Below are 56,722 nucleotides of genomic sequence, written 5' to 3'. Positions count from 1 at the left end.
ACGACGCCCGCCAGACCGGTTACACCGAGACCACCCTCGGCCGGCGGCGCTACCTGCCCGACCTCACCAGCGACAACGGGCAGCGGCGGCAGATGGCCGAGCGGATGGCGCTCAACGCCCCGATCCAGGGCTCGGCGGCCGACGTCATGAAGGTCGCGATGCTCGGCGTCGAGCGGGCGATCGAGGCCGAGGGCCTGCGGTCGCGGATGCTGCTGCAGGTGCACGACGAACTCGTGCTCGAGGTCGCGGCGGGGGAGCGGGAGGCGCTGGAGACCCTCGTCCGCCGCGAGATGGCGGGCGCGGCGCAGCTGTCCGTGCCGCTCGAGGTGTCGGTCGGCCTCGGTGCCAGCTGGGATGCCGCCGCCCACTAGGGAGCTGCCGGCCGGCGCGCGGCGGGTCCTGGTCGCCGGCAGCCCCGGTGCCGGGAAGACCACCTTGGCCCAGGCACTGGCAGCACGGCTGGACCTGCCGTACACGGAGATGGACGCGCTGTTCCACGGCCCCGGCTGGGTCCCGCGCCCGGAGTTCGAGTCCGACGTCGACGCGCTGCTCGCCACGGGCCGGTGGGTGACCGAGTACCAGTACCGGGCGGTCCAGCCGCGGCTGCTGGCCACCGCCGACGCCGTCGTGTGGCTGGACCACCCGTGGCCCCTGGTCGCCGGGCGGTTGCTGCGCCGCACGCTCGGCCGGGCGCTGACACGGCGCGAGCTCTACAACGGCAACCGGGAACGGGCCCGGAACTGGCTGCGCGGCTCGCACCCGCTGTGGGTGGTGGCGGGACCCCGGTTCCGCGCTCTCCGGGACGACAACGCCGCCCGCTTCTCCGCTGAGGCCGACCGGCGCGGGCTCGTCGTCGTCCGGCTGTGTGGTGCCCGCGCAGCGGCCCGCTGGCTCACCGCCCAGGGCAACCCACCCTCGACCTGAGGTGCAGCCTGAGGTCTCCGGTCGGTCGGCCCTGGGTGCAGGAGGGGGCACCGGGGTCCTTCAGCTGGGCCGGTGGGCGACCAGGACCAGCGTGCCGGGCACCAGCGCGCCCCGGGCCGGGGACCACTGGCCCCATACCTGAGTGCGCCCCGGCGCCCACTCCGGCTCCACCAGGTCGTCGAGGACCAGGCCCACCCCGACGACGGCGCGCACCCAGTCGCCGACCGTGCGGTGGTGCTCGACGTACACGGCCCGGCCCGCGTCGTCGGTCTCCACGTAGGGCCGCCGGTCGAAGTAGGAGGACACGACGCGCAGGTCGTCGGGGTCGGGGGAGTCCGGCAGCGGCCAGCGGAACGGGTGGTTGACCGAGGCCACGACCCGACCGCCCGGCCGCAGCACGCGCGCCACCTCGGCCAGCGCGCCCTCGACGTCGGCCACGAACGGCAGCCCCCCGAACGCCGAGCAGACGACGTCGAACGCGCCGTCGGCCAGGGGCAGCGCGCCGGCGTCGGCCTGCAGCAACGGCACGGTGAGGCCCGTCGCCCGGTTGCCCTCCGCCGCACGGGCGAGCATCCCGGCCGACAGGTCCAGCGCGACGACCTCGGCCCCGGCGCGCCGCAGCCAGCGCGCGCACGGCGCCGATCCGCAGCCGACCTCCAGCACCCTCCGCCCGGCGACGTCGCCCAGCAGGTGCGCGTCGTCCTCCCGCAGGCCCTCGGGACACCACAGGAAGTCCACCTCGCCGAGGTCGTCGCCGTGCTCGGCGAGGTAGGCCGGCGCGGCGGCGTCCCACCAGCCGCGGTTGGCCCGGGCGGACTCCGCGGCGCCCGCGGGCCGCCGCTCGACGCCGCCGGCCGCCGGGTAGCCGTCGGGACCGAGGGGGAGCACGGGCGCGGGCATGACACGCCGATCGTGACACGCCGCGGGGGACCGTCGAAGGGCGCCCACCCAGGTGGACCCGTGCGCGCCCGCGTCCGTACCATGGGACTGCGCCAGAGGTCTGTCAGTGCTGTTGCCCGCAAGGGATCGGCGCGCGCCGGCTCTCCCCGCTCCCGCGGTCACCCCGGCCGTGGTACCCCCGTCCCTACGCATCCCCCGTCCGGAGCAACCAACCACATGACCTCCACCCAGGTCCGTCCTTCCAGCACCCCCCAGGTCGCCGTCAACGACATCGGCTCGGCCGAGGACTTCCTCGCGGCGATCGACCAGACGATCAAGTACTTCAACGACGGAGACATCGTCGAAGGCGTCATCGTCAAGGTCGACCGGGACGAGGTGCTGCTGGACATCGGCTACAAGACCGAGGGCGTCATCCCCTCGCGCGAGCTGTCCATCAAGCACGACGTCGACCCCAACGAGGTCGTCAAGGTCGGCGACGAGGTGGAAGCCCTCGTCCTCCAGAAGGAGGACAAGGAGGGCCGCCTGATCCTGTCCAAGAAGCGCGCCCAGTACGAGCGCGCCTGGGGCACGATCGAGGCGAAGAAGGAAGCCGACGAGGTCGTCACCGGCACCGTCATCGAGGTCGTCAAGGGTGGTCTCATCCTCGACATCGGCCTGCGCGGGTTCCTCCCCGCCTCGCTGGTCGAGATGCGCCGCGTGCGCGACCTGCAGCCCTACGTGGGCCGTGAGCTCGAGGCGAAGATCATCGAGCTCGACAAGAACCGCAACAACGTCGTCCTGTCCCGCCGGCAGTGGCTGGAGCAGACGCAGTCCGAGGTCCGCAGCGAGTTCCTCAACAAGCTCGCCCGCGGCCAGGTGCGCACCGGCGTCGTCTCCTCGATCGTCAACTTCGGCGCGTTCGTCGACCTCGGCGGCGTGGACGGCCTCGTGCACGTCTCCGAGCTGTCCTGGAAGCACATCGACCACCCGTCCGAGGTCGTCGAGGTGGGCCAGGAGGTCACCGTCGAGGTCCTCGACGTCGACCTCGACCGCGAGCGGGTCTCCCTGTCGCTGAAGGCGACGCAGGAGGACCCGTGGCGCCAGTTCGCCCGCACGCACCAGATCGGGCAGGTCGTGCCCGGCAAGGTCACCAAGCTGGTGCCCTTCGGTGCGTTCGTCCGGGTCGACGAGGGCATCGAGGGCCTGGTCCACATCTCCGAGCTGGCCGAGCGCCACGTGGAGATCCCGGAGCAGGTCGTGCAGGTCGGCGACGAGATCCTGGTCAAGGTCATCGACATCGACCTGGACCGCCGCCGCATCTCGCTGTCGCTCAAGCAGGCCAACGAGGGCGTCATCGGCGACGAGGAGCAGTTCGACCCCGCCGCCTACGGCATGGCCGCCTCGTACGACGAGCAGGGCAACTACATCTATCCCGAGGGCTTCGACCCGGAGACCGGCGAGTGGCTCGAGGGCTACGACGAGGCCCGCGAGACCTGGGAGCGGCAGTACGCCGAGGCCCAGGCCCGCTTCGAGGCGCACCGCAAGCAGATCGCCGCGGCCCGCGAGGCCGACGCCGAGGCCGCTGCCGGGGGGAACTACTCCTCCGGCGGTGACGTGGCCCCGGCGGGCGACACCGTCGTCGGCGGTGGCGGCGGCACGCTGGCCAGCGACGAGGCGCTCGCCGCGCTGCGGGCCAAGCTCGCCGGCGGGGAGTGAGCCGCTGACCGGCTGACGGTCTGATCGACGACGGAGGCCCAGGACCCGCGAGGTCCTGGGCCTCCGTCGCCTTCCCGGACTGCTGCGCTCGGGAGGGTCGGGCGGACCAGGAGGGCCGGGGTGGGGGTCGCCCGCCCGGCATCCCCGTCCGGGCGGACGACCGTTCCGAGGCCCCACCCAGCGGGTGGAGCCGGTCGTGGACCTCCTGCAGCCCGCCGCGGACGGGTCAGCGGTGGGGGCAGGAGTCCGTCAGAGGCTCAGGATGATCGCGAACGCCGAGCGCGGGCGCCCACCGGCGGCGGCCAGCGCCTGCCAGGTGTGGCGGCCGGCCGGGGCGGCGTCGAGCAGCCAGCGCACGAACGCGGCGCGACGCGAGGTCCGCGTCGCCGTCCCGGTGGCGGCGAGCCGCTCGCGCACGGCCGGCAGGTCGGTGACCCGGATGCCGCCGGCGCGCTCCACCCGGTGGCGACCGGGGGTGCGGGAGCCGGAGACGATCGCGGCAGCGGTGCGGGTCTGCGACATCGTGGTGGTGCCTGCCTCTCTCGGCTGCGTCCCCCTCCGTGGGTGACCGCCGGGGCGGACGTTATGAGGAGTGACGCGTGTGACTGGTGCGACGCGCCGGGATCCGCGGGCGGGTGTTACCCGTCCGTGACCGCCATCGGGTCGGTCGTTACGGTCCGAACGTGCTGCGCATCGGGTTGACCGGCGGGATCGGGTCGGGGAAGAGCACCGTGGCGGCGCTGCTGGCCGCGCGCGGGGCGGTGGTCGTCGACGCCGACCGCATCGCGCGCGAGGTCGTCGAACCCGGCACGCCGGGCCTGGCCGCCGTCGTCGGGGCCTTCGGGCCGGGGGTGCTGACACCCGACGGCGCGCTCGACCGGGCCGCGCTGGCCTCGATCGTCTTCGCCGACCAGGAGGCGCGGGCCCGGCTCGACGGCATCGTGCACCCGCTGGTGCGGGCGCGCGCGGAGGAGGTCGTCGCCGGGGCGCCGCCGGACGCCGTCGTCGTCCAGGACGTGCCGCTGCTGGTGGAGACCGGGCAGGCCGGTCGCTACGACCTCGTGCTGGTGGTCGAGGCCGACCTGGAGACCCGGCTGGCGCGTCTGGTGCTGCGCGGGCTCACCGAGGACGACGCCCGTGCGCGGATCGCCGCGCAGGCCACCGACGAGCAGCGGCGGGCGGTCGCCGACGTCGTCCTGGACAACAGCGGCACCCCGGACGCCCTGGCCGCCCAGGTCGAGCGCCTCTGGGCCGAGCGGGTGGTGCCGGCGGTGGGGGAGCGGGGCTGAGGGCCGGCCGTCCCGGGGACGACGAGAGCCCCGGGCCGTGGCCCGGGGCTCCGCGTGCTGGTGGGCGATACTGGGTTCGAACCAGTGACCTCTACCGTGTCAAGGTAGCGCTCTACCACTGAGCCAATCGCCCGAGTCCGGTGCTGTGACCGGCCCGCTCCACCGCGCTGCTGCGAGGAGGCGAGGTGGAGACGGGATTTGAACCCGTGTAGACGGCTTTGCAGGCCGTTGCCTCGCCTCTCGGCCACTCCACCGCACACACGAGCGCCGGTCTCGCGACCAGCGCTCGAGGTCCCGAGCGGACGACGGGATTCGAACCCGCGACCCTCACCTTGGCAAGGTGATGCTCTACCAACTGAGCCACGTCCGCGTTGCTGTCCTGCACGGAGAACCATACCCGACCCCCGGAGGGGGTTTCACGGGGGGTCCCGACGTTCAGCTCGTCCCGGGGTCGGTGCCGCCGCCGGACAACAGGACGGCGAGCTCCTCGTCGACGTCGAGCGCCGCGGTCTCCTGCCCGGGGGGTACCAGGGCCTCCGTCTGCTGCAGGAAGGCGGCCACCGTCGCGCGCGACAGTTCGAAGAGGGCCTCGCCCGAGGGTGCGCGCAGGTGCAGGTACAGGACGTCCCCGCTGGTGCGCGCCGGCCACAGCCGCACGTCACCCTCGCCGGCGGGGCGCTCCAGCCCGGCCGCCAGCAGCTCGCGGGCCAGCAGCCACGTGATGCCGTCGTCGACGGGCTCGCCGGGCTCCCCGAACCCGATCCGGACCGCGAACGGGTCGCTCGCCTCGTACGACAGGACCGCGGGCACCTCGGTCCAGGAGCCGGGGCCCACCAGGTACAGCGTCGTCGGGACGGAGTACCCGGGGGAGGAGCGGTGTGCCATGTCGCCACGATCCATGACAGGTAGAACGACCGGCGAGGCGGGATGTTGCGCCGAGCGCTCCCCGGGCGTGTCGTCCGGAAGAGTGAGGGACCGGTGACACGAGCGGTGGACCCGTGCGGCGTGCTGAACCGAGGTGGCTGTCTGGCGCGAACGTGACGTGTGACGATGGGAGCCGTGACGCGTCCGGCACGCCGACCGGAGGGCGATCCCGGTGATGCCGACCTCGTGCTGCGCGTGCGTGCGGGGGACAGGGGCGCTGTCGACGACCTCTACGACCGGTTCCGCAGGCCCGCGTTCGCCTTGGCCCGTCGCATCCTCGCCGACGACACGCTCGCCGAGGACGTCGTCCAGGACGTGTTCCTCACGGTGTGGCGCGACCCGCACGCCTACGACCGCGCCCGCGGCAGCTTCTCGTCCTGGCTGATGGCGATGGTGCACCACAAGGCCGTCGACGCCGTCCGCCGCGAGGAGGCGCACCGCCGCCGGCAGACCCGCGCCGAGGACGACCTGGTGCTCAGCGCCCCCACGGACGCCCGCGACGTCGAGGACGAGGTGTGGAGCCGGGTGGTGTCCGACCGGGTGCGGCTGGCCCTCGGGACGCTGCCCCACGCGCAGCGCGAGGCGCTCACGCTGGCCTACTACGGCGGCTACACGCAGCGGGAGGTCGCGGCGCTGACGCGTGCACCGCTGGGCACGGTCAAGACCCGCATGCTCGCCGGCATGCGCCGGCTCAAGGTGGAGCTGGGCGCGGTCGCCGGCGCCTCGGCCGGCGGGGCGCTCAGCGACTCCACGGCGGTCGACGGGGGTGCCCGGTGACCTCGCGGCACGACGACCACGAGACCTTCGACGAGCTCGCCGTCGGCTGGGCGCTGCACGCGCTCGAGCCCGAGGACGAGACCCTCTTCGCCCCCCACCTGGCCGCCTGCCCGCGGTGCACGCGCACGGTCGCCGAGACCGCCGAGGTCATGGCCGCGCTGGCCGGTGACCTGCCGCCGGCCGAGCCCTCCGAGGGGCTGCGCGACCGGCTGCGCGAGGCCGTCGAGCGCACCGAGCAGCTGCCGCCCCCGGCGCCCGTCACCGGGCCCGACCCCGGTGGGCCCGACGACGTGGCCCTCCCGCCGCTCGCCGGCCCTCCGGGCGGCCGCCGGCGCGGCGACGTCCCCGGCGCCGGGTCGACCGCGGCCGGCCGTGGCGCCACCGGCTTCCCGGGCTACGTCCCGCCGGCCGTCGAGGCCGGCACCGGCGGGCCGACGGTGTGGCGGCGGGTGCTGCCCAACGCGCTCGTGGCGGCCGCGGTCGCGGCGATCCTGGCGCTGGGGACGTGGAACGTCGTCCTCGGGTCGGCGCGGGACGAGGCGCAGGCGGTGGCGGCCGAGCAGGCCGAGGTCCTCGACTCGCTGCTGCAGCCGGGCCGGGCGACCATCGCGCCCCTGTCGGACGACGGCCGGTCGGTGGCCACGGTGGTCGCCCGCGACGGCCGGTTGGACGTCGTCACCCACGGGCTGGGGGTCAACGACCTGTCCGACAGCACGTACGTGGTGTGGGGGGTGGCGGAGGACGGTCCGGTGGCGCTCGGCGAGTTCGACGTCGTCGTCTCCCCACGGACGGACGTCCGGACCATAGGCTCCGCGGCGACCGGTCTCGACGACTACGACGCCTACGCGGTCAGCATCGAGCCCGGTCGTGAGGCTCCGGCGGAACCGTCGGACGTGGTGGCGAACGGGCAGGTGACGAGCTGAGCGAACAGGACACGGTGCCACCCCTCCCGCAGGAGGTGGCGGCACCACCGACCGCGCGCGAGCGGCGGGAACGCACTCCGGGCGAGGGGCACCGCAGCCTGCGCGAGCGGGTCGCCGAGGCGCGCTGGCGCAGACGGCTGGCCGCCCGCCGCCCCCTCGACCACGCCTACCGGATCGTCGTCGGCATCGTCGGCGGGCTGATCGTCGCCGTCGGGCTGGCGACCATCCCGCTGCCGGGCCCGGGCTGGCTCACCGTCATCGCCGGCCTCGTCGTGCTCGCCACGGAGTTCCGGTGGGCAGAGCAGTTGCTGGACTACACCAAGCGCAACGTCAAGGCCTGGACCGACTGGCTGGGCCGGCAGCCGGTGTGGGTGCGGCTCGGCATCGGAGCGCTCACCGCCGCGTTCGTCTACGGCGTCGTGGTCGTCGTGCTGCACCTGATGGGCGTGCCCGACTGGGTGCCGGGGTGGGTGCCGCTCTGGCGCTGACCGTCTGGCATCATGGACGGCGCAGCGGGCGATTGGCTCAGTGGTAGAGCGCTTCGTTCACACCGAAGAGGTCACTGGTTCGAACCCAGTATCGCCCACCGGCACGAGGGGCCAGGTGAACCCGGGGACGGGGAAGCCTGGCCCCTCGTCGTCTCGCCGGGACGACCGGCCGGTGTGGCTCAGCGGGTCCGGTAGCGCGTGTAGAGCAGTCCGCTGCCGAAGGCGCGCTCCTCGACCAGCTCGAGGTCGAGGCGCACGCCGTCGGGGAAGAACCGCTTGCCGCCGCCGACCACGCTCGTCGTGGTGAAGAGGTGGTACTCGTCCACCAGGCCGGCCGCGATCGCCTGGGCGGCGAGGGTCGGGCCGTCGACGCTGAGATCGTGGTCGGACTCGGCCTTGAGCCGGCGGACGGCGTCCGGGTCGAAGGTCCGCTCGAGCCGGGTCCTCGCGCTCGACACCGACTCCAGCGTCGTGGAGTAGACGACCTTGTCGGCGGCCTGCCAGTCACGCGCGTACTGCACGATGTGCGGCGGCGCGTCGGGCAGGGCGTGCGCGGTCTCCCAGAAGACCATCGTCTCGTACATGCGTCGGCCGTAGAGGTACGTGCCGAGGTGGCGGAAGGTGTCGCCGATGAAGGTGTGCACCTCCGGGTCCTCGGCGCCGGAGCCGAGGTCGCCCTCGGCCGCCTCGGCGTAGCCGTCGAGCGAGGTGATCATCGAGTAGACGAGCTTGGCCATGCGTCTCCTCCGGTACGAGCGCGTCGGTCCCCCGGTGGTCCCGGGAGCTGTGACCGGCGCGGCACCGGGAACTGATCGGCCGGCCCTCGGGGCGCACCGGTCCTGACCGGCACCGCCCCACCCGGGGAGGCCGGGCTCCGACGGGGAGCCCGGCCCTCCCGCCTTCCCCGGCTCAGGCGGGGCCGTAGGTCAGGTGCGCCACCCCGTTGCTCAGCGCCTCGACGCCGAGCAGGGACAGCTTCTGCGCCGTGCCCTCGGGGAACAGGCGGATGCCCTCGCCGACGGAGAGCGGGTAGACGTAGAGGTGCAGCTCGTCGACCAGGCCGTCGGCGACCAGCGCCCGCACGAGCGTGGCGCTGCCGCTGACGTAGAGGTCACGGTCGGCCTTGAGCTCGCGGATCCGCTCGGTGTCGTAGCCGCCGACGGTGGTCGAGTTGCGCCACACCGACTCGGCGTCGGTGAGCGTGGAGGAGACGACGTACTTCGTCGTGTCGTTGAAGAACGGCGCGCCCTCGTCGTCCTCGGCGGTCCGGGTGGACCAGGCCGGGGCGAACATCTCGAAGGTGGTGCGGCCGAGCAGGATGCCGCCGGCCGGGGCGGTGATGCCGCCGATCGAGGCGGCGAGGTCGTCGGGGAAGCCGTAGTCGACGGTCCACATCGGCGCGTCGACGACCCCGTCGACGGTGGTGAACTCGTGCACCCGGATGACGCCCATGTCGTGCTCCTCACTGCGTGTCCGGCCGTCGTCGCAGCCGGGTGGGTCGGTGTCGTGCGGGGAGACCCTCACCCACGGCGGAACTCATCGGTACCGGACGCGCCGTCCTGCCACGATCCACCGGTGACCGACGACGACCCCGGGCCCCTGCCGGCGCCGCTGCCGGCCCCGCCCTGGCCGGCCCCCGACCTGCACACCCTGCGAGCGGTCGTCGAGCTCGACCTCGCCCTCGACACGGACGTGCGGGTCGACGAGGCGCACGCCGTCGTGTCCGACCTCGCCGACCGGGCCTTCGGGACCGGCTGGCAGGCCGCCTACGGCGCGGCGCTGGAGGCCGAGGGGGTCACCGACCCGCGTCGGGTGCTCGACCACGACCACGTCGCGGAGGGGGTCCTCGCCCGGCTGCACGAGTGGATGCGCGAGGACGAGGCGGCGCCGGACCCGCCGGGGGCCGAGTTCGTCTGGTCGGCCTACCCGCCCGGCGTCAGCCCCGGCCGCGAGCGGTTCCGCCGCGCCGTCCGCCGCCGCCGCAGGAGCGCGGTCGTGGCCGCGGTGCACCCCCGCCGCCCGCGGGTCGCCGGACGCCGTCGTCGCGGCTGAGTGTCCGATCCCTCACGGCGCGCGCCGCCGCCCGGGCGCACCATGGGGGAGATGGCACTGGACAGGGCCGCCCGCCTGGACGCGGCCGTGGAGCGGGACGGCCCCACCTGCATCTGGTGCGGGCGGGTGCTGACCGGGCAGGTCACGCCGACGACCGAGCACGTGGTGCCCCGGGTCAAGGGCGGCCCGTCGTGGCTGGAGAACGAGGTGGCCGCCTGCGGGCGGTGCAACGGCGAGCGCGGGCACACCGCCCCGGTCGAGTGGCTGGAGGAGTGCCTGCGCCGCGGCTGGCCGGCCGACGAGGCCCGGCTGGCGCGCGTGCTCGCCGAGCTCGAGGGCGCGATCGCCGTCCGCGGCGGGCAGCGCAGGGCCCGGCCCTACCTCGACGCCCAGCTGCGCCGGCTGCGCCGCCGCGGCCGGGCCGCCGCCTGAGCGGTCTAGCGTGACCCGGGTGGGTCCGGTCACGGTCGTGGGCATCTCCGTCTACCCCGTGCGGGGGTGCGCCGGGACGCCGCTGGAGCGGGCCGACGTCGGCGCCGGCGGGCTGGTCGGAGACCGCGCGTACGCCGTCGTCGACCTCTCCGGCCGGGTGCTGCGTGGCAAGGACACCCCCGCGCTGGCCGGCGTCACGCCCACCGGGCACCCCGACCTCGACGCCGCCGCCGTCACCGCCGCGGTGGGGACGCCGGTGCGGCTGGAGCCCCTCACCGGCCGCCCCGACGGCGCGGCCGCGGTGCACCTGGTGTCGCGGCAGGCGCTGGAGCGGGCGGCGTCGGGCGTCGTCCCGGCCGGGTGCGGCACCGAGGACCCCCGCGCCAACCTCGTCCTCGACCTCCCGGCCGACGACTCCGGTGACCTGGAGCGGGCCTGGGTGGGCCGGCGGCTCCGGCTGGGGCCGGTGGTGCTGGAGGTCACCCGCCTGCCGAGGCACTGCCTGGGCGTGTACGCCGAGGTGGCGCAGCCGGGCACGGTCGGGGTCGGCGATGCGGTGCAGATCCTCGACGGAGGGGCCGAGCCGACCGGGTGAGGCCCGCGGCGGTCGATACGCTGGCCTGCGCGACGCCCGTCTCCGCGGGCGCCGCCGGAACCGTCCAGCGACCCCCAGGAGCCCCCGTGTCCGCCGCGCCACCCCCTGCCGACACCGCCCCGATCCGGGTGCCGGCCGGGACGACGGCCGGGCAGGCGCTCAAGGAGGCCGGGGTGGCGCTGAAGGGCCCTGACGGCGCCGTCGTCGTCCGCGACACCGCCACCGGCGAGCTGCGCGACCTGGCCTGGGTCCCCGACGCCGACGCCGACGTGGAGCCGGTGGTCGCCGCCAGCCCCGAGGGCCGCGCCGTGATCCGGCACTCGACCGCGCACGTGCTCGCCCAGGCCGTGCAGGACCTCTTCCCGGGCACCCGCCTGGGCATCGGTCCGCCGGTCGACAACGGCTTCTACTACGACTTCGACCCCGAGAAGCCCTTCACCCCCGAGGACCTGCAGGCGCTGGAGAAGCGCATGCAGCAGATCGTCCGGGCCGGGCAGCGCTTCTCCCGGCGGGAGATCAGCGACGACGACGCCCGCGCCGAGCTCGCGCACGAGCCGTACAAGCTCGAGCTCATCGGCCTCAAGGGCGGCGCCGACGGCGGTGCCGGGGCCGCGGAGGGCGCCGACGTCGAGGTCGGCGGCGCGCAGCTGACCATGTACGACAACCTCGACGCGCGCACCGGCGAGCGCGTGTGGACCGACCTGTGCCGCGGCCCGCACCTGCCGCGCACCTCGGGCATCCCCGCGTTCAGCCTGACCCGCTCCGCGGCGGCCTACTGGCGCGGCAGCGAGAAGAACCCGCAGCTGCAGCGGGTCTACGGCACCGCGTGGGAGAGCCGCGAGGCGCACAAGGGGTACCTCGAGCAGCTGGCCGAGGCCGAGCGCCGCGACCACCGCCGCCTGGGCGCCGAGCTGGACCTGTTCAGCTTCCCGGACGAGATCGGCTCCGGCCTGGCGGTGTTCCACCCGAAGGGCGGCGTCGTCCGGCGGGAGCTGGAGGCCTACAGCCGGCGGCGGCACGAGGAGGGCGGGTACTCCTTCGTCAACACCCCGCACATCACCAAGGCCCGGCTGTTCGAGGTCTCCGGCCACCTCGACTGGTACGCCGAGGGCATGTACCCGCCCATGCAGCTCGACGAGGAGCGCGACGCCGACGGCGTGGTGCGCCGGCAGGGGCAGGACTACTACCTCAAGCCGATGAACTGCCCGATGCACAACCTGGTCTTCGGGGCCCGCGGCCGCTCCTACCGCGAGCTGCCGCTGCGGCTGTTCGAGTTCGGCACCGTCTACCGCTACGAGAAGTCCGGCGTCATCCACGGCCTGACCCGCGCCCGCGGCTTCACCCAGGACGACGCGCACATCTACTGCACCCCCGAGCAGATGCCCGGCGAGCTGCGCGGCCTGCTCGACTTCGTGCTCGGCCTGCTCGCCGACTACGGCCTGTCGGACTTCTACCTGGAGCTGTCCACCCGCAACCCGGAGAAGTCGGTCGGCACCGACGAGGGCTGGGAGGCAGCCACCGAGGCGCTGCGGCAGGCGGCGCTCGACTCCGGCCTGGAGCTGGTGCCCGACCCGGGCGGCGCGGCGTTCTACGGCCCGAAGATCTCCGTGCAGGCCCGCGACGCGATCGGCCGCTCGTGGCAGATGTCGACCATCCAGGTCGACTTCAACCTGCCCGAGCGCTTCGGCCTGGAGTACACCGCCGCCGACGGCAGCCGCCAGCGGCCGGTCATGCTCCACCGCGCGCTGTTCGGCTCGATGGAGCGCTTCTTCGCCGTCCTCACCGAGCACTACGCCGGCGCGTTCCCCGCGTGGCTCGCCCCGGTGCAGGTCGTCGGCGTCCCGGTCACCGACGACCAGGTCGGCTACCTCGACGACGTCGCGCTGCGGCTGCGGGCCCGCGGCATCCGGGTCGAGGTCGACGACTCCGACGACCGGATGCAGAAGAAGATCCGCAACGCCAGCAAGCAGAAGGTGCCCTTCGTGCTCATCGCCGGCGCCACCGACGCCGAGGCCGGCGCGGTCTCCTTCCGCTACCGCGACGGCAGCCAGCGCAACGGCGTGCCGGTGCAGGAGGCCGTCGACGCCGTCGCCGCGTGGGTGGCCGGGCGGCACAACGCCGACCCGACGGCCGACACGCCGCTGGAGAGGCCGTGACCGTCGGCCCGGACGGCTTCTCCGTCCCCGTCTCCAGCGACGACGGCGGCCCGGCCACCGTCTTCGAGCACCTGTGGACGCCCTACCGGATGGCCTACATCCGCGGGTCGGGCAAGCCCACCGGCGAGCACGACTGCCCGTTCTGCCTCATCCCGGCCATGCCGGACGAGGAGGGGCTGGTCGTCGCGCGCGGGGAGACGGTGTTCGCCGTCCTCAACCTCTACCCGTACAACGCCGGGCACCTGATGGTGGTCCCGTACCGCCACGTGCCCGACTACACCGACCTCACCGACGCCGAGGTCGCCGAGCTGGGCGCGTTCACCCAGACGGCGATGCGGGTGGTGCGGCAGGTGACCGGCGCGCACGGGTTCAACATCGGCATGAACCAGGGGTCGGTCGCCGGCGCCGGCATCGCCGACCACCTGCACCAGCACGCGGTGCCGCGGTGGGGTGGCGACACCAACTTCATGCCGGTGATCGGCCTGACCCGGGTGCTGCCGCAGGTGCTCGCCGAGACCCGCGCGCTGCTCGCGCAGCACTGGCCGGGCGCCGCGGCGCCGGTCCCGGGGGGCTGACGTGCTCGGCTCGGGCGCCCGCGCCGCCGTCGGCCGGTTCTGGGCACCGGTGGTCACCCGGCTGGCCCGCGCCGGGGTGACCGCCGACATGGTCACCGTCACCGGCACGCTCGGCGCCATGGCCGGCGCGGTGCTGCTCATCGCCCGCGGCGAGCTGTTCTGGGGCGCCGCCACCGTCACGGTCTTCGTGCTGCTCGACATGCTCGACGGCGCGCTGGCCCGGGCCCGCGGCGGCGGGTCGGCGTTCGGCGCGGTGCTCGACTCCACCTGCGACCGGGCCGTCGACGCGGCCGTGTTCAGCGCGCTGGTGTGGTGGTACACCGGCGCCGGCGAGAACCGGCTGCTCGCGCTGCTGGCCCTGGTCGGGCTCACCCTCGGCGTGCTGACCAGCTACATCAAGGCCCGCGCCGAGGGCGTCGGCATCCCGTGCGACGTCGGGCTGGTCGAGCGCACCGAGCGGCTGATCCTGGTGCTCACCGGCACCGGCCTCACCGGGCTCGGCATCCCGTACGCCGTCGACGTCGGGCTGTGGCTGCTGGTCGCCGGCGGTGCGATCACGGTCGGGCAGCGCGTGGTCGCCGTCCACCGCGGCGCGCAGGGCAGGCCCCTGTCGACGTCGGCCCCGGCGCCGTGACCGACCTGCGCGCCCGGGTCCCGTCGCCGGCCGGCGCCCGCGCCCGCCTGGTCGACCTGGGCTACGCGGCCGGCTGGCAGGCCGTGCAGCGGCTGCCCGAGCCGGTCGCCCGCGGCGCCTTCGACGCCGGGGGCCGGCTGGCCGCGGGCCGCGAGGGCCGCGGCGTGCGCCAGTTGCGGGCCAACCTGCGGGTCGCCACCGGTGGCCGGCTGCCCGAGGACGAGCTCGGCGACCTCACCACCCGGGCGCTGCGCTCCTACGCCCGCTACTGGCAGGAGGCCTTCCGCCTGCCGCGGCTGCCGGCCGCACGCATCGTGGGCGGCACCGTGCACTCCGGCCTCGAGCACCTGGAGCGGGCTCGGGACGCCGGCCGCGGCGTCGTGATCGCCCTGCCGCACAGCGGCAACTGGGACGCCGCCGGGGTGTGGCTGGTCGACTGGCTGGGCGGGCCGTTCACGACCGTCGCCGAGCGGCTGCAGCCGGAGTCGCTCTACCGGCGGTTCCTGGAGTACCGGGAGTCCCTCGGCATCCGGGTGCTCCCGCTGACCGGGGGAGCGCGGCCCACCTCGGCCGTGCTGCGCGAGGAGCTGTCGGCCGGTGGCTTCACCTGCCTGCTCGTCGACCGTGACCTCGGGCCCGGCGGGGTCGCCGTCGACTTCTTCTCCCGGCCGACCACCATGCCCGCCGGGCCCGCGCTGCTGGCCGCGCAGACCGGGGCCGCGCTGCACCCGGCGGTGTGCCGCTTCACCGACCGCGGGTGGGAGTTCGCCGTGCGGCCGGAGGTGCGGGTCGACGGGCCGGGACGGCTGCGCGACCGGGTCGCCGCGGGCATGCAGGGCGTCGCCGACGCCTTCACCGCCGACCTCGCCGTCCGCCCCGAGGACTGGCACGTGCTCGGCCGCATCTGGGCCGACGTGCCGCCGGACCCGCCGGCGGGGGAGCGCCACTGATGCGCGGGCACCTGCGGATCGGCCTGGTCTGCCCGTACCGCTGGGACGTCCCCGGCGGTGTCCAGTACCACGTGCGCGACCTCGCCGAGACGCTCCGCGGGCTCGGCCACCACGTCGAGGTGCTCACCCCGGCCGAGCACGAGGAGTCGCTCACCGACCCCTGGCTCACCTACGCCGGCCGGACCGTCCCGGTCCCCTACAACGGCTCGATGGCCAGCATGCAGTTCGGGCCGGTGTCGGCGTCGCGCGTGCGCCGGTGGCTGCGGGACGGGCACTTCGACGTCGTCCACGTGCACGACCCGGCCTCGCCGTCGATCGGCCTGCTGGTCTGCATGATCGCGGAGGGCCCGATCGTGGCGACCTTCCACGCGGCCACCACGCGGTCGAAGTGGCTCGCCGCCGTGGGGCCGGTGGCCCGCCCGTGGCTGGAGCGCATCAGCGGCCGGATCGCCGTGTCGGACTTCGCGCGCCGGGTGCAGGTCGAGCACCTGGGCGGGGACGCGGTGATCATCCCCAACGGGGTGCACGTGGCCGCCTTCGCCCAGGGCCCGACCCTCCCGGGCGCCGCGCGGGGTGTCGACGGCCCGACCGTCGGCTTCCTCGGCCGCTACGACGAGCCGCGCAAGGGGCTGCCGGTGCTGCTGGAGGCGATGCGGACCGTCGTCCGCCGCCACCCGGGGGCGCGGCTGCTGGTCGCCGGCCGCGGCGACCCCGACGCGCTGCGCGAGGCGGTGGGCGACGACCTGCGGTCGTCGGTGGCGCTGCTCGGTGAGCTGTCGGAGTCCGACAAGGGCGCCTTCCTGCGCTCGGTCGACGTCTACTGCGCACCCAACCTGCTCGGCGAGAGCTTCGGCGTCGTGCTCATCGAGGCCATGGCCGCCGGAGCACCGATCGTCGCCAGCGACCTCGACGCCTTCGCGCGGGTGCTCGAGGACGGCGACGCGGGGGTGCTGGTCCGCCGTGGGGACAGCCGGGCGCTGGCCCGTGCGCTGTCGGACCTGCTCGCCGACCCCGCGCGCCGGGCGGCGCTGTCGGCGGCCGGGCGGGAGGCGGCGGCCGCCTACGACTGGCAGGTCGTGGCCCGCCGGGTGCTCGCCGTCTACGAGACCGTCGTGGCGCCGGGCGCGGGCCACGTGACCGTCGTCGACGGGGACGTGGCGGGCGCCACCGGTGCCGAGGACCACGGCAGGGTGTTACCGGCCCTGCTGAGGCGCGTCCGCCGCTAGCGTGGGTGCCGTGACGCCCGATGTCTGGTTGGTCCTCGTCGCCGGGGCGGTCCTGCTCCTGCTGGCGTGGGCGGCCTGGACGGCCACCCGGCTGCGCCGCCTGGAGGACCGGGCGGCGCGCGCCTGGGCGGTGCTCGACGGCCGGCTGCACCAGCGCGCCACGCTCGTCGCCGACCTGGCCGCCGACCACGCCACCGCGCTCGGCGAGGACCGCGCCGTCCGCCTCAAGACCGCCGCGCACGACGCCCGCGACCCCCTGACCGGGGACCGCGAGCTGGCCGAGAACGTCCTCGGCCGCGAGCTGCGGGCCCTGCCCGGCGAGGTCCCCGGCGTCCCGCCGGGAGTGCTCGCCGCGCTGGGCGAGGCCGACGAGCGGATCGCGCTGGCCCGGCGGTTCTACAACGACGCCGTGCGCGACACCTGCCTGCTCCGCCAGGGCCGGCTGCCGCGGCTGCTGCGGCTGCACGCCGACCGCCCGCTGCCGCGGTTCTTCGACGTCGAGGACGGCCTGGACGTCGTCCTCGCCGGCGCCGGGACCGCCCGCGGCTGAGCGCCGGGTGAGGAGGCCGGCGTGACCGCGCAGCGCGAGGACGTCGCGGGCACCGCCGCACCCGCGCCGGTCGCGGCGGCCGGCGGGGGACGACGGATCGGCGGCCTCGACGTCGCCCGCGGCCTCGCCGTGCTCGGGATGTTCGGCGCCCACCTGGGCGACACCGGCGAGCTGGGCTGGGACCCCAGCACCTGGCGGGCGCTCGTCGACGGCCGCTCGTCGATCCTGTTCGCCACCCTGGCCGGTGTCTCCATCGCCCTGCTGTCGGGCGGCCGCACCCGCCTCGACGGGCGTGAGCTCGCCCGGGCCCGCACCCGCGTGCTCGTCCGTGCCGCCTGGGTGTTCGCCATCGGCGGGGTGCTGGAGCTGCTGGACACCTTCGTGGCGATCATCCTGGGCGTCTACGCGGTGCTGTTCGTCCTCGCGGTGCCGTTCCTGCGCTGGTCCCCGGCGCGGCTGCTGCTCGCCGCGGGTGTCGTCGTCCTGGCCGGGCCGCCGCTGACCGTCGCCGTCGGGCGGTACGCCACCGAGCGGGGCGAGGAGGACAACGCCTTCGCCTTCCTGCTGTTCACCGGGTACTACCCGGCGGCGGTCTGGGTGGCGTTCGTGCTGGTCGGGCTCGCGGTCGGCCGGCTGGACCTCGGGGCCGCACGGGTGCGCGCGGGGCTGGTCGTCGGCGGGGCCGCGGCTGCGGTGCTGGGTCACCTCGGCGGCCTGCTCAGCACCCGGGGACTGGCGCCGGGGCAGCGGCTCGAGGGGATCGAGACCGCCTTCGACGCGACCGGCGGGTGGGACCCGGCCTGGTTCGCCGGCGCGCAGCCGCACAGCAGCACGCCGTTCGAGGTGGTCGGCTCCGGCGGCGTCGCGGTCGCCGTCACCGGGGTGTGCCTGGTGCTCGCCGACCTGCTGCCGCGCCTGACGTACCCACTGGCCGCGGTGGGCGCCCTGGCGCTGTCGGTCTACACCGCCCAGATCGTCGCCATCCACGTGGTCGACGCCGGGTACGGCGCGGACTGGGGTCTGTGGGCGCGCTTCACGGTCACGGCCGTGCTGCTGGCCACGGTGTGGCGGCTGCGGCTGGGCCGGGGCCCGCTGGAGCGGCTGCTGACCTGGAGCTCGCGGCGGGCGGCCGGGCCCTGATCCGGCGGCCGGGACGGGCCCCGGCCCGCCGCCGGTAGGATCGACCGGTGCGCCCGGGCGCCAGTGCCGGGCGCCCGGACGAGGGAGGACAGCCGTGAGCGGCCATTCCAAGTGGGCGACGACCAAGCACAAGAAGGCCGCCATCGACGCCAAGCGCGGCAAGCTGTTCGCCAAGCTGATCAAGAACGTCGAGGTCGCGGCGCGGACCGGCGGCGGTGACCCGGCCGGCAACCCCACGCTCTACGACGCCATCCAGAAGGCGAAGAAGTCCTCGGTCCCCAACGACAACATCGACCGCGCGGTCAAACGCGGCTCCGGTGCCGAGGCCGGCGGCGTCGAGTACCTGACGATCACCTACGAGGGCTACGCGGCCGGCGGGGTCGCCGTGCTCATCGAGTGCCTGACCGACAACAAGAACCGGTCGGCCTCCGAGGTGCGCACCGCCATGACCCGCAACGGCGGCTCCATGGCCGACCCGGGCTCGGTGTCCTACCTGTTCACCCGCAAGGGCGTCATCGTGGTGCCGCAGGCCGACGGCGTCGACGAGGACACCGTCCTCATGGCCGTCCTCGACGCCGGCGCCGAGGAGGTCCGCGACCTCGGGGACACCTTCGAGGTGGTGTGCGAGCCCACCGACCTGGTGGCGGTGCGCACCGCGCTGCAGGACGCCGGCATCGACTACGACTCGGCCGAGGCCGGGTTCGTGCCCAGCGTCACCGTCGAGCTCGACGAGGAGGGCGCGGGCAAGGTGTTCCGCCTCATCGACGCCCTCGAGGACTGCGACGACGTGCAGAACGTCTACGCGAACTACGACGTCCCGGACGAGGTCCTGGCCAACGTCGGTTAGGGCCCGCGTGTCGCGCCGGAGCGTCGCTCCGGGCGGTTAGCCTCGGTCGAACACCAGTTCGGTCAGCGGGAGGCACGTCCTTGGGGGGCAGAGCCATGCGGGTGCTCGGCATCGACCCGGGCCTGACCCGGTGCGGGTGGGGCGTGGTCGACGGCCGCCCGGGCGCCCGGCCGGCGGCCGTCGGGGTGGGCGTGATCCGCAGCTCCGCCGATCTCGACCTGGAGCTGCGGCTGCTGGAGCTGCACACCCAGGTGACGGCGCTGCTGCGCGAGCACCGGCCCGACGTCGTGGCGATCGAGCGGGTGTTCACCCAGAACAACAAGGGCACCGCCACCGGCACCGCGCAGGCCGCGGGCGTGGCGGCGCTGGCCGCCGCGCAGGCCGACCGGCCGGTCGCCTGGCACACCCCGAGCGAGGTCAAGGCGGCCATCTCCGGCAACGGCCGCGCGGACAAGGAGCAGGTCACCCTGATGGTCACCCGGGTGCTCGGCCTCGCGGCCGCCCCCAAGCCGGCCGACGCCGCCGACGCGCTGGCGCTGGCCGTCTGCCACGTCTGGCGCGGCCCGGCGCAGCAGCGGCTGCGGACGGCGGCGATCGCCGGCGGCATCGGCGCGCCGGTCGTGCAGCGGACGCTGCCGCGCTGGCAGGGGGTGTCGCGGTGATCGCCTCGGTCAGCGGCCGCGTGGCCGCCGTCTCGCCCGACGGCGCGGTGGTGGAGGTCGGCGGCATCGGCCTGGCCGTGCAGTGCACGCCCGGCACCATCGCCCGCCTCTCCGTGGGGGGGGACGCGCGGCTGGCCACCAGCCTCGTCGTCCGCGAGGACTCCCTCACCCTCTACGGCTTCGCCGACGACGACGAGCGGCAGCTGTTCGAGCTGCTGCAGACCGCCAACGGCGTCGGGCCGCGGCTGGCGCAGGCGGTGCTGGCCATCCACCCGCCGCGCGAGGTACGGCGCGCGGTCTCGCTCGCCGATGTCAAGGCGCTCATGCAGGTCCCCGGGATCGGCAAGAAGGGCGCCGAGCGGCTGATCCTCGAGCTGCGCGACCGCCTCGGCTCGACCACCACCGACACCCAGCTCGACGGCCCGGCCGCCGCGGCCCCGGGTGCCGGGCCGCTCACCCCGGTGGCGCCGTGGCGCGACCAGCTGTCCGCGGCGCTGGTCAGCCTCGGCTGGTCCAGCCGCGAGGCCGACACCGCCATCGCCGCCCTCGCGCCGGTCGCCGACGAGCAGCTCACCGCCACCGGGCGGGTCGACGTCGCCTCGCTGCTGCGCCAGGCGCTGCAGCTGCTCGGCCGGTCATGAGCGCGCCGTTCGACCGGTCGCTGACCGGGGACGTGGAGTCCGGCATCGCGCGCGACTTCGCCGTCTCGCCGCAGGCCGGTGACGAGGAGCGGGTCGTCGAGTCGGCGCTGCGGCCGCACTCGCTGCACGACTTCATCGGCCAGCCCAAGGTCGCCCGCCAGCTCGCCCTGGTGCTCGAGGGCGCGAAGCGCCGGGGCCGCCCGCCGGACCACGTGCTGCTGTCCGGCCCGCCCGGGCTGGGCAAGACCAGCCTCGCGCTGATCATCGGCTCCGAGCTGGGCACCGCGGTGAAGATCACCAGCGGCCCGGCGATCGAGCGCTCCGGCGACCTCGCCGCGATGCTGTCCAACCTCGGTTCCGGCGACGTGCTCTTCATCGACGAGATCCACCGCATCGCCCGGCCGGCCGAGGAACTCCTCTACATGGCGATGGAGGACTTCCGGGTCGACGTCGTCGTCGGCAAGGGCCCCGGCGCCACCGCCATCCCGCTGGAGATCAACCCGTTCACCCTCGTCGGCGCGACGACGCGAGCGGGGTTGCTCACCGGACCGCTGCGCGACCGGTTCGGCTTCGTCGGTCAGATGGAGTTCTACGAGCCCACCGAGTTGCAGCGGGTGCTGGCCCGCAGCGCCGACCTGCTCGGCGTCGAGCTCACCGACGACGGCTCGGCCGAGATCGCCGGCCGCTCGCGCGGCACGCCGCGCATCGCCAACCGGCTGCTGCGCCGCGTGCGCGACTACGCCGAGGTGGAGGCCGACGGGCGGGTCACCCGCGCCGTCGCCCGGGCCGCGCTGGCGCTCTACGACGTCGACGAGCTCGGCCTCGACCGGCTCGACCGCGCGGTGCTCGAGGCGCTGGTCGCCCGCTTCAACGGCGGTCCGGTGGGGGTCAGCACCCTCGCCGTGGCGGTGGGGGAGGAGCCGCACACCGTCGAGGAGGTCTGCGAGCCGTTCCTCGTGCGGGCCGGGCTGCTGGCGCGCACCCCCCGCGGGCGGGTGGCCACCGAGGCCGCCTGGCGGCACCTCGGCCGGCCGGTGCCGCGCGGTGGCGTCCCCCTCGGAGGTGTCACCGCCGCCCCGCGTGACCCGGGGTCGTCGTCGGAACCGCTGTTCGACGCCTAGACTCATCGGCGCTGGCGCGCAAGTCGGTCCCTCGCCGGGCCGGTCGGGTCCCCGGCTCCGCGACCCGTGTCGCTGGAGGCCGGTCCCGCGCGCCACGGCCGAGTACCCGAGCGGTCCCGACCCGGACCGCACCGACCGCGTGCACGTGGCGCGGTAGAGAGGTCCCCCCGTCGTGGAACTGTTCCCCCTGCTCCTGCTCGCGCTGGTGTTCGTGGTCCTGATCGTGCTGCCGGCCCGGGCCCGCAAGCGCCAGCAGAACCAGACCCAGTCGGCGCTGGCGATCGGCGTCCCGGTCACCATGGCCGGCGGCGTGTACGCGACCGTGGCCGGCCTCGACGACCCGGACACGATCCAGGTCGAGATCGCCCCGGGCGTCGTCGTCACCTACGCGCGGCAGGCGGTCATCCAGGTGCGCCAGCCGGCCGGGCAGGTGCCCGGTCCGGTCGTTCCCGGCGAGACGGTGGTCGACCCGGCGGCGGGCGAGACGCCGGCCCGGGACGACCGCCCCGGGGACGGCACCTCCGGCAAGACCCTCTGACAGGACGCCCCGTGGCCAACCGTGCCCTGCCCGCCAGCCGCTACTTCGGCGCGCTGGCCCTGATCATGGCCCTCATGTACGGCTTGATCTTCCTCACCGGCACCGACCGCACCCCCCAGCTCGGCCTCGACCTGCGCGGCGGCACGACGGTGACCCTGATCGCCCGTACCCCCGACGGGCAGCCGCCGGCGCCGGAGGACCTCGAGCTGGCCCGCCAGATCATCGAGCAGCGGGTCAACGGCATCGGTGTGGCCGAGGCCGAGGTGGTCACCGAGGGCGAGTCGAACATCGTCATCTCGGTCCCCGGCGACGACGGCGACCAGGCCCGCGAGCTGGGCCAGACCGCGCAGCTGCGCTTCCGCCCCGTCGTCACCGGCCCCGAGCCGGCGGTCGTCGTCGAGGAGTCGCCGGAGTCCGCGGCTCCCGGCGACGCCGCCACCCCGACCGACGCCGCCACCCCGACCGACGCCGCCAGCCCCTCCGCGACGACGAGCGACGGCGCCGTCAGCGACCCCGCGCTCGACCCCGACCGGCCCGCGGTGACGCAGGAGGAGGCAGCGGCGCAGTACGCGACGCTGACCTGCGACCCCGAGGACAACGACGGCGACGTGGCCCGGTCCGAGGACTTCGTGGCCGCCTGCAGCGAGGACGGCACGACCAAGTACCTGCTCGGCCCGACCATCATCGAGGGCACCGAGATCGCCGACGCCAGCGCCGGCACCGATCAGACCACCGGCGCGTGGGTCGTGCTGCTGGACTTCCGGTCCGAGGGCCGGGCCACCTGGGCGGACTACACCGCGAGCAACGTCGGCAACAACGTCGCGTTCACCCTCGACGGCCGCGTCGTCTCCGCGCCCACCATCCAGGGCGCCATCAACGGCCAGACGACCATCACCGGCGACTTCGACCAGGAGAGCGCCGAGGAGCTGGCCAACCAGCTGCGCTACGGCGCGCTGCCGCTGACCTTCGAGCAGGCCACCGCGCAGTCGATCTCCACCGAGCTCGGCGCCGAGCAGCTCCGGGCGGGCCTCATCGCCGGCGCGATCGGCATCGCGCTGGTCTTCGTCTACGCGCTGGTCTACTACCGGCTGCTCGGCCTGGTGATGATCGCCAGCCTGATCCTGTCGGCGGTGGTCGTCTACGCGAGCCTGGTGCTGCTCGGCCGCGAGATCGGGTTCACGCTGAGCCTCGCCGGCATCGCCGGGTTCATCGTGGCCATCGGCATCACCGCCGACTCCTTCGTCGTCTACTTCGAGCGCCTCAAGGACGAGATCCGCGAGGGCCGCACCCTGCGGTCGGCGGTGCCGCGGGCCTGGGTGCGCGCCCGGCGCACCATCCTGTCGGCCGACGCGGTGAGCTTCCTCGCCGCGGCGATCCTCTACTGGCTCGCCATCGGCGACGTGAAGGGCTTCGCGTTCACCCTCGGCCTGTCCACGGTGCTCGACCTCGTCGTCGTCTTCCTCTTCACCCACCCGCTGATGGCGGTGCTGGCCCGCTTCCGCGCCTTCGGTCAGAGCCGGTTCTCCGGTCTCGGCCAGGTCGACCGCACGCGCCGGTCCGCCGCCCCCGTGGTCGCCGCCGACCGCCAGCTGGTCGGCGCCGGCAGCGGTGCCGGCCGGGGTCCGCGCGCGTCCCAGGACAGGAGTCAGGCATGAGCCGCCAGGACGAGACCGGAGACGTCGGCGAGGCGGTGCAGGAGCGCGAGGTGCCGGTGGGCACCGAGGCCGACGAGGCCCGCGCGGCCGGGGCCGACGCCGTCGAGGACGCCGCGGCCGCCGCCGACGACGACGCGCTCGCCGACGCCGGCCTGCCCGCCGAGGGCCGCGGTGGCAGCGGGCCGTCGTCCCAGCGCGGGTCGCTGGCGCACCGGCTCTACAACGGCGAGGCCGGCCTCGACGTCGTCGGCCGCAGCCGGCTGATCTACAAGGTCACCGCCGTGGTGCTGCTCGTCTGCATCGCCTCGATGGTCTTCCGCGGCTTCAACTTCGGCATCGACTTCGCCGGCGGCAACAGCTTCCGGGTGCCGGGCGAGACCGCGCAGCTGGAGCAGGTCCGCGCCGCCGCCACCGACGCCGGCGCGGACGTCGCCTCCGCGCAGGTGGTCGGCGGCGACACGATCCTGCTGCGCACCGGCGCGCTCGACAACGACGGCGAGCGCGCGGTCGTCGACGCGGTCGCCGGCGCCGCGGGCGTCACCCCGGAGCAGGTGAGTCCGCAGGCGGTCAGCGCCGAGTGGGGCCAGGACATCACCGACCAGGCGCTGCTGGCGCTGGCGGTGTTCCTCGTCGCCGTCATCGCGTTCCTGGCGATCCGGTTCCAGCCGAAGATGGCGGTCGGGGCGATCGTGGCGCTGCTGCACGACCTCGTGGTCACCGCCGGGGTCTACTCCCTCATCGGGTTCGAGGTGACGCCGTCGACGGTCATCGGCCTGCTCACCATCCTCGGGTTCTCCCTGTACGACACCGTCGTCGTCTTCGACAAGGTCGACGAGAACACCCGGGGCCTGTCGGGCACCGCGCGCATGACCTGGGGCGAGGCGGCCAACCTGGCGGTCAACCAGACCCTCATGCGCTCGATCAACACCTCGGTCATCGCGCTGCTGCCGGTGGCCGGCCTGCTCTTCGTCGGCGCCGGGCTGCTCGGCGTCGGCACGCTCAAGGACCTCGCGCTGGTGCTCTTCGTCGGCCTGGCCGCCGGTGCCTACTCGTCGATCTTCCTGGCCACGCCGATCGTCGCCGACCTCAAGGAGCGCGAGCCCGAGCAGGTCGCCCTGCGCCGGCGGGTGCTCGCCCGCCGCTCGGCGGCCGCCCGCCAGGGTGCCCGCGTGGCCGCCGGCCCGGTCGCCAGTGCCCGCCGTACCCGCAGTCCGGCCCGCGGCGGGGGAGTGGCGCTGGCCGAGCGGGACGTCGACGCGCTCGGCCCCGCGCCGGCCGACGTCGTCGTCGAGTCGCCCGCGTCGGTCGGCCCCGGCCCGCGCGGCGCGACGGTGGCCCCGCGTCCCGGCCAGCGTCCGCAGCGGCCCGGCCAGCGCGGCGGGACCAAGAAGCGACGGTGACCGCCGCCGTCCCGCTCGACGAGCTGATCTCGGGGCTCACCGTCGACGTGCCCGACTTCCCGACGCCCGGGGTGCTCTTCCGCGACCTGACGCCGGTCTTCGCCGACGGCCCGGCCTTCCGCCGGGTGGTCGAGGGCCTGGCCGCGCCGGTGCGGGAGGACCCCCGGGCGGCGGTCACACACACCGACGACGGGGCGGCCGGCGACCCCGGCTTCGACGTCGTCGTGGGGGTGGAGGCGCGCGGCTTCCTGCTCGCCGCCGCGGTGGCACTGCACGCCGGCGTGGGCGTGGTGCCGGTGCGCAAGGCGGGCAAGCTGCCGCGGGAGCGCGTCGCCGCCGACTACGCCCTCGAGTACGGCACCGCCAGCATCGAGATGCACACCGACTCCCTGCACGCCGGCCAGCGAGTGCTGCTCGTCGACGACGTGCTGGCCACCGGGGGCACGCTCGCGGCGGCGGTGGCGCTGGTCGAGGAGCTCGGCGCCGTCGTCACCGCGGTGTGCGTGGTGGTCGAGCTCAGCGCGCTGGGCGGCCGGGAGCGGCTGGTCCCGCACGAGGTGCGCGCGCTGTGGACGACGTGAGGGTGACCTCCTGCCCCGCCGAGGCCGTTCCGTGACCGGTCGCCGCTAGCATGGACAGGGTCCTCCCTCCTCGTCCCGCAGGAGTCCCCGTGGCCCCCGACGCGCCCGCCGCCCGCGTGGTCGGCGCGCGTCCCGGGGAGGCCGCCGCCCCCGCCCCCGCCCGGCACGAGCCGGACCCGCAGGGTGCGGCCGGATCCCCGGACGGGCCGCCGCAGGACGGGAGTCTGCAGGACGGGAGCCCGCAGGGCCCGCGCCCGCCGCTGCCCAGCCGCCCGCTGGTTCGCCGGCCCGACGACGTCGGCTCCGAGCCGCCCGAGGAGGGGGGCGCGGCACCCCGCCCGCGCCGGGTGCGCGACCGGTTGGCCCGCCGCATCGTCACCGGCCAGCGCAGCGAGGTCCGCCCCGTCCTCGAGCCGCTGGCCGCGCTGCACCGGCAGAGCCACCCGAAGGCCGACCTGGCGCTGCTGCAGCGGGCCTACGACGTCGCCGAGGCCGCGCACGCCACCCAGAAGCGCAAGAGCGGCGACCCCTACATCACCCACCCGCTGGCCGTGGCCACCGTCCTGGCCGGGCTCGGGATGGACACCACCACGCTGGTGGCCGCGCTGCTGCACGACACCGTCGAGGACACCGGCAAGACGCTGGAGGCGATCAGCGCCGACTTCGGCCCCGAGGTCGCCCACCTCGTCGACGGCGTCACGAAGATCGACAAGGTGAAGTTCGGCGACGCCGCCCAGGCCGAGACGATCCGCAAGATGATCGTGGCGATGGCCCGTGACCCGCGGGTGCTGGTCATCAAGCTCGCCGACCGCCTCCACAACATGCGCACGCTGCGCTTCCTCCCGCCGGAGAAGCAGGAGAAGAAGGCGCGCGAGACGCTGGAGATCCTCGCCCCACTGGCCCACCGCCTGGGCATGAACACCATCAAGTGGGAGCTGGAGGACCTCGCGTTCGCCACGCTGTACCCCAAGCGCTACGACGAGATCGTCCGGCTGGTCGCCGAGCGCGCGCCCTCGCGCGACACCTACCTGGCGGAGGTGACCACCTCGGTCACCGACCAGCTCAAGGCGGCCAAGATCGAGGCGGTCGTCACCGGCCGGCCCAAGCACTACTACTCGATCTACCAGAAGATGATCGTCCGCGGCCGGGACTTCACCGACATCTGGGACCTCGTCGGCATCCGGATCCTGGTCGACACCGTCCGCGACTGCTACGCCGCGCTGGGCATCATGCACGCGCACTGGCAGCCGGTGCCCGGGCGGTTCAAGGACTTCGTCGCGATGCCGAAGTTCAACATGTACCAGTCGCTGCACACGACGGTCATCGGCCCGCACGGCAAGCCCGTCGAGCTGCAGATCCGCACGCACGACATGCACCGCACCGCCGAGTACGGCATCGCCGCGCACTGGAAGTACAAGGAGAAGGCGCGCACCGGCGGGCGGCCCGGCCCGGGCGAGTTCGGCGCCAGCAAGGTCGGCACCCCCGACGACATGCTGTGGCTGCGCCAGCTCCTGGACTGGCAGCGCGAGGCCCAGGAGCCCGGCGAGTTCCTCGAGACCCTGCGCTACGACCTCGGTCCGCAGGAGGTCTTCGTCTTCACGCCCAAGGGCGACGTCGTCAGCCTGCCCGGCGGGGCGACGCCGGTCGACTTCGCCTACGCGGTGCACACCGAGGTCGGGCACCGCTGCATCGGCGCGCGGGTCAACGGGACGCTGGTCAGCCTGGACAGCACGCTGTCCAACGGCGACGTCGTGGAGATCTTCACCTCCCGCTCGCCCACGGCCGGCCCGTCGAAGGACTGGCTCGGGTTCGTCGGCTCATCCCGCGCCCGCACCAAGATCCGGCAGTGGTTCACCAAGGAGCGGCGCGACGACGCCGTCGAGGCCGGCAAGGAGGCCCTCACCCGGGCCATGCGCAAGGCGGGGCTGCCGCTGCAGCGGCTGCTCGGCGGCGACGCCCTGGGCACCCTCGCCAAGGACCTCCGCTACGCCGACGTCACGGCGCTCTACGCCGCGGTGGGGGAGCACCAGCTCTCCGCGGCCTCGGTGGTCGACAAGCTGATCACCGCGCTCGGCGGCACCGAGGGCGCGGTCGAGGACATCGCCGAGACCACGATCCCCACCCGGCGGCCGGTGCACCGGCGGACCGCCCGCGGCGACCCGGGCATCGTCGTGCACGGCATGAGCGACGTGTGGGCCAAGCTCGCCAAGTGCTGCACCCCGGTGCCCGGCGACGACGTGCTCGGGTTCGTCACCCGCGGCGGCGGGGTCAGCGTCCACCGCACCGACTGCACCAACGCCGTCGACCTGCGCCGCAAGAGCGAGCGGCTGGTGGAGGTCGAGTGGGCCAGCCAGCCCGGCTCGGTGTTCCTCGTGGCCATCCAGGTCGAGGCGCTCGACCGGCACCGCCTGCTCTCCGACGTCACCAAGGCGCTGGCCGACGAGCGGGTCAACATCCTCTCGGCGTCGGTGCAGACCAGCCGCGACCGGGTGGCGGTCAGCCGGTTCACCTTCGAGCTGGCCGACCCGGCGCACCTCGGCGCGGTGCTGCAGACCGTGCGCAACGTCGACGGCGTCTTCGACGTCGAGCGCGTCACCGCCTAGCCGGAGGACCACCCCTCAGGGGGCCGGTGCCGGCACGTCACCTCCGGCGGGCGACCACCGCGTAGAGGGGGTCGCCGCGGCCGGGCTCGGTGCGCAGCGACACCTCCGGCTCGGTGAAGCCGCCGGCCCGCCGGACCAGCTCGGCCACCAGCGCGCCGTGCTGCTCGTCGGAGGTGAGCAGCCAGCCGCGCACCGCCTTGGTCGGGAAGCAGCGGTTGGAGTACGTGACCGCCAGCGTCCCGCCGGGCCGCAGCACCCGGGCCACCTCGGCCAGCACCTCGATCGGCCGGGTCAGGTAGTCGATCGACACGCAGCAGACGGCGGCGTCGGCGTCGCCGTCGGGCAGGGGCAGCCGCGGGTCGGCGTTGAGGTCGCGCACCACCCGCTCGGTGGCCGCGTCGTTCGCGGCCAGCTCGGCGGCGTTCATCCCCAGCACGACCAGCTCGGCCGGCGGCGTGCGGAAGTGCGACACCCACGAGGACATGAGGTCGAGCACGCGGACCGGCGTCGCGGCCGATCCGTCGATGCCGAGCTCGGCGTAGAGCTCCCCGACCGCGGCGATCGCGGCGTCGTCGATGTGGGTGACCAGGCGGGGCGGCCCGTAGAACTCGGGGTCGGGCCGCTCGTCGGCGCGGGTGAAGAACCCGGCCGGGAAGCCGGCGTAGGGGTCAGCGGGGGCGGTCACCGCTCCGAGTGTGCCCTCGGCCGCCCGCAGGGTCCCGTCACTCCGCGGACGCCATCGACTCGACGGTGACCGGGACGTTCGGCGCGCCGCCGCCGGGCGAGGGGTCGAGCGACCCGTCGTTGCCGTTGGCCGCGACCGTGTCCAGGACGGCCAGCCCTGCGTCGTCGATCGTGCCGACGACGGTGTAGTCGGGAGGCAGCCGGCTGTCGCCCCAGACGAGGAAGAACTGGCTGCCGTCGAGGCCCCGTCCGCCGTTGGCCATCGCGACCGTGCCGCGCGGATAGGTCTCGTCCCCGTCGACGTCGGTCGGGAAGGCGTAGGTGGGGCCGCCCGCGCCGGTGCCCGTGGGGTCACCGCACTGCAGCACCTGCAGGCCCTCGGAGTCGACCTCGCGGTGGCAGGCCGATCCGTCGAAGAAGCCCCGCCCGGCCAGGTGCAGCATGCTCGCGGCCGCGCACGGGGCCCCGGCCCGGTCGAGGGTGAGGACGATGTCGCCCAGCGACGTCGCCATGCGCAGCGCCGCGGTGCCCTCGGCGGGGACCTCGGTGTCCGGCGGGTCGACGTCGACGGCGTAGGGGTTGCCCGACCGGGCGGCGACCCACTCGCAGGTCGCCGTCGCCCCGGTCGGCTCCGCGCCGGCCCCGCCGCCGTCGCCCTCCGCGGCCGGCGAGGCCGGGCCCGCCGTCGTGCCGCTGCAGGCGGCCAGCGTGACCACCGCGGTCAGCGCGCCGGCGAGTAGCCCGGCGCGCGGCGCCGGGCTCATCCGGCGACGGTCATCGTCTGGATGGTCACCGGGATGGCGGGAGCGCCGTCACCCTCGGGGCCGACCCCCTGGATGCCGCCGGCGGCCACCGTCTCGAGCACCGCGAGGCCCGCCTCGTCGACCGTGCCGACGACGCTGTACTCCGGCGGCAGGGTGGTGTCGACGAAGCACAGGAAGAACTGGCTGCCGGTGGTGCCGGGCTGCGCCGTCTTGGCCATGGCGATCGTGCCGCGCGGGTAGGTCGTCTCGGGCGTGACCTCCTCGGCGTACTTGTAGCTCGGACCGCCGGAGCCGGTGCCGGTCGGGTCACCGCACTGCAGCACGCCGAAGCCGGGCTGGTTGACCAGCCGGTGGCACGGGCTGCCGTCGAAGAACTGCTGCGAGGCGAGATAGGTGAAGCTCGCCGCCGCGCAGGGGGCCTTGGCCCGGTCGAGGGTCAGCGGGATGTCGCCCTGGTCGGTGCTCATCAGCAGGGACACGGTGCCGCTGGCCGGCGTCGCCGCGGGGTCCGGCGGCGTGCCGACGTCGGTGAGGTTCGGGTTGCCCGAGGCGTCGGGCGCGTAGGTGCACGTGACGGTGCCGTCGGCGTTGGTCACGGCCGGCGCCGCGGTGGCCGCGGGCTCCTCGGGCGCCGGGCTGGTGCTGGCGGCCGCGGTGTCACCGGGGTCGTCGTCGCCGCCGATGCCGGCGAACAGCGTCACCGCACCGGCGACCACCAGGACGGCGATGACGGTGACGACGACGAGGACGTTGCGGCGGCGCCTGCGGGCCAGCTCGGCGCGGCGCTCGAGCTGGCGCTGGAGACGGCGCTGCGCGGCAACCCGCCGCTGCTTGTTGGTCGGCACGGGTCGGACACTCCTCGGACGGACGGCTGCTCGGCGGGCCCGGCTCCCGCGGCGGCTGTGCTCGTGACGCGGCCGCGCGCGCGGTTTCCCCGCTGCTCGGCCGCGAGTGTAGGTGGCGTCCCTGACCGTGCCCGGTCGCCGGACCGCGAGGTGCCTGCGATCACCCGCGTAACCTGCACGGGTGCTCATCCGCTCGTTCCCGGCCGGCGCCTTCGGGACCAACTGCTACGCCGTCGCCCCGGGGCCGCGCTCGGAGTGCGTCGTCGTCGACCCCGGCATGGACGCGGTGGAGCCCCTCGCGCGGATGCTGGCCGAGGACGGGCTCAAGCCGGTCGCCGTCGTGCTGACCCACGGCCACCTCGACCACACGTTCTCCGTGCTGCCGGTGTGCGACGGCTACGACATCCCGGCCTACCTGCACCCGGGCGACAACGGCATGCTCGCCGACCCCGCCCGCTGGCACGGCCCGGCGCTGGCCCCGCTGATCACCGGCGTGCGGCTACCCGACCCCTCCGACGTCCGGCCCCTCGACGACGGCGCCGTGCTGTCCCTGGCCGGCGTCGAGCTCACCGTCCGCCACGCCCCGGGGCACACGCAGGGCTCGGTCGTGTTCTCCCTCGACCTGGGGGAGGCCCCCGGGCTGCTCGCCGGCGACGTGCTGTTCGCCGGGTCGGTCGGCCGGGTGGACCTGCCCGGCGGGTCGTGGGGGTCGATGCTCGCCTCGCTGCGCGACGTCGTCCTGCCGCTGGACGACGCGACGGTGGTGCTGCCCGGCCACGGTCCGGCGACGACGATCGGCCGCGAGCGCGCCACCAACCCGTACCTGGCCGAGGCCGCCTCCGCGCCGTCGGGACGGGGCCTGTGAGCGGCCTGAGCGCACCCAAGGGCACCTTCGACGTCCTGCCGCCGGAGTCGGCCCGCTTCCTCGCCGTCCGCGACACGCTCACCGCGCCGCTGCGCCGGGCCGGCTACGGCTACGTCGAGACACCGGTGTTCGAGGAGACCGCCGTCTTCAGCCGCGGGGTGGGGGAGTCCACCGACGTCGTGACGAAGGAGATGTACACGTTCGCCGACCGCGGCGGCCGCTCCCTGACGCTGCGCCCCGAGCTCACCGCCGGGCTGATGCGGGCCTTCATCGAGCACCGGCTGCACACCGGGCCGCTGCCGGTGAAGCTGTGGACGGTCGGCTCGGCGTTCCGCTACGAGCGCCCGCAGGCCGGCCGCTACCGGCACTTCACGCAGGTCGACATGGAGGCGCTCGGCGTGGACGACCCCGCGCTGGACGCCGAGGTGGTCGCGCTGGGGGTGCAGGGCTTCCGCGACCTCGGGCTCACCGACTTCGAGCTGCTGCTCACCTCGCTGGGCGACGCCACCTGCCGGCCGCAGTACCGCGAGCTGCTCGTCGCGTACCTCGAGAAGCTGGACCTCGACGAGGAGACCCGGCGCCGCGCGGAGATCAACCCCCTGCGGGTGCTCGACGACAAGCGGCCCGAGGTGCAGGCCCAGCTCGGCGACGCCCCCTTGATGGTCGACCACCTGTCGGACTCCACGCGGGCGCACTACGACGCCGTCCGCCAGCACCTGACCGACCTCGGCGTGGCCTGGACCGAGGCGCCGCGCCTCGTCCGCGGCCTGGACTACTACACGAAGACGACGTTCGAGTTCGTGCACAACGGCCTGGGCGCGCAGTCGGCGATCGGCGGCGGTGGCCGCTACGACGGGCTGTCGGCGGCGCTCGGCGGCCCCGACGTGTCGGGCATCGGCTACGCCGTCGGCGTGGACCGGACCCTGCTGGCGGTCGCGGCCGAGGGTCTCGACGTCGCCGCGTCGCCCGGGGTGCAGGCCTTCGTCGTCCCGCTGGGGACCGAGGCCAAGCGGCTGGCGGTCCGGCTGGTGGGGCAGCTGCGCGAGGCCGGGGTGGCGGCCGACACCGTCTACGGCGACCGTGGACTCAAGGGCGCGATGAAGGCGGCCGACCGGTCGGGTGCCACGCACGCGGTCGTCGTCGGGGACCGGGACCTGGCCGACGGCGTCGGCCAGCTCAAGGACCTGCGCACGGGGGACCAGCGCGCCGTCCCCGTGGGTGACCTGTTCGAGGCGCTGAGGACGGCGGTGGGGAACTGATGGAGACACGGCCTCTCGGACGGACCGGCGCGGACGTGGGCGTGGTCGGCCTGGGCACCTGGCAGCTGGGCGGCGACTGGGGCGACGTCGACGAGGACACCGCCGGCGAGGTCCTCGACGCCGCCCTCGACGCCGGCGTCACGCTGCTCGACACCGCCGACGTCTACGGCGACGGCCGCAGCGAGGAGCGCATCCGCAAGGCGCTGGCCGCGCGGCCGGACCGGCCGTTCGTGGCCACCAAGGCCGGCCGCCGCGCCGACCCGTTCGAGGCCGCGCAGTACACGCCGGAGAACCTGCGCGCCTGGATCGACCGGTCGCGGCGCAACCTCGGCGTCGACACCCTCGACCTGGTGCAGCTGCACTGCCCGCCGCCGGCCGTCTACTCCGACCAGCGGGTCTACGACGCGCTCGACGCGATGGTCGACGACGGCTCGCTGGCGGCCTACGGCGTCTCGGTGGAGACCGTCGCCGAGGGGCTGACCGCGCTGGAGCACCCCGGCGTGCAGTCGATCCAGGTGATCCTCAACGTCTTCCGCCGCAAGCCGCTGGAGCAGCTGCTGCCCGCGGCCGCCGCGCGCGGCGTCGGCATCCTGGCGCGGGTGCCGCTGGCCAGCGGCCTGCTCTCGGGCCGCTACAGCGAGTCGACGACGTTCGGCGCCGACGACCACCGGAACTTCAACCGCAACGGCGAGGCCTTCGACGTCGGCGAGACCTTCTCCGGCGTGCCCTACGACGTCGGGGTGGCCGCCGCCCGCGAGTTCACCGCGATCTGCGGCGACCGCAGCCCCGCCCAGGTGGCGCTGCGCTGGGTGGTCCAGCAGCCCGGGGTCACCTGCGTCATCCCCGGCGCCCGCTCGGTGGAGCAGGCCCGGTCCAACGCCGCGGCCGCCGACCTGCCGCCGCTGTCCGACGCCGAGCTCGCCGACCTCGAGCGGCTCTACGACGAGCGCATCCGCGCGCACGTCCACGACCGCTGGTAGACCACTCCCCGAAAGGCACCCCCTGTGCTCCGCACCCACGACGCCGGCACGCTGCGCGCGTCCGACGCCGGTTCCCCCGTCACCCTCGCCGGCTGGGTCGCCCGCCGCCGCGACCACGGCGGCGTCGTCTTCGTCGACCTGCGCGACGCGTCGGGCTACGTCCAGGTCGTCGTCCGCGAGGAGGAGGCGCACGCCCTCCGCAACGAGTTCTGCGTGCAGGTGACCGGGGAGGTCCGACAGCGCCCGGCCGGCAACGAGAACCCCGAGCTGCCGACCGGTGAGATCGAGGTCGCCGCGGAGACGCTCACCGTGCTGTCGTCGGCCGCGCCGCTGCCGTTCCCGATCGAGACCGACGCCGCCGCCTCCGACGACGTCCGCTACCGGTACCGCTACCTGGACCTGCGCCGGCAGGGCCCGGCCCGCGCGCTGCGGCTGCGCAGCGAGATCAACCGGATCGCCCGCGGCGTCATGGCCGGGCACGGGTTCGCCGAGGTGGAGACGCCGAACCTGACCCGGTCCACCCCGGAGGGCGCCCGCGACTTCGTCGTCCCGGTGCGCCTGCAGCCCGGCAAGTGGTACGCGCTGCCGCAGTCGCCGCAGTTGTTCAAGCAGCTGCTGATGATCGGCGGGCTCGAGCGCTACTACCAGATCGCCCGCTGCTTCCGGGACGAGGACTTCCGCGCCGACCGGCAGCCGGAGTTCACCCAGCTGGACTTCGAGATGAGCTTCGTCGAGCGCGACGACGTGCTCGCCGTCGCCGAGGACGTCGTCCGCGCGCTGTGGCGTGAGCTCGCCTCCTACGAGGTGCCCGAGATCCCGCGGATGACCTACCGCGAGGCGATGGACCGGTTCGGGTCGGACAAGCCCGACCTGCGCTTCGGCATCGAGCTCACCGAGCTGACGTCGTTCTTCGCCGACACCCCGTTCCGCGTCTTCCAGGCCCCCTACGTCGGCGCGGTGGTCATGCCCGGTGGCGGCTCGCAGCCGCGGCGCGCCTTCGACGCCTGGCAGGACTGGGCCCGCTCGCGCGGCTCCCGCGGCCTGGCCTACGTGACGATCGCCGAGGACGGCACGCTCGGCGGCCCGGTGGCCAAGAACATCTCCGAGGCCGAGCGGGCGGGGCTGGTCGAGGCCGTGGGCGCCTCCCCGGGTGACTGCGTGTTCTTCGCCGCCGGCACCCGCCGCACCTCCCAGGAGCTGCTCGGCGCCGCGCGCAACGAGATCGCCAAGCGGCTGGACCTGATCGAGCCGGGCAGCTGGTCGTTCCTCTTCGTCGTCGACTTCCCGATGTTCGAGGAGACCGAGGACGGCTCCTGGACGTTCATGCACCACCCGTTCACCTCGCCCACGCCGGAGTGGCGGGAGGGCTTCGCCGACGACAAGGGCGCGGCGCTGTCCGACGCCTACGACATGGTGATCAACGGCAACGAGGTGATGAGCGGCTCGGTCCGCATCCACGACGCCGCCCTGCAGGAGCGGGTGTTCGAGACCCTGGGCATGTCGCGCGAGGAGGCCCGGGAGCGGTTCGGGTTCTTCCTCGAGGCGTTCGCCTACGGCCCGCCGCCGCACGCCGGCGCGGCGCTGGGTTGGGACCGGCTCACCGCGCTGCTGGCCGGCGTCGACTCGATCCGCGAGGTCATCGCGTTCCCCAAGACCGGTGCCGGGTTCGACCCGCTGACCGGCGCGCCGACGCCGATCACCGACGCCCAGCGCAAGGAGGCCGGCATCGACGCCCGGCCGGAGGAGCCGGCGCTGCCCGGCCAGCCCGGCGCCCCGGGGCCGTCCGACCCGACCAGGGGCTGACGGCCGGACGCCCGCTCCTGCGGTGCCCCTGGCGCTCCCGCGGTGCCGCGGCACCGCAGGAGTGCCAGCGGCACCGCAGGAGGCTCCCCAGCCGCCGGTGTCCGGGCGGGCCCGGTCGACCGGCGATCACGCCGGGTCGGTGATCTCCGGCGGCCAGACGCGTGGCAGGCGGAGATCCTCCCGTACGACGTGCTGCTCCGCGGACGGCCGTGGTGGTGACCAACGGTGGCTGGGGCGGCGTGCTCGCGTCGCTGGGCGCCGGCGTGCCGCTCGTGGTGGCCGGCGGCACGCTCGACAAGCCGGAGATCGCCCGCCGGGTGGCCCGCTCCGGCGCCGGCGTCGACCTGCGGACCGGCCGGCCCTCGCCGCGGCAGGTGGCCGCCGCCGTCGACCGGGTGCTCGCCGACCCCGGCCACCGGGAGCGCGCGGCTGCGGTCGCCGCGTCGCTGGCCCGGCACGGCGGCGCCGCGGCCGCCGCAGACCTGCTCGAGCGGCTCGTCCGGGACGGCGGTCCGGTGCACCGGCCGGACGCCGACCCGTGGGGTGCCGGGGGAGCGGTGGCGCAGGGCCGGTCCTAGTGTGCGGCGCATGCCGCTGCGCGCCCGCACCCTGCTCGGTCCCGGCCCCTCCAACCCCTACCCGGAGGCGACCGTCGCCCTCGGGCAGCCGCTGCTCGGCCACCTGGACCCGGTGTTCCTCGGCGTCCTCGACGAGACCTCCGAGCGGCTGCGCACGGTGTTCGGCACCGCGAACCGGCGCACGCTGCCGCTGTCGGCCACCGGCTCGGCGGGCATGGAGGCCTCCTTCGTCAACACCGTCGGCCCGGGCGACGTCGTCGTCGTGGCGGTCAACGGCCTGTTCGGCGAGCGGATGGTCGACGTCGCCTCCCGGTGCGGTGCCGAGGTGGTGCGGGTCGACCACGAGTGGGGGCAGCCGGTCGACGCCGAACGCGTGCTCGCCGCACACCCCGCGCCGAAGCTGATCGCCGCCGTGCACGCCGAGACCTCCACCGGCGTCCGCTCCGACCTCGAGCCGCTGGCCGCCGGCAAGGGCGACGCGCTGCTGCTGGCCGACTGCGTCACCTCGCTGGGCGGCATCCCGGTGCGGCTCGACGAGTGGGGCGTGGACCTGGCCTACTCCGGCACGCAGAAGTGCCTGGGCGTGGCGCCGGGCCTGGCGCCGTTCACCATCTCCGACCGGGCGTGGGAGCGGCGGATCGAGAGGCCGCAGAGCTGGTACCTCGACCTCGGCATGCTCGGCGGGTACGCCGGCGAGGCCGCGGGGTCGGGTGGCCGCACCTACCACCACACGGCGCCGACCGGGATGGTCGTGTCGCTGCACGCCGGGCTCGGCCGGGTCCTCGACGAGGGCCTGGAGGCGGTGCACGCCCGGCACGCCGAGGCCGGCCGGCTGCTGCACGAGGGTCTGCAGGAACTGGGCCTGGAACTGTTCGCCGCCGAGGGGCACCGGCTGCCGGAGCTGACCACCGTCCGCGTGCCCGACGGCGTCGACCCGGCGGCCGTGCGCAAGGAGCTGCTCGAGCGCTACGACCTCGAGATCGGCGGCGGGGTCGGCGCGTACGCCGCCACCGTGTGGCGGATCGGGCTCATGGGCCCCAACGCCGCCCCCGACAAGGTGGCGCTCGTGCTCGCGGCGCTGCGCGAGGTGCTCGGCCGCTGAGACGCTCACGTCCGCGGATCGAGTGAGCAGCCGTGGTCGCGGCGCCCGGCGTGTCCTTCCGTGTCGTCGACCACGACTGCGCACTCGACCCGCCGGTCATCACCGGGCACCCCGGCTCTCGAGGGCCCCGGCCACCCGGGACAGCACCCGGACACGGCGGCCGAGGTCGTCCTCGCCGAAGCGCAGGACCAGCCATCCGTGCGCGGCCATGAGCGAGTAGCGGTCGAGGTCCCGCCGGAACTGGCGCCACTCAGCGTGGTGGCGTCCCTCGTACTCCAGCGCGATCTTCCACTCCTCGTAGCCGAGGTCCGCGTGCGCCACGGTGCGTCCCCGGCGGTCGACCACGGGGAGCTGCGGGACGGGGATGGGCAGCCCGCCGGTGACCACCCAGTAGCGGATCGGGCTCTCCGGCCGGGACGCGGCCATCGGCGTCAGCAGCGGAGCGCACTCCCGCGCCCTGACGACTCCACGGACGCCGTCCGCCCGCTCCAGCCGCTCGGCCAGCGTCGCGGCGTCCAGGTGTCCCGCCCGGTACAGGGCGTCCCCGATGACGACCAGGTCCTGGGCCGGCATCCGGGCGGCCAGGTCCAGCCAGGTCTGCGGACCGCTGGTGACCGGGAGCCCCAGGCACCGGACCTCGTCGCGTGCGGTCAGGCCGCGGACGTGGACGCGGATGCGCTGCCGGCGCGCCCGGTACACGCCCGGCCGCACCGCGAACTCGAGCGGCCACGCGGCCCTGAGCGGTGCCCCCAGCAGGACGGCCGCGGTCGCGTGGGAGGCGACCGTGCCCTCCGGGAGGACGGCGAGCGCGGCACGGGTGGCGCTCGCCGTCGTCAGCGGTACCGACCGGGAGATGAAGGCACCACGGGTGACCCGGACGCCGTCCCTCGCGAGCTGTGTGCGGGTCATCTCGGCGACGTCGGCGGCCGCGCGGGTGTAGGTCGGCGGGAGCAGGTACCTGGTCATGCACCGACGCTCGCCGCGACCGGGTGCGGTGGGCGGAGGCGGCGGGCACCGGTGGACGGGCGCGGCAGCTGTGGACACCCGCGACTGTGCGGTCGAGGTCGGTGCTACCGGCGCGTCCGCGCGTGTCGCCGACCGCAGGTGCTCACTCGGGACGGACACGAGCGGGGCCCCGGTCCGGGTGGACCGGGGCCCCGCCGTGGGTTGGGAGCGGTGGGTCAGGACTCGATGTTGGCCATGACGTGCTTGACGCGGGTGTAGTCCTCCAGGCCGTAGAGGGAGAGGTCCTTGCCGTAGCCGGAGTGCTTGAACCCGCCGTGCGGCATCTCGGCGACCAGCGGGATGTGGGTGTTGATCCACACGCAGCCGAAGTCCAGCCGCCTGCTCATCCGCATCGCCCGGCCGAAGTCCCTCGTCCACACGCTGGAGGCCAGGCCCAGGTCGACGCCGTTCGCCCAGCGCACCGCCTCGTCCTCGTCGGTGAACCGCTGCACGGTGATCACCGGGCCGAAGACCTCCCGCTGCACCATCTCGTCGCCCTGGCGCAGGCCCGCCACCACGGTCGGCTCCACGAAGAAGCCGCGGTCGCCCTGCCGGTGCCCGCCGGCGGTGATCTCGGCGTGGTCGGGCGCGCGGTCGAGGAAGCCGGTGACGTGGGCCAGCTGGTTCGCGTTGTTCACCGGCGGCACCAGGGCGTCCTCGTCACCGGCGCCGTTGGCGTAGGTCGTGGCGGTGTTGCGGGCCTGCTCGGTCAGCGCCGCGACGAAGTCGTCGTGGATGCCGGGGCCGGCCAGCACGCGGGAGGCGGCGGTGCAGTCCTGCCCGGCGTTGAAGTACCCGGCGACGGCGATCGCCTCGGCCGCGGCCTCGAGGTCGGCGTCGTCGAAGACCACGACCGGTGCCTTGCCGCCCAGCTCCAGGTGGACCCGCTTGACGTCCCGGGCCGCCGCGCCCGCCACCTCCATGCCGGCGCGCACCGACCCGGTGATCGCCACGAGCTGCGGGGTGCGGTGCTCCACCAGCGCCCGGCCGGTGTCTCGGTCGCCGCAGACGACGTTGAGGACGCCCGGCGGCAGGATCTCCGCGGCGAGTTCGGCCAGCCGCAGCGTGGTGACCGGGGTGGTGTCCGACGGCTTGAGGACGACGGTGTTGCCCGCCGCCAGCGCCGGGGCGATCTTCCAGACCGCCATCATCATCGGGTAGTTCCACGGGGTCACCTGGCCGACGACGCCGATGGGTTCCCGGCGGACGAAGCTGGTGTGCCCCTTCATGTACTCCGTGGCGGCCTTGCCCTCCAGCGTGCGGGCTGCGCCGGCGAAGAACCGGATCTGGTCGACCATCGGGGGGATCTCCTCCGAGGTGGTCAGCCCGATCGGCTTGCCGGTGTTGCGGCTCTCCAGCGCCACGAGCTCCTCGGCGTGCTCCTCGACGGCGTCCGCGAGCTTCAGCAGCGCCTGCTGCCGCTCCGAGGGGGTGGTGTCCCGCCAGGTCTCGAACGCGTCGGCGGCGGCCCGGTAGGCGCGGTCGACGTCCTCCGGCCCCGACACGGGCGCGGAGCCGAACACCTCGCCGGTGGAGGGGTCGACCAGGTCCATCCGGCGGCCGTCGGCGGTGTCCACGTGCTCCCCACCGACGACGTTGCGCAGCTCGAGCTTCTCGCTCACTCCAGGTCCCTCTCGTCCGACGGAAGTGCTGATCCGGTCGTCATGGTGCTACCGGACCGCTGATCGGTCCAGGGCCGGGGGTCGGTGCCTGCGGATTCCCCGGTCCGGCCGTCTCCGCCTCGACCTCCGCGAGCAGCTCCGAGCCGGTGACGACCGTGTGCGCGAAGTGCCGGTGCATCCAGGCGAGGTGGTCGTGCCGGCTGCGCATGATCCGCAGCGTGTCCCAGTTGGGGAACACCTGCTGCAGCACGTGCTCCTGCATCAGCCGCGGGTCGACCTCGTAGACGTGCTCGAAGGTCGTCTGCGCCACCTCGCTGGCCCGGACGGCCGGCGGCGGGGTGTGCTGCTCGGCGAAGCGGTACGGCGCGGTCGCGGCCGGGCCGGCGGGCTGGTCACCGGTTCTCATCGGTCGTGTCCCTCCCGTAGGCCCGGTCGAGCAGGTACTTGCCCGGGTTCATGACGTTGTTGGGGTCCAGCGCCCGCTTGACCTCGAGCATCACGTCGAAGCCCTTCCCCAGCTCCAGCGGGAGCAGGTCGACCTCGCCCTCGCGGCAGGACCCGTGACAGGCGCTCATCGACCCGCCGTGCGCGATGGCCACGGCGGCGATGTCGCGCTTGGCCTGCACCCACGCCGCCCACGCGGCGTCGTCGAGGCGCTGCTCCCAGATGCCGACGTCGATCTCGGTGAGGTAGTCGACCCCGGTGCTGCCCGAGGTGTAGGCGAACATGCCCCAGTCGTCGAAGACGTCGGTCCTCCGCCGCAGGTCGGCCAGGATCTCGTGCCAGGCCCGGCTGACCGCGGGGACGGCGGTGAAGTTCACCGCGGCGTCCTCGCAGTGCCAGGACATCGGGATGACCTGGCCGTCCTTGGTGCGGCCGTGCAGGGGGGTGGCGTACCGGTCGTGCCGGGCGGCCCAGTCGCCCTCGGAGATCTCGTCGCCGAGGTAGCGCGCACCGTGCTCCCTGGCGATCCGGAACAACCTCTTCCCGCCGGCGCGGACCTCGTCGTCGTAGCCGTACATCACCGCGCAGACCAGCGCCCGGACGTCGGCCGGCTGGGGGATGTAGGCCTCGTCGTCGCGCCGCAGGTAGGCGACCTTGTGCTCGTCGAACAGCACCGCGCCGGCGAAGGTGGCCACCCCGGCGCGGGCGAGCGCGCCGGTGCAGGCGTGCGCGGCGTCGTAGTCGTCGAAGGCCCAGAACGGCGAGAGCTCGGCCTCGGGCTTGGGGAACAGCTTGAGCGTCGCCTTCGTGGCGATGCCGAGCGTGCCCTGGTGACCCATGAACAGGTGCTTGAGCTGGTAGCCGCTGGAGCTCTTGCTGATCTTCTGGCCGATGCCGTCGCCGACGTGCAGCACCTCGCCGGTGGGCAGGACGTGGTCGAAGCTGAGCACCAGGTCGCGGGTGTGGCCGTACCGGGAGCCGATGAGCGACCAGCCGCTGGTGCCGATGCGGCCGCCGACCAGCGAGCACGGGTAGGACGCGGGGTCGTCGGGGTAGAACAGCCCGTACCGGGCCAGCCGCTCGTTGAGCTTGAGCATGTTGATCCCGGTGCCGACGGTGACGGTCCGGTTCTCCAGGTCCAGCTCGTGGATCTCGTTCATCTTCTTGACGTCGACGACGATGCCGCGGCGGTGCGGGACGGCGCCGTCGGTGAGACCGGTACCGCCGTCGCGGGGGACGACGGGGATGCGCAGCTCGTTGGCGATGCGCACCACCGCTGCCACCTGCTCGGTGGAGGTGGGCATGACCACGACGTCGGGGACCCGCTCCGACCAGCGGTGCACCGGGAAGGGCGCGGGCACACGGGCCCGGTTGTAGCGGTCGGCCTTGCCGAGCAGCACCTGGTCGTCGGACAGGACGCGGCGCAGCGCGGCGACCAGCTGGTGCAGGCGGTCGTCGCTGAGCGGTTCGGTGGTGAACGGTGCCGGTTCGGTGATCGTCACGGTCAGTGCCCCCCGCACCCGCAGCCGCCGGAACCGTTCCCGCACCCGCCGCCACAGCCGCCTCCGCCGCAGCCGCCGCGCGAGCTGCCGTGCGCCCGCCGGGCCCGGCCGGGGACGCCGCTGCGCTCCTGGGCCAGCCGGCGGTCGCCGACGTCACCGCGGGAGCCGCCGACGGTGATGCCGAGCGACTGGGCGAACAGCTCGTGCAGGTCGACGACGTCGATGTCCTCCGCGTCGCCGGCCTCCGACAGCGGGCGCTCCGACCAGGGGCAGGCGCTGACCAGGGTGTCGACGTCGAGCTCGGCGGCCCGCTCCAGCCGCAGCGCGCTGATCTTCCGGGTCAGCTCGGGCTTCTCGATCGGCAGGCCGCCGCCACCGCCGGAGCAGTAGGACCACTGCGTCACCCGGTCGACGTCCTCGAACCGCAGCCCGGGGATGGCGCGCAGCAGGTCCCGGGGCTCGGCCCAGATCCCCTTGCGCTTGTTGAGCCGGCACGGGTCGTGGTAGGTGATCGCCCGGTCGACCGGCACCGACGGGGTCAGCCGCCCCTCGCGCAGCAGCTGGGCGAACACCTCGATGACGAGCACGACCTCGATGTCGAACTCCGCGCCGAAGTAGCGCGGGTAGTCCTCGGTGAAGCTGATGTAGTCGTGCGGGTCGAGGACCAGCAGCCGCTTCGTGCCCGTCGCCCGCCAGTTGTCGAGGTTGTGCCGCGCGAAGCGCTGCGCCTGCTCGGCGTAGCCCATCTCGGCGGCCGGGCCGCCGCAGCACCACTGCTCGCCCATGAGGCCGAACTCGTAGCCGGCCATCTGCAGCACCTGCGCCACCGCGCGCGGCACCGACGTCCGGTAGAAGGCGGCCTCGCAGTCGACGAACAGGACGGTCTCCCCGCCGACCGGGATGTCCAGGCCCTCGGCCCAGTCCCGCACCCGCTCCTGGCTCACCGGGGTCTCGCCGAGCACCGGCTCGTGGGTGCGCAGGTCGGTGCGCTCGTTCCACACCTGCCAGTTGGGCTGGTGCACGCCGCTCTCCACGGCCAGCGACCGCACTGCCTTGACGACGTCGACCGTGCGGGTGCGGAACCGGTAGAAGTCGCCGGTGAACAGCGTGTTGGGGCAGCGCAGCTCGCACGCGCCGCACTGGGTGCAGTTGACGTAGTCGGCGGCGACGTCCTCGACGTCGAGCTCGCCGCGCTCCATCGCCACGACGTTGGCGTGGAACGCCGTGGGGGTCCAGGACTCGTTGCGCTCGACCTGGGTGACCGGGCAGACCTCGCGGCAGAACTTGTGGCCCGAGGAGTAGCAGTTGTACGAGGCGTTGCGCCACTGCTCGACGAAGGCCGCCGTCCTCGGGTCCTGGCGCGGTGCGGGGACCGGGCCGGCGAGCGTCTCGGGGTAGGCGGCGAGCTCCGGTGGGTTCGACGGGGCGCCCGGGGTGAACGGCACCGCGAGGGCATCGACGAGGGGCGGGGCCCCCGGCGTCCGTTCGGGTTGGACCTGGGTCACTGCGTGCTCCTCGTTCCACGGCGGCTGAGGTGCGGGTCACGCTAACCACTGAAACCTATGGAATCAATGGTTAAGCGCGGCCGCCTGCGGTGCGACACTGGGTCATCGACCGGTTCCAGGAGGCGAGCGTGCAACTGCTCAGCGGGGACGCCCGGCGCGCGGTCTTCGCCCCCCTCGACGACGGGGCCCTCCGCAGCGAGGCGGTGGTGCGCCGGGTGGGCAGTGCCATCGCGCTGGGCCTGCTCGGTGACGGCGAGCAGCTCCCGGCCGAGACCGAGCTGGCCACCATGCTCAACGTCTCGACGATGACGCTGCGGGAGGCGCTGGCCGAGCTGCGCGGGCTCGGGCTGGTCGAGACGCGCCGTGGCCGCGGCGGCGGCAGCTTCGTGCAGGCGCGCGACGACGTCCTCGGCGAGTTGGCCGACGCCCGGCTGGCCGAGCTGGCCACCACCGACCTGCGCGAGCTCGGCGACGCCCACGGTGCGGTCGCCTCGGCGGCGGCCCGGCTGGCCGCCTCGCGGGCGTCCCGCGTCGAGATCGCCCGGCTGCGCGACATCGTCGACCGGTTGGCGCGGGCCGACTCGGTGACCGGCCAGCGCCGGGCGGAGGGCCGCTACTACGTCGAGCTGGCCGCCTGCGCGCAGTCGGTGCGGCTGACCATGCAGGAGATGGACCTGCACCTGGAGCTCGGGCAGCTGCCCTGGCCCCCGGCCCACGCGCCCGCCCTGCTCGAGCGCATCGTCGCCGCCCACCGGGCGGTGGTGGAGGCGATCGAGGTCCGGGACCCGGCCGCGGCCCGGACGCTCACCGAGGAGCACATCGAGGCCCGTACGGTCTGGTCGATCGAACTGAGGCTGCGCGCGGGCGGGGAGGCCGTCGCCCGCCGGGAGGTCTCGTGACCTCCGGTCGTCCCGGGGCCCCCGCCGCCGTGACCGGGACGGTGGCCGAGGTCGTGGAGGGGGTGTTCGCCACCGTCGCCGAGGTGCGCGACGCGGCGCTGGCGCCCACGGCGCGCGACGGGCTGCGGGCCGGACGGCCGGTCCTCGGCGACGACGTCCGCGACCTGCTGCACCGGCCCGGTCAGCTCGCCGTCGGGCTCGGGCTGGTCGTGGCGCCGCGTCCCGAGCGCGGCCTGCCGCTGCGCCTGGAGTGGTGGCAGGTCGACCCCGACGGCGGCCGGCTGCGCACCCTGGAGCCCGACCTGCGGCCCACCAGCCTCGGCTACTACGACTACACGGCGGCCGAGTGGTTCGACGTCCCCCGGCGGACCGGACGGCGGCACGTCGTCGGCCCCTACGTCGACGTCCACGGCACCGGGCGGTACCTCCTCACGCTCACCGAGCCGGTCGTCGTCGACGGGGAGTTCGTCGGCGTGGCCGGTGCCGACGTCTCGGTGCGCCGGTTCGAGTCGCACCTGCTGCGCCGGGTCGACAGGAGCGCGCCGTTCCTGCTCCTCAACGGAGAGGACCGGGTGGTCCTCTCCACCTCGCCGCGGGAGCTGGTCGGCGCGCTGGTGTCCCCGGCGGAGGTGGCCGCCGGCCCGGCCGCCGACGTCCCGGGCGTCCCCTGGCGGTTGGTGCCGGTGGACGACCGGAGTGCGCTCACCGCCTGAGCGGGCCGCCGTGCGCGGCAGCCTCACGCGGACGACGAGCCTTGTCCTCTGACCTCTGGCTCTATAGGTTTCCCGCGTCCCTGTGGCCTGGGGCACAGCGGCCCACGCCGTTGCGCCCCCCACCTGCGAGGAGACCGCCCGGTGACCGCACCAGGAGCACCCGTCGGCAGGACCGACGACGACGCCCAGCTCGCCGCCCTGGGGTACTCCCGGGAGTTCGACCGGAGCATGGGCCTGTGGGCCAACACCGCCCTCGGCTTCACCTATCTGTCGCCGCTGGTCGGCGTGTACTCGCTGTTCGCCTACAGCCTCTCCATCGGCGGGCCCCCGGCGATCTGGTGGATCGTCATCGTGGGCGTCGGCCAGCTGCTCGTGGCGCTCGTCTTCGGCGAGGTCGTCTCGCAGTACCCGCTGGCCGGCGGCATCTACCCGTGGACCCGGCGGCTGTGGAACCGGCGCTACGCCTGGATCGTCTCCTGGGTCTACATCTGGGCGATCATCGTGACCGTCACGGCCGTCGCCCAGTTCGGCGGCGGCTTCGTCGCCGCGCTGTTCGGGATGGCGGCCACCCCCGGCGTCCTCCTCGCCACGGCGGTGGCGCTGCTGGTGATCGCCTTCCTGGTCAACTACAGCGGCACCCGCACGCTCGCCCGGATCGCGAAGATCGGCCTGGCCGCCGAGCTCGTCGGCGTCGTCGCGCTGGGGCTCTACCTGCTGCTGTTCCGCCGGGAGCAGCCGTTCTCGGTCTTCTTCGACACCCTGGGCGCCGGTGGCGGCGAGGGCTACGTCGGCACCTTCCTCGCCGCGGCGCTGTCCGGGCTGTTCCTCTTCTACGGCTTCGAGGCCTGCGGTGACGTCGCCGAGGAGGTCGCCGACCCGGCCCGCCGCATCCCGCGGGCGATGGTGCTGACGATCGTCGTCGGCGGGGTCTCGGGCTTCCTGTCCTACGCCGGGTACGTGCTCGCCGCCCCCGACGCGCAGCTGCAGGCGATCATGGCCGGCGAGGACGTCGACCCGATCCCCACGATCCTCGAGAGCGCGCTCGGGACCGTCGGCTCGAAGGTCTTCCTCGTCGTCACCGTCGTCGCCTTCGTCTCCTGCGTCCTGTCGCTGCAGGCCGCCGGCAGCCGGCTGCTCTACGCCTTCGCCCGCGACCGGATGCTCCCGGCCAGTGGCTGGCTGTCGCACGTGTCGATCCGCCAGTCGGTGCCGACCAACGCCCTGCTCGTCGTCTGCGCCGTCCCCGTGCTCATCTGCCTGTTCGTCTTCTGGCGTCCGGACTCCCTCGCCCGCGTCACCGCCTTCGCCGTCCTCGGCATCTACGTCGCCTTCCAGGCCGTGGTGCTCGCGGCGCTGCGGCAGCGGCTGCGCGGCTGGCGCCCGGCGGGGGTGTGGAACCTCGGCCCGGCCGGCCTGGTGGTCAACGTGCTGGCGCTGGCCTACGGCGTGTTCGCCATCGTGCTGCTGCTGCGCCCGGCACCGGGCACCGGGACCTTCCTCGACCGGTGGATCGTCGCCATCGGCCTGGCGGTCGTCGCCGGCACCGGGCTGCTGTACCTGGTCGCCGCCCGGCCCGACCGGCACTCCGCGCACGTCCCCGAGGGCGACGCCCGCGAGGTGGCCGCACAGCTCCAGCAGATCCGGCGGGACGCCGGCGTCCCGGTGAGTGAGGAGATCCGATGAAGTTCAGCTACGCGATGCTGCCCGACTACCCGCTCGAGGAGTCGCTGCGGGCGATCGAGCTGGCCGACCAGCTCGGTTTCCACGCGGTGTACGCCGCCGACGAGACCTGGCACAAGGACCTGTGGCTGCTGTTCGCGGCCGCGGCCGCGCGCACCTCACGGGTGCGGATGGGCCCGAGCGTCTCGGCGGTCACCCTGCGCGAGCCCACCCTGATCGCCCAGGCCGCGGCCACCCTCGACGAGCTCACCGGGGGCCGGGCGGAGGTCGTGCTCTCCAGCGGCAACTTCGGCCTGCTGGCCCAGTACAAGACGGACTGGAGGACGACGAAGCCGCTGTCGCGGGTGGTCGAGGGCGTGAAGGTCATGCGCACGTTCCTCGACGACGGCGCCATCACCTTCGACGGCGAGTTCTTCTCCTACGACGGGCTGTTCACCTTCGCCCGGCCGGTGCAGGAGCGGCTGCCGGTGAAGATGGGCGCGATGCGCGGGCCGAAGTCGTTCCAGGCGGCGGCCGAGCACTCCGACGGCTGCCACCACGCGCTCAGCTACACCCGCGAGGCCTACGAGTACGCCGCCGAGAACCTGCGGATCGGCGCCGAGCGGGCCGGCAAGGACTGGACGACGCTGGACTTCGGCGCCTGGGTGGTCGTCTCCGTCGGCCGCGACTCCGCCGCCGCCAAGGACGCCGCCCGCAGCATGGTCGGCATCTACGCCTCCTCCATGCCCGCCGAGCAGCTCGAGCGCAACGGCGTGGACCCGGAGAGCCTGCAGCCGATCATCGCCGCGATCGCCGGTGGGGACCTCGCGAAGGGCATCGAGCTCACCACCCCGGAGATCGCCGACAAGCTGTCGTTCTCCGGCACTCCCGAGGAGGTCACGGCGAAGATCAAGGAGATCGAGCCCACGGGGGTCAACCACCTCGTCGCCGCGATCACCGACGCCTCGCTGGTCAAGGCGTTCACCGGCCGCGAGATCGCCGGGGTGGCGACGGTCGACGAGCAGCTGCAGCTCATCCACGACGAGGTCATGCCCGCCTTCAGCTGACGCGGGCGGCACGGGCCCGGCGCGCCGGGCCCGTGCCATCCCGGCGTACCCGAGCCGTGGCGGTGGCCGGATCGGCCGTCCCGGGACGGTGCCCTCCTCCGGCACGCTCGCAGCAGCCGCAGCCACCCCGAGGAGGACCCGTGACCACGACGCCCCACTGGATCGCCGGACGCCCCGGCCACGGCAGCGAGGTGCTCGAGGTCCGCTCCCCGCACGACGGGTCGCTCGCCGGCCGGACCACGACCGCCACCGCCGACGACGTCGAGGCCGCCGTCGACGCGGCCGCGCGGGTGCGCCGCGAGTTCGCCGCCACCCCCGCGCACGTACGGGCCGCGGCGCTGGACTCCGTCTCGCGCCGCCTCGCCGAGCGGAGCGAGGAGGTCGCCGCGCTGATCACCGCCGAGTCGGGGAAACCGCTGAAGTGGGCCCGGCTGGAGGTGGCCCGCGCGGTGTCGACCTTCCGGTGGGGTGCCGAGGAGGCCCGCCGCTGGTCGGGCACGCTGCAGCGGCTGGACACCGACCCCGCCGCCACCGGCCGCATGGCCCTGGTGCGGCGGGTGCCCCGCGGGCCGGTGCTCGGCATCGCGCCGTTCAACTTCCCGCTCAACCTCGTCGCCCACAAGGTCGCCCCGGCCATCGCCGTCGGCGCCCCGATCGTGCTCAAGCCCGCCCCGGCCACGCCGCTGACCGCGCTGCTGCTCGGCGAGCTGCTCGCCGAGACCGACCTGCCGGCCGGCTCGTGGTCGGTGCTGCCGGTGCCGAACGAGGTCGCCGCCGGCCTGGTCCGCGACCCCCGCCTGCCGGTCGTGTCGTTCACCGGCTCGGTGCCCGTGGGCTGGTCCATCCGCGAGTCCGCGCCCCGCAAGCACGTCACCCTGGAGCTCGGCGGCAACGCCGCGGCCGTCGTCGGCCCCGACCAGGACGACGAGACGTCGCTGTCGTGGGCGGCGTCGCGGATCGCGACCTTCGCCATGTACCAGGCCGGTCAGTCCTGCATCTCGGTGCAGCGGGTGTTCGCCCACCGCGCCGTCGCCGAGGCGCTGACCGGCCGCGTGGTCGAGGCGGTGCAGAAGCTCGCCACCGGTGACCCCACCGACCCGGCCACCGACGTCGGCCCGCTCATCGACGAGGCCGCCGCCCGCCGGGTGGAGACCTGGGTGGACGAGGCCGTCGCCGCGGGCGCCCGGCTGCTCACCGGCGGCGTCCGCGAGGGCGCCACGTACACGCCCACCGTGCTCACCGGCGTCCCGGCGACGGAGAAGCTGGCCTGCGAGGAGGTCTTCGGCCCGGTCGTGGTCATCGACGCCGTCGACTCCCTCGACGAGGCCTTCGACCGGGTCAACGACAGTCGCTTCGGGCTGCAGGCCGGCGTCTTCACCCGCGACCTGCAGGTGGCGTTCCGGGCCGCGCAGGTGCTCGACGTCGGCGGCGTCGTCGTCGGCGACGTGCCCAGCTTCCGCGCCGACCAGATGCCCTACGGCGGTGTGAAGGACTCCGGCACCGGCCGCGAGGGCGTCCACGCGGCGATGGAGGACCTCACCGAGGAGCGCGTGCTGGTGCTCACCGGCATCGACCTGTAGTCCCCGGACGCACGAGGCCCCGGCCCCCTGCGGGGACCGGGGCCTCGCCGTGCGGGCGTGTCAGCCGGCGTGCGCGGCGAAGGCGGCGTCGAGCACGTCGAGACCCTCGGTGAGCAGGTCCTGGCCGATGACCAGCGGCGGCAGGAAGCGCAGCACGTTGCCGAAGGTGCCGGCGGTGAGGACGACGACGCCCTCGGCGTGGCAGGCGCGGGCGATCCGGCCGGTCAGCCCGGGATCGGGCTCGGTGGTGCCCGGCTCGACGATCTCCATGGCGATCATGGCACCGCGGCCGCGGACGTCGCCGATGGCCGGCGTGCGCTCCTGCAGCGCGCGCAGGCGGGGCAGCATCGTGTCGCCGATGGCGCGGGCGGCGCCGGTGAGGTCCAGCTCGCGCATCGTCTCGATCGAGGCCAGCGCGGCGGCGCAGGCCACCGGGTTGCCGCCGTAGGTTCCGCCGAGGCCGCCGGTGTGGACGGCGTCCATGAGCTCGGCGCGGCCGGTCACGGCGGCCAAGGGCATGCCACCGGCCATGCCCTTGGCCAGGGTGACCAGGTCGGGGACGACGCCCTCGTGCTCGGCGGCGAACCAGTCCCCGGTGCGGCAGAAGCCGGTCTGCACCTCGTCGGCGATGAACACCGCACCGGAGGCGCGGCACCACTCGGCCAGCGCCGGCAGGAAGCCGGGGGCCGGGACGACGAAGCCGCCCTCGCCCTGGATCGGCTCGATGAGCACTGCGGCCACGTTGGCGCCGCCGACCTGCGTCTCGATCTGGGCGATCGCGCGGGCGGCGGCCTCGGCGCCGCTCAGGCCCGGCTCGTCACGGAAGGGGTAGGACATCGGCACGCGGTAGACCTCGGGCGCGAACGGCCCGAAGCGGTGCTTGTACGGCATGTTCTTCGCCGTCAGGGCCATCGTGAGGTTGGTCCGGCCGTGGTAGGCGTGGTCGAAGACGACGACGGCCTGGCGACCGGTGGCGTGACGGGCGATCTTGACGGCGTTCTCGACCGCCTCGGAGCCGGTGTTGAACAGCGCCGAGCGCTTCTCGTGGTCGCCGGGGGTGACCCGCGCGAGCTCCTCGCAGACGGCGACGTACCCCTCGTAGGGCGTGACCATGAAGCAGGTGTGGGTGAAGGCCGCGACCTGCTCCTGGACGGCGGCCACCACGCGCGGCGCGGCGTTGCCGACGTTGACCACGGCGATGCCCGAGCCGAGGTCGATGAGCGAGTTGCCGTCGACGTCGACGACCACGCCACCCCCTGCGCGCTCGACGAAGACGGGCAGGACGGTGCCGACGCCGGCCGAGACGGTGGCCGACCGGCGGGCCATGAGCTCCACCGACCGGGGGCCGGGGACCGCGGTGACCAGCCGCCGCTCCTGCGGCAGCGTGGTGGTGGGCTCGAGCAGGTCGGTCACGGGAGCTCCTCGGGTTGGGCAGGTGGTGCCGGCGGTTGCCCCCGTCGGGGGCAGGCACGCGCCTCGAGTGTGGGACGGCCGCCACACCGGCGGTACCGTCCGGACAGGCGCGTGACCCACGCGCGGATGTCCACTCCGTCACCGGAGGTGCCGTGCCGGTCACCGTCGCCGACCTCGTCGCCGACCCGGCGCTCGACCTCGTGCTGCACACGCCGGGCCGCGGGGTGGACCGGCCGGTGTCCTGGGTGCACGTCAGCGAGCTCACCGACCCGACCCCGTTCCTCGAGGGCGGGGAGCTGCTGCTGACCACCGGGCTGGCGCTGCGCGGGGAGCCGGTCGGGGAGTACGTGGCGCGGCTGGCCGCGGCCGGCGTCGTCGGGCTGGGTCTGGGCACCGGCCTCGGCGTCGACACCGTCCCCGCCGACCTGGTGGCCGTCGCGCAGCGCGCCGGGCTCGCCCTGCTGGAGGTGCCGCGGCGGACCCCGTTCATCGCGCTGTCCCGCAACGTCTCGGCCGCGCTGGCCGCCGACGAGTACGCCGCGCTGGCCCGGGCGGCGACCGCGCAGCAGGAGCTGACCCGCGCGGCACTGGCTCCGGGCTCGCCGGCCCCGCTGCTGCAGCGGCTGGCCCGGCAGGTCGGCGGCTGGGTGCTGCTGCTCGACACCGCCGGCGCCGTGCTCGAGGCCGTGCCGGCGACGGCGGCCGGCCACGCGGAGGTGCTGCGGCCGGAGCTGGACCGGCTGCGGTCGGTGCGGGCGCCGGCGAGCGCGGCGCTGTCCGCGCCGGGGGAGACGGTGCTGCTGCAGTCCCTGGGCAACGAGCGGCGCACCCGCGGCTTCCTCGTCGTCGGCCGGCCCGGGCCCGTGCACGCCGCCGACCGGAGCGTGGTGAACGCCGCCGTCGGCCTGCTGACCCTGCGCCTCGAGCAGTCCCGCGGGCTCGACAGCGCGATGGCCGCGCTGCGGGCGGCCCTGCTGCGGATGCTCCTGGCCGGGGAGGAGGCCGCCGTCGGAGAGGCGGTCGCCGCGCTGGGGGAGCGGCTGCCGGCCGAGCCGCTGCAGGTCCTGGTGGTCCTCGGCGCGGTCGGTCAGCGTGCGGCCGCCGTCGACGTCGCCGCCGACGCGGCCGCCGTCACCGGTTCGCCCTCCTTCTCCGCCGAGCTCGACGACGACGCGCTGGTGCTGCTCGTCGCCTCCGACGGGCCGTTGCCCGAGCGGCTCGTGACGCTGCCGGACAGGGTGCCGCAGACCGCGGTGGGCGTCGCCGGCCCGGTGCCCTGGGGCCGGCTGGCCGACGGCGTGCGCCAGGCCCGGCAGGCGGCCGAGCACAGTCGGGCACGCGGCGGCGGGCTGGCGGGCTTCGCCGAGCTGGCCGGGCGGGGGTTGCCGGCCCTGCTCGACCCGGCCGCCACCCGCGCGTTCGCCGACGCGCTGCTGGCGCCGCTGGTGGCCGCCGACCGCGCGGGCGCCGGCGACCTGGTCGACTCCCTGCGTGCGTGGCTGTCCCACCACGGGCAGTGGGAACCGGCCGCGGCCGCCCTCGGTGTGCACCGGCACACGCTGCGCAAGCGCATGAAGCGGGCCGGCGACCTGCTCGGCCGCGACCTCGACGAGCCGGGGACCCGCGCGGAGCTGTGGCTGGCCCTGCACCCGCCCGCCTAACCGGAGGCGAGCTGACCCGGAGGGGTGGTGGACGGGGGAGGGGAGCCGCCTGCGTCGCTACGCTGCGGGGGCAGCGACGGCCGGGAGGGGGCGGTGGCGATCCGGGAGCGTGAGTTCGTCCTGGACGACGTCTCCAGGGCGATCGTCGAGCAGCTCCAGCAGGACGGACGGCGGCCCTACGCCCGGATCGCACACGCCGTCGGGCTGTCCGAGGCCGCCGTCCGCCAGCGCGTGCAGCGGCTGCTCGACGCCGGCGTCATGCAGGTGGTGGCCGTGACCGACCCGCTGCAGGTGGGCTTCTCCCGCCAGGCGATGGTCACGGTGCGGACCTCCGGTGACCCGCGCGCGGCCGGTGACGCGATCGCCGCGCTCCCCGAGGTCATCTACGTGGTGGTCACCGCCGGCCCGGCCGACCTGCTCGTCGAGGTGGTCGCCGAGGACGACGACCAGCTGCTCGGCACGGTGGCCCGCATCCGGGCCGTCGAGGGCGTGACGTCCACCGAGACCCACCTCTACCTGGGGCTGCGCAAACAGACCTACGCCTGGGGCACCCGGCGCCCCGAGCTGCCGCCCGCGGCCGCCGGCATCTGACCCGGGCTCTGGCCCGGGCCCTGACCCGGGCTCTGACCTGGGCTGGGGCGCAGCGGGACGTCGGCGTCCAGAGCCCAGCGCACCACCCCGAGCAGGACGCCGAGACCGGCCAGGAGCAGCAGCGCGGACGGAGCCCACGCCGCCGGGTCGGTGGTCCCCGTCCCCGCGTGGCCGTGCGACGCGCCGCCCAGTAGTCCGTGCAGGGGCATCAGCGCCGCCACCGCCACGTGCCCCGTCCACGCGGCGTGGCCCGGCCGGCGCCACAGGTGCACCGCACAGAACAGGCAGGACAGTCCGATCGCGGGCTGCAGCGCGGCGTGCGGGCCGGTGCTGAGCAGGGGCAGGTGCAGCAGCGCGGACGCCGTCGCCACCCCCGCCGCGACGGCGGCCAGCAGGTGCGGCCCGTCCGGGCCGGCCGGCGGCCGCTGGCGGGGCTGGGCCCGGCGGCCCCGCCGCAGGGTCCCGCCGGGAGCCCCGTGAGGTGCTGGAACGGCCCCCTCCCTGGGCGCTGCCACGGGGGACGAGTGGGAGGGAGGGAAGGGGCCTGTCCTCAGTGGCAGTGCCTCGCCGCGGAGGGCGGCAGGTCGAGGGCCGGGTTGCGGTCGAAGAAGCCGACCGGCCGCAGCTGGAAGGACACGGTGTCGACCGGCATGACCGGCCAGTCCTCCGGCCGGGTGACGTGGTGGAGGCCGAAGACGTGCCACAGCACGACGTCGGTGTCGAGCAGGGACCGGTCCGCCTCGATCCAGCGGGGCAGCCCGGCGTCGCGCCGGCTCTGGTTGCAGAACTCCCCGGAGGGCCAGCGCTCGTCCTCGGCGTACCGGGTCACCCAGAGCGGGTGCGCGACGACGCCGGCCCGCTGCAGGATCGGCGAGGACGGGTCGGCCAGCACCGGGATGCCCGCGCCGGACACCAGCTTGTAGCCAGGGGGCGTGCCCAGCCGGGTGGGCTTGGTCCGGTTGACCACCTTCCAGCTGCGCTGGGTGGCCCAGTCGGGGTCCTGGCCGCCGTCGGACTCGCTCTCCATCGCCCGGGTGCGCTGCACCACCGCCAGGCCGTAGGGGTTCTCCGGGGAGACGGGCGCCGGCTCGCTCTCGCTGACCAGCACCGTGTTCTCCGGGCCGTCGACCTCCATGTCGAGGCGGGCGACGATGAAGTGCTGGTGGAACGGCGCGTAGGTCTGCGTGTCGACCACCGTGCCGTGCGGCGGCGGGGTGTCGGAGTAGGACGTCGTCACCATGATCCCGGTGGCGCGGACCTCGCACTCGATCGTGCCGTCCTGGTAGAAGCGCCAGTAGGTCAGGTACTCGTAGTTGGCCACCGTGGCGTGGAAGGAGACGACCATCCGCCGCGACCGGCGGACCTCGGTGCCGGCCTTCTCGTCGACGTGCTTCCACAGCACGCCGTCGTCCTCCTCGTGGAGGCAGATGGCGTTCCTGATCGTGTACGGCTCGCCGCGGGTGTCGTGCAGGACGGCGTCGACGTAGGTGATCTCGCCGAGGCAGTCGCAGCCGAGCTCCAGCGACGTCGTCATGAAGCCCAGTCCCCACTCGCCGATGTCGAAGGCGGTGCGGCGGTAGTGGTCGGGGCCGGGGTCGCGGTAGGGCACGACCATCTCGGCGAAGGACATCCGGTGCGCGATCGACCGGGTGCCGGTGCCGTCGTCGTAGCCGACGCGGTGCAGCACCAGGCCCTCGCGGTGGTTGAAGCCCAGCCGCAGCGTCCAGTTCTGCCAGCGCAGCTCGCAGCCGTCGAGGGTGAAGGAGACCCCCTCCGGCTGGGTGATCTCCAGCGGCCTGAGGTCGCTGCGCTGCACCAGCCCGGGCACCAGCGAGGGCGCGTACTCGCCCATGGCCAGGTTCGGGCCGGGCGGCGGGGTGTCCTCGACCCGCAGCAGCTCCATCGTGTTGAGGTCGACCACGAAGTGCAGCCCGTTGACCGGGTTGGCGTAGGGGTTGCCGCCGGGTACCGAGCGGCGCCACACGTCGGTCCAGCCCACCCGCCGGTCCTGCAGGCCCTCGGGGATGAGGGAGTGGCCGTAGGCCCAGGTGTCGATGAGCACGAGGTCGAGGTCGGTGATGCCGCGCTCGGCGAGCGCCTCGATCACGGTCGGGTGCTGGATGAGCACGTCGTGGGCCTCGTGCCACTCGTCGAGGGTCATGTTGGGCTGCTCGCCGGGGACGGCCTCCCAGGACAGCAGCGCGTCGTCGGTCAGCGACACCAGGGCCTTGTAGGCGGTGCCCTCCTCGCGGCTCCAGCAGGTGACCCGCGCCTCGCGCCGGATGGGGTCACCGGGGGTGAACGCGCGGACGACGTCCTTGGCCGGCTCCTTCAGCTCGATGGAGGCGTAGCGCCAGCGCTCGTCGACGCCCTTCTCGCGGCGGAGGAGGGCGGCGGCGGCGCGGAACTCGTCGGCGTTCAGCGGGTCGAGCGGGTGGGCGGTCATGCGGAGCTCTCCGGGGTGGGGTCGGGGCGGTCGGCGAGGAGGGGGAGCGCGGGGTCCCAGCGGGTTCCGTCGCGGGCGTCGCGGCGGCGCCGGGCGATGGCCGAGAGGGCCTCCAGCACCACCCGGTTGGCCAGCGCCGCGGTGATGTCGGCGTGGTCGTAGGGCGGGCTCACCTCGACGACGTCGACGCCGACGACCGGCAGCTCCAGGCAGATGCGGCGCACGGAGTCGAGCAGCTGGCGGGCCGTCAGCCCGCCCGGCTCGGGGGTGCCGGTGCCGGGCGCGTGCCCGGGGTCGCAGACGTCGATGTCGACGGAGAGGAAGACGCCGTCGCACTCGTCGGTGGCGATGCCGAAGGCCTCGGTGAGGCAGGCCTCCAGCCCGCGGGAGCCGATCTCGGTCATCTCGTAGGAGCGCATGCGCTGCTGCGCCATCCAGTCGAGCGTCGCCGGGGGCGGCCAGTAGCCACGGAGGCCGATCTGCAGGAACCGGTCGCCGCGCAGCGCGCCGGACTCGATGAGGCGGCGCATCGGCTGACCGTGGCCCCACAGCGAGCCGAACTCGATGTCGCCGGTGTCGGCGTGCGCGTCGAAGTGGATCATCGAGACGCGGCCGTGGCCGAGGACGTTGGCCACGCCCTTCGCGTCGGCGAAGGCGATCGAGTGGTCACCGCCGAGCACCACGGGGATCGCGCCGGCGCGGGCCACCCGCTCCACCGCCGCCTCGAGCGCCGGCAGGGCCGTCCCGATGTCGCCGGAGTACATCTCGACGTCGCCGGCGTCGACGACCCGCAGGTCGCGCAGGCCGTCGGTGCGCAGCGCCAGGCTCGGACGCGACCCGTCGTGCGGCAGGTAGTCGGTCGCCCGGATCGCCTGCGGGCCGAAGCGGGTGCCCGGGCGGTGCGACGTGCCCCCGTCGAAGGGTGCCCCGAGGACGACGACGTCGGCGCCGTCGTAGGTGGCGGGCTCGTCGAGGTCGCAGCGGTCGACGCCGAGGTAGGTGATGTCGGGCCCGTACTGGGCGCCATAGCGCGTCATGGTCTGGAAGTCCGATCCGTCGTGCGGTCGCCGTGGCCGCAGCGTACGGGCCCATCCTGACGACGGGATCAGCGGTGTCAAGGGATCGAGGCGACGGATTCCGCCGTCCGGGACGGCGCGTGCCGCGTGAAGCCGTTACGGCGGGTCGATCGGTGGGCTGTCGCCACGGGGGACCGGCGGGACCGCGCCGTGCCGGACCGTCGTCACCTCTGCGAGTGGGTGTACGCCGTGGAGTCTTCCGCTGGGGTGACGCCCAACTGATCGTCTCCGCTGTGACTCGGCGCACACGCCGGGTCCGCGCGTGCGCCGGCTCGGCGCGACGAGGAGGACGTGGATGACTCTGGACCAGCGGCCGGCACCCGGGCCGGCGGACCTCCGGGCCAAGGGCCTGTCGAGCAACTCGGTGGGGCTGCTCGCCAG

57 protein-coding genes and 4 tRNA genes (2 of these 61 cut by a window edge) are annotated in these 56,722 nt (G+C 74.7%); 41 read left to right on the top strand and 20 right to left on the bottom strand.

Annotated elements, in window-relative coordinates:
- Nucleotides 1–371, top strand: the 3' end of a protein-coding gene (gene polA / locus BM165_RS20915) for a DNA polymerase I (protein ID WP_075015453.1). Its footprint begins 2,368 nt before the window's first position; the window shows 371 of its 2,739 coding nt (coding positions 2,369–2,739); its start codon lies beyond the left edge, outside the window; its stop codon occupies nt 369–371.
- Nucleotides 355–924 (top strand): AAA family ATPase, encoded by a 570-nt coding sequence (locus BM165_RS20910; RefSeq protein ID WP_075015452.1) that lies wholly within the window; start codon nt 355–357, stop codon nt 922–924. The genes polA and BM165_RS20910 overlap by 17 nt, the downstream gene beginning before the upstream one ends.
- 60 nt (nt 925–984) lie before the next feature.
- Here the strand turns inward: BM165_RS20910 and BM165_RS20905 are convergent, their stop codons facing one another.
- Nucleotides 985–1,824, bottom strand: a complete 840-nt coding sequence (locus tag BM165_RS20905; RefSeq protein WP_075015451.1) for a class I SAM-dependent methyltransferase — start codon at nt 1,822–1,824, stop codon at nt 985–987.
- A 216-nt stretch (nt 1,825–2,040) separates the two neighbouring features.
- On the opposite strand from BM165_RS20905, the gene rpsA reads away from it, so the two are divergent.
- Nucleotides 2,041–3,519, top strand: coding sequence for a 30S ribosomal protein S1 (rpsA, locus tag BM165_RS20900; protein ID WP_075015450.1), 1,479 nt, complete (start codon nt 2,041–2,043; stop codon nt 3,517–3,519).
- 249 nt (nt 3,520–3,768) lie between these two features.
- On the opposite strand, the gene BM165_RS20895 is transcribed toward rpsA, so the two are convergent.
- A complete protein-coding gene (locus BM165_RS20895) occupies nt 3,769–4,041 on the bottom strand; it encodes a hypothetical protein (RefSeq protein WP_075015449.1) in 273 nt (90 codons plus the stop codon).
- Between the two features lie 161 nt (nt 4,042–4,202).
- Between BM165_RS20895 and coaE the strand changes: the two genes are divergently transcribed.
- Nucleotides 4,203–4,808, top strand: coding sequence for a dephospho-CoA kinase (coaE, locus tag BM165_RS20890; RefSeq protein WP_075015448.1), 606 nt, complete (start codon nt 4,203–4,205; stop codon nt 4,806–4,808).
- A gap of 58 nt (nt 4,809–4,866) precedes the next feature.
- Here the strand turns inward: coaE and BM165_RS20885 are convergent.
- The 4 genes from BM165_RS20885 to BM165_RS20870 all read right to left on the bottom strand — a co-directional run bounded on the left by BM165_RS20885 (nt 4,867) and on the right by BM165_RS20870 (nt 5,693).
- Nucleotides 4,867–4,941, bottom strand: a tRNA-Val gene (locus BM165_RS20885).
- A 50-nt stretch (nt 4,942–4,991) separates the two neighbouring features.
- Nucleotides 4,992–5,062 (bottom strand) — tRNA-Cys (locus BM165_RS20880).
- A 43-nt stretch (nt 5,063–5,105) separates the two neighbouring features.
- A tRNA-Gly gene (locus tag BM165_RS20875) sits at nt 5,106–5,178 on the bottom strand.
- Between the two features lie 65 nt (nt 5,179–5,243).
- On the bottom strand, nt 5,244–5,693 hold the full coding sequence (locus tag BM165_RS20870) for an SsgA family sporulation/cell division regulator (RefSeq protein ID WP_075015447.1): 450 nt from the start codon (nt 5,691–5,693) through the stop codon (nt 5,244–5,246).
- Nucleotides 5,694–5,858: 165 nt separating this feature from the next.
- Here BM165_RS20870 and BM165_RS20865 point away from each other — a divergent pair, with 165 nt between their 5' ends.
- From BM165_RS20865 to BM165_RS20850, 4 genes are all read left to right on the top strand, one after another.
- Nucleotides 5,859–6,509 (top strand): sigma-70 family RNA polymerase sigma factor, encoded by a 651-nt coding sequence (locus BM165_RS20865; protein ID WP_244274372.1) that lies wholly within the window; start codon nt 5,859–5,861, stop codon nt 6,507–6,509.
- Complete coding sequence (locus BM165_RS20860) at nt 6,506–7,432, top strand: anti-sigma factor domain-containing protein (protein ID WP_075015445.1); 927 nt, start codon at nt 6,506–6,508, stop codon at nt 7,430–7,432. The genes BM165_RS20865 and BM165_RS20860 overlap by 4 nt, the downstream gene beginning before the upstream one ends.
- A gap of 35 nt (nt 7,433–7,467) precedes the next feature.
- A complete protein-coding gene (locus tag BM165_RS20855; protein WP_143108261.1) occupies nt 7,468–7,920 on the top strand; it encodes a TIGR02611 family protein in 453 nt (150 codons plus the stop codon).
- Between the two features lie 26 nt (nt 7,921–7,946).
- Nucleotides 7,947–8,018, top strand: a tRNA-Val gene (locus BM165_RS20850).
- An 81-nt stretch (nt 8,019–8,099) separates the two neighbouring features.
- On the opposite strand, the gene BM165_RS20845 is transcribed toward BM165_RS20850, so the two are convergent.
- Complete coding sequence (locus BM165_RS20845) at nt 8,100–8,657, bottom strand: dihydrofolate reductase family protein (protein ID WP_075015444.1); 558 nt, start codon at nt 8,655–8,657, stop codon at nt 8,100–8,102.
- Between the two features lie 172 nt (nt 8,658–8,829).
- Nucleotides 8,830–9,372: a dihydrofolate reductase family protein gene (locus BM165_RS20840; protein WP_075015443.1), complete on the bottom strand. Its 543-nt coding sequence runs from the start codon at nt 9,370–9,372 to the stop codon at nt 8,830–8,832.
- 123 nt (nt 9,373–9,495) lie between these two features.
- On the opposite strand from BM165_RS20840, the gene BM165_RS20835 reads away from it, so the two are divergent.
- From BM165_RS20835 to BM165_RS20745, 19 genes are all read left to right on the top strand, one after another.
- Nucleotides 9,496–9,972, top strand: a complete 477-nt coding sequence (locus BM165_RS20835) for a hypothetical protein (RefSeq protein WP_075015442.1) — start codon at nt 9,496–9,498, stop codon at nt 9,970–9,972.
- A gap of 51 nt (nt 9,973–10,023) precedes the next feature.
- Complete coding sequence (locus BM165_RS20830) at nt 10,024–10,404, top strand: HNH endonuclease (RefSeq protein WP_177225268.1); 381 nt, start codon at nt 10,024–10,026, stop codon at nt 10,402–10,404.
- Nucleotides 10,405–10,423: 19 nt separating this feature from the next.
- A complete protein-coding gene (locus BM165_RS20825; protein WP_143108260.1) occupies nt 10,424–10,999 on the top strand; it encodes an MOSC N-terminal beta barrel domain-containing protein in 576 nt (191 codons plus the stop codon).
- A gap of 86 nt (nt 11,000–11,085) precedes the next feature.
- On the top strand, nt 11,086–13,155 hold the full coding sequence (thrS, locus tag BM165_RS20820; RefSeq protein ID WP_075015440.1) for a threonine--tRNA ligase: 2,070 nt from the start codon (nt 11,086–11,088) through the stop codon (nt 13,153–13,155).
- Complete coding sequence (locus BM165_RS20815) at nt 13,152–13,730, top strand: HIT family protein (protein ID WP_177225267.1); 579 nt, start codon at nt 13,152–13,154, stop codon at nt 13,728–13,730. The genes thrS and BM165_RS20815 overlap by 4 nt, the downstream gene beginning before the upstream one ends.
- 1 nt (nt 13,731) lies before the next feature.
- Nucleotides 13,732–14,364, top strand: a complete 633-nt coding sequence (gene pgsA / locus BM165_RS20810; protein ID WP_075015439.1) for a phosphatidylinositol phosphate synthase — start codon at nt 13,732–13,734, stop codon at nt 14,362–14,364.
- On the top strand, nt 14,361–15,314 hold the full coding sequence (locus BM165_RS20805) for a phosphatidylinositol mannoside acyltransferase (RefSeq protein ID WP_075015438.1): 954 nt from the start codon (nt 14,361–14,363) through the stop codon (nt 15,312–15,314). The genes pgsA and BM165_RS20805 overlap by 4 nt, the downstream gene beginning before the upstream one ends.
- Complete coding sequence (locus tag BM165_RS20800) at nt 15,314–16,540, top strand: glycosyltransferase family 4 protein (protein ID WP_280140739.1); 1,227 nt, start codon at nt 15,314–15,316, stop codon at nt 16,538–16,540. Before BM165_RS20805 ends, BM165_RS20800 begins: the two co-directional genes overlap by 1 nt.
- 10 nt (nt 16,541–16,550) lie before the next feature.
- Entirely contained in the window at nt 16,551–17,090 is a 540-nt protein-coding gene (locus tag BM165_RS20795) for a LemA family protein (RefSeq protein WP_075015528.1), read from the top strand.
- A gap of 21 nt (nt 17,091–17,111) precedes the next feature.
- Nucleotides 17,112–18,230, top strand: a complete 1,119-nt coding sequence (locus BM165_RS20790; protein ID WP_075015437.1) for a heparan-alpha-glucosaminide N-acetyltransferase domain-containing protein — start codon at nt 17,112–17,114, stop codon at nt 18,228–18,230.
- A 94-nt stretch (nt 18,231–18,324) separates the two neighbouring features.
- Nucleotides 18,325–19,077: a YebC/PmpR family DNA-binding transcriptional regulator gene (locus BM165_RS20785; RefSeq protein WP_075015436.1), complete on the top strand. Its 753-nt coding sequence runs from the start codon at nt 18,325–18,327 to the stop codon at nt 19,075–19,077.
- Nucleotides 19,078–19,172: 95 nt separating this feature from the next.
- Nucleotides 19,173–19,739: a crossover junction endodeoxyribonuclease RuvC gene (ruvC, locus tag BM165_RS20780; RefSeq protein WP_075015435.1), complete on the top strand. Its 567-nt coding sequence runs from the start codon at nt 19,173–19,175 to the stop codon at nt 19,737–19,739.
- Nucleotides 19,736–20,380: a Holliday junction branch migration protein RuvA gene (ruvA, locus tag BM165_RS20775; protein ID WP_075015434.1), complete on the top strand. Its 645-nt coding sequence runs from the start codon at nt 19,736–19,738 to the stop codon at nt 20,378–20,380. Before ruvC ends, ruvA begins: the two co-directional genes overlap by 4 nt.
- Nucleotides 20,377–21,501, top strand: a complete 1,125-nt coding sequence (gene ruvB, locus BM165_RS20770; protein WP_143108259.1) for a Holliday junction branch migration DNA helicase RuvB — start codon at nt 20,377–20,379, stop codon at nt 21,499–21,501. The genes ruvA and ruvB overlap by 4 nt, the downstream gene beginning before the upstream one ends.
- Before the next feature lie 172 nt (nt 21,502–21,673).
- Complete coding sequence (yajC, locus tag BM165_RS20765; RefSeq protein ID WP_075015433.1) at nt 21,674–22,039, top strand: preprotein translocase subunit YajC; 366 nt, start codon at nt 21,674–21,676, stop codon at nt 22,037–22,039.
- 11 nt (nt 22,040–22,050) lie between these two features.
- Nucleotides 22,051–23,694 (top strand): protein translocase subunit SecD, encoded by a 1,644-nt coding sequence (secD, locus tag BM165_RS20760; RefSeq protein WP_075015432.1) that lies wholly within the window; start codon nt 22,051–22,053, stop codon nt 23,692–23,694.
- A complete protein-coding gene (secF, locus tag BM165_RS20755; protein WP_083427558.1) occupies nt 23,691–25,094 on the top strand; it encodes a protein translocase subunit SecF in 1,404 nt (467 codons plus the stop codon). Before secD ends, secF begins: the two co-directional genes overlap by 4 nt.
- Complete coding sequence (locus BM165_RS20750) at nt 25,091–25,675, top strand: adenine phosphoribosyltransferase (protein WP_075015431.1); 585 nt, start codon at nt 25,091–25,093, stop codon at nt 25,673–25,675. Before secF ends, BM165_RS20750 begins: the two co-directional genes overlap by 4 nt.
- An 89-nt stretch (nt 25,676–25,764) precedes the next feature.
- Complete coding sequence (locus BM165_RS20745) at nt 25,765–28,278, top strand: RelA/SpoT family protein (protein WP_075015430.1); 2,514 nt, start codon at nt 25,765–25,767, stop codon at nt 28,276–28,278.
- 37 nt (nt 28,279–28,315) lie between these two features.
- On the opposite strand, the gene BM165_RS20740 is transcribed toward BM165_RS20745, so the two are convergent.
- Genes BM165_RS20740 through BM165_RS20730 form a run of 3 tightly spaced genes read right to left on the bottom strand, consistent with a single transcriptional unit; the run spans nt 28,316 to nt 30,571 of the window.
- Entirely contained in the window at nt 28,316–28,963 is a 648-nt protein-coding gene (locus BM165_RS20740; RefSeq protein ID WP_075015429.1) for a methyltransferase domain-containing protein, read from the bottom strand.
- 37 nt (nt 28,964–29,000) lie between these two features.
- Nucleotides 29,001–29,726 carry a peptidylprolyl isomerase gene (locus BM165_RS20735; protein WP_075015428.1) on the bottom strand — a complete coding sequence of 242 codons (726 nt, stop codon included), beginning with the start codon at nt 29,724–29,726 and terminating at the stop codon, nt 29,001–29,003.
- Nucleotides 29,723–30,571 carry a peptidylprolyl isomerase gene (locus BM165_RS20730; RefSeq protein WP_075015427.1) on the bottom strand — a complete coding sequence of 283 codons (849 nt, stop codon included), beginning with the start codon at nt 30,569–30,571 and terminating at the stop codon, nt 29,723–29,725. Before BM165_RS20730 ends, BM165_RS20735 begins: the two co-directional genes overlap by 4 nt.
- 181 nt (nt 30,572–30,752) lie before the next feature.
- Between BM165_RS20730 and BM165_RS20725 the strand changes: the two genes are divergently transcribed.
- From BM165_RS20725 to BM165_RS20700, 6 genes are all read left to right on the top strand, one after another.
- Nucleotides 30,753–31,436, top strand: a complete 684-nt coding sequence (locus tag BM165_RS20725; protein WP_075015426.1) for an MBL fold metallo-hydrolase — start codon at nt 30,753–30,755, stop codon at nt 31,434–31,436.
- Nucleotides 31,433–32,695: a histidine--tRNA ligase gene (gene hisS / locus BM165_RS20720; protein WP_075015425.1), complete on the top strand. Its 1,263-nt coding sequence runs from the start codon at nt 31,433–31,435 to the stop codon at nt 32,693–32,695. Before BM165_RS20725 ends, hisS begins: the two co-directional genes overlap by 4 nt.
- A gap of 41 nt (nt 32,696–32,736) precedes the next feature.
- A complete protein-coding gene (locus BM165_RS20715) occupies nt 32,737–33,675 on the top strand; it encodes an aldo/keto reductase (RefSeq protein WP_244274371.1) in 939 nt (312 codons plus the stop codon).
- Between the two features lie 24 nt (nt 33,676–33,699).
- Nucleotides 33,700–35,478, top strand: a complete 1,779-nt coding sequence (gene aspS / locus BM165_RS20710) for an aspartate--tRNA ligase (protein WP_075015423.1) — start codon at nt 33,700–33,702, stop codon at nt 35,476–35,478.
- 209 nt (nt 35,479–35,687) lie between these two features.
- A complete protein-coding gene (locus tag BM165_RS20705; RefSeq protein ID WP_075015422.1) occupies nt 35,688–36,056 on the top strand; it encodes a glycosyltransferase in 369 nt (122 codons plus the stop codon).
- A gap of 10 nt (nt 36,057–36,066) precedes the next feature.
- Nucleotides 36,067–37,158, top strand: a complete 1,092-nt coding sequence (locus BM165_RS20700; protein WP_075015525.1) for a pyridoxal-phosphate-dependent aminotransferase family protein — start codon at nt 36,067–36,069, stop codon at nt 37,156–37,158.
- A gap of 99 nt (nt 37,159–37,257) precedes the next feature.
- On the opposite strand, the gene BM165_RS20695 is transcribed toward BM165_RS20700, so the two are convergent.
- The 5 genes from BM165_RS20695 to BM165_RS20675 all read right to left on the bottom strand — a co-directional run bounded on the left by BM165_RS20695 (nt 37,258) and on the right by BM165_RS20675 (nt 43,236).
- The gene (locus BM165_RS20695) at nt 37,258–38,124 is read right to left on the bottom strand and encodes a hypothetical protein (protein WP_075015421.1); all 867 of its coding nucleotides are present in this window, start codon (nt 38,122–38,124) and stop codon (nt 37,258–37,260) included.
- A 215-nt stretch (nt 38,125–38,339) separates the two neighbouring features.
- Nucleotides 38,340–39,785 carry a gamma-aminobutyraldehyde dehydrogenase gene (locus BM165_RS20690; protein ID WP_075015420.1) on the bottom strand — a complete coding sequence of 482 codons (1,446 nt, stop codon included), beginning with the start codon at nt 39,783–39,785 and terminating at the stop codon, nt 38,340–38,342.
- A gap of 40 nt (nt 39,786–39,825) precedes the next feature.
- Complete coding sequence (locus BM165_RS20685) at nt 39,826–40,191, bottom strand: hypothetical protein (RefSeq protein WP_075015419.1); 366 nt, start codon at nt 40,189–40,191, stop codon at nt 39,826–39,828.
- Nucleotides 40,178–41,731 (bottom strand): FAD-binding oxidoreductase, encoded by a 1,554-nt coding sequence (locus tag BM165_RS20680; RefSeq protein WP_208976825.1) that lies wholly within the window; start codon nt 41,729–41,731, stop codon nt 40,178–40,180. Before BM165_RS20680 ends, BM165_RS20685 begins: the two co-directional genes overlap by 14 nt.
- Before the next feature lie 2 nt (nt 41,732–41,733).
- Entirely contained in the window at nt 41,734–43,236 is a 1,503-nt protein-coding gene (locus tag BM165_RS20675; RefSeq protein ID WP_208976824.1) for a (Fe-S)-binding protein, read from the bottom strand.
- A gap of 128 nt (nt 43,237–43,364) precedes the next feature.
- Here BM165_RS20675 and BM165_RS20670 point away from each other — a divergent pair, with 128 nt between their 5' ends.
- The 5 genes from BM165_RS20670 to BM165_RS20650 all read left to right on the top strand — a co-directional run bounded on the left by BM165_RS20670 (nt 43,365) and on the right by BM165_RS20650 (nt 49,154).
- On the top strand, nt 43,365–44,135 hold the full coding sequence (locus tag BM165_RS20670) for a FadR/GntR family transcriptional regulator (protein WP_075015418.1): 771 nt from the start codon (nt 43,365–43,367) through the stop codon (nt 44,133–44,135).
- On the top strand, nt 44,132–44,848 hold the full coding sequence (locus BM165_RS20665; RefSeq protein ID WP_075015417.1) for a PDC sensor domain-containing protein: 717 nt from the start codon (nt 44,132–44,134) through the stop codon (nt 44,846–44,848). The genes BM165_RS20670 and BM165_RS20665 overlap by 4 nt, the downstream gene beginning before the upstream one ends.
- 141 nt (nt 44,849–44,989) lie before the next feature.
- Nucleotides 44,990–46,531, top strand: coding sequence for an APC family permease (locus BM165_RS20660; RefSeq protein WP_208976823.1), 1,542 nt, complete (start codon nt 44,990–44,992; stop codon nt 46,529–46,531).
- A complete protein-coding gene (locus BM165_RS20655; RefSeq protein ID WP_075015416.1) occupies nt 46,528–47,574 on the top strand; it encodes an LLM class flavin-dependent oxidoreductase in 1,047 nt (348 codons plus the stop codon). Before BM165_RS20660 ends, BM165_RS20655 begins: the two co-directional genes overlap by 4 nt.
- Nucleotides 47,575–47,714: 140 nt before the next feature.
- Entirely contained in the window at nt 47,715–49,154 is a 1,440-nt protein-coding gene (locus BM165_RS20650; protein ID WP_177225266.1) for an aldehyde dehydrogenase family protein, read from the top strand.
- Nucleotides 49,155–49,214: 60 nt separating this feature from the next.
- On the opposite strand, the gene gabT is transcribed toward BM165_RS20650, so the two are convergent.
- Complete coding sequence (gene gabT / locus BM165_RS20645; RefSeq protein ID WP_075015415.1) at nt 49,215–50,567, bottom strand: 4-aminobutyrate--2-oxoglutarate transaminase; 1,353 nt, start codon at nt 50,565–50,567, stop codon at nt 49,215–49,217.
- Nucleotides 50,568–50,719: 152 nt separating this feature from the next.
- Here gabT and BM165_RS20640 point away from each other — a divergent pair, with 152 nt between their 5' ends.
- Entirely contained in the window at nt 50,720–52,228 is a 1,509-nt protein-coding gene (locus BM165_RS20640; protein ID WP_075015414.1) for a PucR family transcriptional regulator, read from the top strand.
- Nucleotides 52,229–52,321: 93 nt separating this feature from the next.
- Complete coding sequence (locus BM165_RS20635) at nt 52,322–52,819, top strand: Lrp/AsnC family transcriptional regulator (protein ID WP_075015413.1); 498 nt, start codon at nt 52,322–52,324, stop codon at nt 52,817–52,819.
- On the opposite strand, the gene BM165_RS20630 is transcribed toward BM165_RS20635, so the two are convergent.
- From BM165_RS20630 to speB, 3 genes are all read right to left on the bottom strand, one after another.
- Nucleotides 52,765–53,190, bottom strand: coding sequence for a hypothetical protein (locus BM165_RS20630; RefSeq protein WP_075015412.1), 426 nt, complete (start codon nt 53,188–53,190; stop codon nt 52,765–52,767). The genes BM165_RS20635 and BM165_RS20630 overlap by 55 nt on opposite strands.
- Before the next feature lie 179 nt (nt 53,191–53,369).
- A complete protein-coding gene (locus tag BM165_RS20625; RefSeq protein ID WP_075015411.1) occupies nt 53,370–55,265 on the bottom strand; it encodes a primary-amine oxidase in 1,896 nt (631 codons plus the stop codon).
- Nucleotides 55,262–56,302: an agmatinase gene (speB, locus tag BM165_RS20620; protein WP_075015410.1), complete on the bottom strand. Its 1,041-nt coding sequence runs from the start codon at nt 56,300–56,302 to the stop codon at nt 55,262–55,264. Before speB ends, BM165_RS20625 begins: the two co-directional genes overlap by 4 nt.
- A gap of 334 nt (nt 56,303–56,636) precedes the next feature.
- On the opposite strand from speB, the gene BM165_RS20615 reads away from it, so the two are divergent.
- On the top strand, nt 56,637–56,722 hold the start of the coding sequence (locus BM165_RS20615) for an APC family permease (protein WP_075015409.1). It continues 1,444 nt past the right edge of the window; 86 of the gene's 1,530 nt are visible here — the first part of the coding sequence; it begins with the start codon at nt 56,637–56,639; its stop codon lies beyond the right edge, outside the window.

This window comes from Geodermatophilus obscurus (assembly GCF_900115395.1).
In the GTDB taxonomy this organism is placed as follows: Bacteria; Actinomycetota; Actinomycetes; order Mycobacteriales; family Geodermatophilaceae; genus Geodermatophilus; species Geodermatophilus obscurus_B.
This window is presented reverse-complemented; position numbering and strand designations above follow the sequence as displayed.

Bases quoted from the DNA above. Each gene is read 5' to 3' on its own strand.
- BM165_RS20910 (WP_075015452.1), top strand. From the start codon at position 355: ATGCCGCCGCCCACTAGGGAGCTGCCGGCCGGCGCGCGGCGGGTCCTG.
- BM165_RS20905 (WP_075015451.1), bottom strand. From the start codon at position 1,824: ATGCCCGCGCCCGTGCTCCCCCTCGGTCCCGACGGCTACCCGGCGGCC.
- rpsA (WP_075015450.1), top strand. From the start codon at position 2,041: ATGACCTCCACCCAGGTCCGTCCTTCCAGCACCCCCCAGGTCGCCGTC.
- BM165_RS20895 (WP_075015449.1), bottom strand. From the start codon at position 4,041: ATGTCGCAGACCCGCACCGCTGCCGCGATCGTCTCCGGCTCCCGCACC.
- BM165_RS20870 (WP_075015447.1), bottom strand. From the start codon at position 5,693: ATGGCACACCGCTCCTCCCCCGGGTACTCCGTCCCGACGACGCTGTAC.
- BM165_RS20865 (WP_244274372.1), top strand. From the start codon at position 5,859: ATGGGAGCCGTGACGCGTCCGGCACGCCGACCGGAGGGCGATCCCGGT.
- BM165_RS20845 (WP_075015444.1), bottom strand. From the start codon at position 8,657: ATGGCCAAGCTCGTCTACTCGATGATCACCTCGCTCGACGGCTACGCC.
- BM165_RS20840 (WP_075015443.1), bottom strand. From the start codon at position 9,372: ATGGGCGTCATCCGGGTGCACGAGTTCACCACCGTCGACGGGGTCGTC.
- BM165_RS20830 (WP_177225268.1), top strand. From the start codon at position 10,024: ATGGCACTGGACAGGGCCGCCCGCCTGGACGCGGCCGTGGAGCGGGAC.
- BM165_RS20800 (WP_280140739.1), top strand. From the start codon at position 15,314: ATGCGCGGGCACCTGCGGATCGGCCTGGTCTGCCCGTACCGCTGGGAC.
- ruvC (WP_075015435.1), top strand. From the start codon at position 19,173: ATGCGGGTGCTCGGCATCGACCCGGGCCTGACCCGGTGCGGGTGGGGC.
- ruvB (WP_143108259.1), top strand. From the start codon at position 20,377: ATGAGCGCGCCGTTCGACCGGTCGCTGACCGGGGACGTGGAGTCCGGC.
- secF (WP_083427558.1), top strand. From the start codon at position 23,691: ATGAGCCGCCAGGACGAGACCGGAGACGTCGGCGAGGCGGTGCAGGAG.
- BM165_RS20735 (WP_075015428.1), bottom strand. From the start codon at position 29,726: ATGAGCCCGGCGCCGCGCGCCGGGCTACTCGCCGGCGCGCTGACCGCG.
- BM165_RS20700 (WP_075015525.1), top strand. From the start codon at position 36,067: ATGCCGCTGCGCGCCCGCACCCTGCTCGGTCCCGGCCCCTCCAACCCC.
- BM165_RS20695 (WP_075015421.1), bottom strand. From the start codon at position 38,124: ATGACCAGGTACCTGCTCCCGCCGACCTACACCCGCGCGGCCGCCGAC.
- BM165_RS20685 (WP_075015419.1), bottom strand. From the start codon at position 40,191: ATGAGAACCGGTGACCAGCCCGCCGGCCCGGCCGCGACCGCGCCGTAC.
- BM165_RS20655 (WP_075015416.1), top strand. From the start codon at position 46,528: ATGAAGTTCAGCTACGCGATGCTGCCCGACTACCCGCTCGAGGAGTCG.
- BM165_RS20625 (WP_075015411.1), bottom strand. From the start codon at position 55,265: ATGACCGCCCACCCGCTCGACCCGCTGAACGCCGACGAGTTCCGCGCC.
- speB (WP_075015410.1), bottom strand. From the start codon at position 56,302: ATGACGCGCTATGGCGCCCAGTACGGGCCCGACATCACCTACCTCGGC.